This is a genomic window from Cypionkella sp. (assembly GCF_028290025.1).
Lineage (GTDB): Bacteria > Pseudomonadota > Alphaproteobacteria > Rhodobacterales > Rhodobacteraceae > Cypionkella.
Window position 1 is genome coordinate 1 of the sequence record NZ_JAQGKQ010000102.1, and the last position, 41,580, is coordinate 41,580.

Sequence of the window (41,580 nt, forward strand, 5' to 3'; positions counted from 1 at the left end):
TTATCCGCCACCGCTTGCCGCAAAGCTTGCGTGCCAGCCGACGCGGTATAAAGCGTCTGCCCCGCCGCAGCGGCCTTGAAAGCGGCATCCACCACATGCGCGGGCGTTGGAAAATCAGGCTCGCCAAGCCCAAGGTCGATCACATCGACACCCTGCGCGCGCAAGGCTTTGGCGGCCATCGACACCGCCATTGAGGCCGAGGGTTTCACCACCGCCAACCGATCTGCAACATAACTCATGGCTTTTTCCTCATCCCGTCGCTCGTCACATAGCCCTTGGCCAGATCGTCGGCCCGCACAGCATCGCTGCGATATTCAGGCGCACCGTAACCGCCGCCACCGGGAAGATGAAGGATCAACCGACGCCCCTGCGGCACATGTTGCCAGCCTTTCGGCTTCAACTGCGTGCCATCGTCCAGCGCCACAATCCCCGCAGCCCCCGGCCCACCACCATCACGCCCCGCCGCCGGATGGTTAACCCGATCAAACATCGCCGAGAAGTCAAACTCATGCCCCGGCGCGGGTTCAATCTCAATTATCTGCCCCAAGCCGCCGCGATACTGGCCGTCACCGCCAGAGTCGGGCCGCAGCTCCTTGCGCCAAACCACGATCGGCCCGGTATGTTCCGTCGCCTCAATCGGCATCGTCATCACGCCCGAAGGAAAAGCGGTCGCTGACAGCCCATCCAGACCGGGCCGCGCGCCCATGCCGCCGGAGTTGAACATCAGAATTTCCGCGCGCCGCCCCGGCTGACCCGCAGCCGGGCGCACCGACATATGGATATTCCACAGCGCCGCAGCGCCCTCGGCCAGCACCTGCCCCGGCAAGGCTTTCGCCAACGCGCCGAGCACCAGATCGGGTACCATATGGCCGATCACATGCCGCACCGCGACGGGCGCAGGACGTTCGGCGTTCAGGATATTTTCGGGCGAGGATATGGTAAACAAAGCCAGCGAGGCCCAGTTGTTCGGGATATCCGGTGCAATCACGCATTTCAGCGCATAGCAGGCATAGGCTTTGGTGTAGATGATCGGCACGTTGATGCCGTAGCGGCTGGCCGGATCGCTGCCCGCAAAATCGACGTTAACGCGGTCGCCTTTGATCTCAACTTGGGCGACCAGTTTGACGGGGGCATCATAACCATCGGTCAGAAGTTCGTTCGACCAAGTGCCTTGCGGCAGGGCGCGGATACGCTCCAAAGTCGCGGTATGGGTGCGGTGGAAGATGAAGTCACCTAGGGCATCGAGGGTCGAGAGGCCGATTTCCTGCATCATCGCAATCAGACGGCGATGGCCGACATCATTGCAGGCGGCGAGCGAGTAGAAATCGCCCACAACCTGATTTGGCTCGCGCACATTGGCGCGGATTAGCCGCACGAGGTCAGCATTCACCACGCCCCGGTCAGCGAATTTCATGATCGGGATTTGAATGCCTTCTTCGTAAACCGACTTCGCATCCGCGCCAAAACCCCGGCCGCCAACATCGACAACATGGGCGGTGCAGGCGAAGAAACCGACGAGTTGATCGCCCAAGAACGACGGAGAAACCATAGTGATATCATGCAGATGGCCAGTGCCCTTCCACGGGTCGTTGGTCACATAGGTATCACCCGCGTTCATCTGATCGCGGCCGATTTCCGCGATGAAATGCAGCACAGCTTCTGCCATCGTGTTAACATGGCCCGGCGTACCAGTGACGGCCTGCGCCAGCATCCGACCCTGCGGATCGAAAACGCCCGCCGACAGATCACCCGCCTCGCGCACCGATGTCGAAAACGCGGTGCGCAGCAGGGTAAGCGCCTGTTCCTCAACCACCGAAATCAGGCGGTTCCACATCACCTGCATCCGAATATCGCGGGTTTGGTCGGTCATTTAGCGGCCCCCTTGCGGATTAAAAGCAAGCTGCCATCGCTTTGCATCACTACATCGAAAGGGGCGGTGACGACGGTGGAAGTTTCGCGCTCGACGATGATCGCGGGGCCAGTCACCCGCATTCCGAGGTGTAAATCGCTGCGGTCTATGATAGCGGTGTTCATAAATTCACCTCGGGACGGATCGAAAACCGGGCGTGAAAGCTTGCGCGCAGCCTCCGCCTCACCCGAGATGAGCGCGATCTGCTCCGGTTTCACACGCTGATCTTGCGCCTTTACCGACCATGTGACGATTTCAATCTCCAACCCGTCGAGGCCCTCAATCGCCCGCCCGAAGAAACGCGCGTAGTTTTCGCAGAAATTGCTGCGCAGCATTTCGGCGTCGGCATCGGTGAAGTTACGGTCTGGTAGGGTCACGGGAATCTCCCACCCCTGCCCGACATAGCGCATAAAAGCGGTAATTTCGCACTGGATGGACGCGTTGGTTCCGGCGCGCACAAACCCCTCCGCCGTGGCCTTCAACCCTGCGATCAGCGCATTCACCGCATCAGCTTTGAACGCCGCCAAGCGCAGGATGTTGGAGGCTAAAGCCTCATAGCCAAACGGCGCTTTCAGGAAACCGATAGCGGAACCTACGCCCGCGCCGACCGGGATAAGGCACTGATCTATAACAAGCTTCTCGCACAGACGGGCGGCGTGCAGCGGGGCAGCGCCGCCGAAAGCGATCATCACATTGTCCGAGATATTTTTGCCATTTTCGACCGCATGAACCCGAGCCGCATTGGCCATATTCTCATCGACTACCTCGCAGATGCCAAAGGCGGCAGCGGCGGCATCAAGGCCCAGTTTGTCGCCCACATCGCGCGAAATTGCTGCGTTCGCAGCCTCGGTGGAAAGCTTAATTGCGCCGCCCGCGAAGTTATCAGCATCCAACTTGCCGAGCACCAGATCGGCGTCGGTGATCGCCGGATGCAGCCCGCCACGCTGATAGCAGGCTGGTCCCGGTTCTGACCCCGCCGACTCCGGCCCGGTTTGAATACGCCCCATCGCATCGACCCACGCCAGTGAACCACCGCCCGCGCCGATCTCAATCATCTCAATCACCGGAATGGAAATCGGCATGCCGGAGCCCTTGGCGAAACGGTAGGTGCGGGCCACTTCAAAGCTGCGCGCAGTCTTCGGCGCATAATTTTCAATCAGGCAAATCTTCGCCGTGGTGCCGCCCATGTCGTAGCTAACGACGCGGTTAAGCCCGAACTTTTGCGCGACATCGGCTGCGAAAATCGCACCGCCTGCGGGACCGCTTTCCACCAAACGCACCGGAAACTCCGAGGCGGTTTCGACGCTGATCAGACCGCCGCCGGAGTGGATCATAAACACCGGACAGGTCGCCCCCAACGCTGCCAACCGGGCCTGCAAGCGCATCAGATAATCGGCCATTTGCGGGCGGACATAGGCATTGGCGCAGACGGTGTTAAAGCGTTCAAACTCCCGCATTTGAGGCGAGACTTCGCAGGAAATAGAGATCGGAACCGCAACTTTTGCGGCGATGATTTCACGGGCGCGGCGCTCGTGCGCTGGGTTCATATAAGAGTGGATAAAGCCGATCGCCACCGCGCCGAAGCCTGCTGCGGCGATCCGATCGGCCAGAAGTTCAAGGGCGGTTTCGTCTAGCGGTGCCAATTCCTGACCCTGCGCACCGATGCGCCCACGCACCGCGAAACGGTCCTCCCGGGGGATCAGTGGCTTGGGCAGAACCATGTTAAGATCATACTGCGCGAAGCGGTTTTCTGTTCGCATTTCAATGACATCGCGGAAGCCTTCGGTCGTTACAAAGGCCGTCCGCGCGCCACGACGTTCGATCAAAGCATTGGTCGCCAGAGTGGTGCCGTGGATCACGATATCCAGATCGGCGAGGGTGATTTTGGCCTCGGCCAGCACCACGTCGATGCCGTCCAAGATCGCTTGTTCAGGCGCTGCGTAATTGGTCAGCACCTTGGTCGAAAACATCTGGCCGCGACATTCAAGCGCGATATCGGTGAAGGTGCCGCCGATATCCGCGCCTAAACGGATCGGCGCTTTCATGCCTTTTCGGCCAAGGCTGCGGCGCGCATTTGGGTCAGGGTTTGGCGCGGGGTGATGGCTTCGGGCGAGACGTTTAGGTCCAGCACTGCGCCGCTATCCGATGCCAAGGCGCGGTCAAATGCTGCGGCGAAATCCTCGGTGCGTTCAACCCGTTCGCCGTAGAAACCGTAGGCACGGGCGAGGGCTGCAAAGTCTGGGTTAACCATCGTCGTGCCCGAAACCCGCGCCGGATAATGCCGTTCCTGATGGGCGCGAATGGTGCCGTAGATGCCATTATTGACGATCAAAATGATCGGTTGCGCGCCTGCTTGGGCGGCGGTGGCGAGCTCTTGGCAGTTCATCTGAAAATCGCCGTCGCCCGCAAAACACACCACCCGGCGGGCCGGATAAGCCACCTTGGCGGCAATCGCAGCAGGCACGCCGTAGCCCATCGCGCCTGATTGCGGGGCGAGGAGGCGGGCTTTTTTTCCGAATTTGAAAAACTTATTCGGCCACACAGTAAAATTACCTGCACCGTTGGTTAGGATCACATCGTCGGGCAGAATATCGCGCAGATGCGCTGTTACTGCGACCATATCAACCGGGGAGGGTTGGGCGGGTGCGCTAAAGCTGGCCTCGAATGCTGCGCGCGCATTGCTGCGCCAATCAGCCCAGTCGCCTTTAACCGGAGTAAGCGCGCTGGCGAAGGCGCTCGGGCCTGAATGAACGCCTAGAACCGGTTGATAGATCTTGCCAATCTCGCGATCAGAGCCATGCACATGGATCAAATGCTGCGCAGCATTTGGCACCGAAAGCAGGGTGTAGCCATCGGTTGTCATCTCACCAAACCGTACGTTAATGGCAAGGATCACATCGGCATCGCGGATCAGCGCCTTGGCATGGGGCAGCATTCCGACGCCTGCTTCACCAGTAAACACTGGCGAAAAGTTGTCGAACTGGTCTTGATAGCGGAATGCCGCCAGCACGGGTATATCCGAGGTCTCCGCAAAATGCTGCAAGGCGCTGCGGCCTGCATTTGTCCAGTTTGTGCCGCCCATCAGGATCAAAGGACGCTGCGCATTCGCAAGCAGGGATAGCGTTTCGGCGATGGTTTCAGGTGTGGGAGCGGCTTCGGCTATCTTCGCGGGCTTGCTCAGCGGTGCAGCATCCGTCAGGCTGGTCAGCATATCTTCGGGCAGCGCGATGACAACCGGACCGGGGCGGCCGGTGGTGGCGGTCACCCAAGCGCGGGCGAGGATTTCAGGGATACGCTCCACCCGGTCAATCTCTACGGCCCACTTCGCCAAGGTGCCAAAAACCGCGCGATAATCGACTTCTTGGAAAGCCTCACGCCCCCTCATATCGGTGCCAACTTGGCCGACAAACACGATCATCGGCGAAGAATCCTGCATCGCGGTATGCACGCCGATGGAGGCATTGGTTGCACCCGGGCCGCGCGTCACCATGCAAATGCCGGGATTTCCGGTCAGCTTGCCATAGGCGGAAGCCATGAACGCAGCACCGCCTTCGTTGCGGCAAAGCACGAAATCAAGCTGTCCCGGGGTGTCGTGCAGCGCGTCGAGCACCGCGAGATAGCTTTCGCCAGGAACGCCAAAGGCTTTGGTCGCACCCAGTGCCACCAGAGATTTCACCAGAACTTGCCCGCCGTTTTGCATCGCTTACCGCCCCTGAGACATTTCGTGCATCCTGCGCTGATGCGGCGGGAAGTGAAACCAAGAAACGTGCAGGATTGACAAGCTTTACTTGTTTGAGTGAAAGGGGATGGGGATTTGGCAGGTTGGCGGAATTTGCGCAATGCGGAATACTAAAAGCTTAACAGACCGTTAAAGTGAAATCTAATCGCTTGAATATGCTTGCAGAAAATATCCGTCCACAGTGGGCAGCGTTGCGCCTTAAATCGCGCAGACCTCTGACCGAGTCAAAAACCGCTGTTCACGGCCATTGTCCAAGCTGAACATACCGCCCCGGCCTTTGATCGCGTCGATGATCAGATTGGTGTGCTTCCAGACCTCATACTGGCTGCCCGAGATATAGAACGGCATTCCGCCAATCTCACCCAGCTTCACATCGCGGTCACCGAGCATGAAATCGCCCACCGGATAGCACATCGGCGAGGAGCCATCACAACAACCGCCCGATTGGTGGAACATCACCGGGCCATGATCGGCGACGATCTCGGCTAGCAGTTGCAAAGCCGCTGGGGTGGCGGTGACTTTATCCAGGACTTCGGTCATATCTGCCTCCGGTTGGAAAGCGGGCGCGAGGTTTGTGCGCGCCCGCTATTGGCGCTTTAGAAGAAGCCTAGCTTTTTCGGCGAGTAGCTGACCAGCATGTTCTTGGTTTGCTGATAGTGGTCGAGCATCATCTTGTGGTTTTCACGCCCGATACCCGACTGTTTGTAGCCGCCGAACGCCGCGTGGGCGGGGTAGGCGTGGTAGCAGTTAGTCCAAACCCGGCCAGCTTGGATGGCACGACCGAAGCGATAAGACGTGTTGGCCGAACGGCTCCACACGCCAGCGCCCAGACCGTAGAGGGTGTCATTGGCAATCGAAAGCGCCTCGTCGTCGTCCTTGAAGGTGGTGACGGACACCACCGGCCCAAAGATTTCCTCTTGGAACACCCGCATCTTGTTGTTGCCCTTGAACACCGTCGGCTGCATGTAAAAGCCGCCCGCGAGGCCGCCCTCCATATGCCGCTGACCGCCGCCCGCGAGAACCTGCGCACCTTCCTGTTTGCCGATATCCATGTAGGACAGGATTTTTTCCAGCTGTTCGGACGAGGCCTGCGCGCCGATCATCGTGGTGGGGTCGAGCGGGTCGCCTGCGGTGATCGCAGCCACGCGTTGTAGCGCCTTTTCCATGAACTGATCGTAAATCGACTCGTGGATCAAAGCGCGGCTCGGGCAGGTGCAAACCTCGCCTTGGTTCAGCGCGAACATCACGAAGCCTTCGATGGCTTTGTCGAAGTAGTCGTCATCCTCGGCGCAGACGTCTTTGAAGAAGATGTTGGGAGATTTGCCGCCCAGTTCCAGCGTCACCGGGATCAGGTTTTGGCTGGCATATTGCATGATCAAGCGGCCAGTGGTGGTCTCGCCGGTGAAGGCGATCTTGGCGATACGGTTGCTGGAGGCGAGCGGTTTGCCAGCTTCCAGACCGAAGCCGTTGACGATGTTCAGCACGCCGGGTGGCAGCAGATCGGCGATCAACTCGGCGAAGATCAGGATGGAGGCCGGAGTTTGCTCGGCGGGTTTCAGCACCACGCAGTTGCCAGCCGCCAAAGCGGGGGCAAGTTTCCAGACGGCCATCAGTAGGGGGAAGTTCCACGGGATAATCTGGCCGACAACGCCGAGGGGTTCGTGGAAATGGTAGGCGACGGTGTCATGGTCGATTTCGGAAAGCGAGCCTTCCTGCGCGCGGATCGCCCCTGCGAAATAACGGAAGTGGTCGATAGCCAAGGGTAGATCGGCGTGGGTGGTTTCGCGGATCGGCTTACCATTGTCCCATGTCTCGGCAAGTGCCAGCAGGGAAAGGTTTTGCTCCATCACGTCCGCGATTTTGTTCAGGATCACCGCGCGGGTGGCGACTGAGGAATTGCCCCATGCGGTCTTCGCAGCATGGGCGGCATCAAGTGCAGCCTCAATATCGGCCGACTCGGAGCGGGGAATTTTGCAAATCACTTCGCCGGTGATTGGCGAGGTATTGTCGAAAGTACGGCCTGACTTCGCCTCGACCCATTTGCCGCCGATGAAGTTGCCATAGCTCGCCTTGAACGGCGATTTAGAGGTGCGGAAATGCTCCACCATATTCATTGTTAGTCCTCCCAGACTGTGCGGCCGCCTCCTCGCGGCACTGCGAATAAGCTGCACCTTTCGGATGCCGCTTGTCATTAGGGTGGAGTCTCGGATTGCCCGAGTTGTCGCAGCGCTGCGACACGTCAGGCGAAAACTTACACCAAATTGCGTGGCGGAGGGCGCTAGATCAATCGCGGCCCGAGCTTACGGTGGAAGGTGGCACGGCTGATGCCTAGATCGCGGGCCGCCGCTGAGACGTTACCACCAGCGCGGGCAAGGGCGCGCATTAGGACGGCGCGTTCGCCATCTTCCAGCGTTTCATGCTCGAAATGGCCCAGTACATCGGCGGTTGGGCGGGGGTGTCGGGCAAGGTCGCCGGTCAGACCGAGATGATGACGGGCGGCGCGAGTGGCACCGATGACGAGGTCATCGTGATCGACCGCCAGCAAGCCACCGGTGGCGCGGTCGGCTGAAACCAGCACCATGCGGGCGTTGGGGAAGGCGTCGCGGAAGGCTTGCGCCTCAATCTTCTGCGCGGTTTCGGTGACGGTTTGGCTGATCAGCACCATGAAACCTTCGGTGAGATCATTGCGCGCGGATGAGACATCGAGCACCCCGGCTAGTTTGCCTTGAGGGCCGTAGATCGGCGCGCTCATGCAGGACAGAATGGTGTTGCAGGCAAGGAAATGTTGATCGCGGTGGATCGTCACCACGCGTTCTTCGACCAGACAGGTGCCGATGCCGTTGGTGCCTTGCTGCTGCTCAGACCAGCGGGTGCCCGGCCATAGACCCCAATCCGAGAACACCGAGTCGTCAACCGCAGCGCCGCGACGTTCCAGCGGGACGCCATCCAGATCGGCGAGAAGCACGCAGCAGCCGACCGCGCCGACGGCTTGAAACAGCCGATCAAGGTTGGGGGCGGCGGCGCGTATCAATGGCCCCATCCGATCACGGGCGGCGGCAAGTTCTTGTGCGGTCATCCGATCGGCGTGGCTTGGGCGGGTTGGATCGAGACCGTGCAGACGGGCGGAACGGCTCCACGAGGCGACCACCGGCGAGCGTGCCGCTTCGCCCCGCGCGATGGCGGTTTCAATCGCGGTCAGGTGGCTCTCGGTCGAGCGTGGCATCAGGACACTCCGGCAGAAGGCGGCGGGTCTCAACTTTGGCAACAGTTAGGGCGAGGGTATTGGATACGGCGAGAGTATGGCGCAAGTCGCGTTAAATTCAACCCGGTGGGGTTACGGACGGCGCTGCGACGCCGGGCCAATATTTGGGTCGTAGTTCAGTCAGTTCATCACCAGCACCGGAGTGGATTTGTAGTCCTTCGGAAAATGGGTTTTCAGATCGGCGACCTTGGCCAGATCGTTGACGAAGATATAGGGGTAGTCGGGGTTCAGGGTCAGGAAGTCTTGGTGGTAATCCTCGGCTTTGTAGAACTTCGCACCCGGCTCTACCGTCGTGACGATGGGGCGGCCAAACGATTTCGCTGCATCGAGTTGGGCGATATAAGCCTTGGCGATCTTGGCTTGCTCTGCGGTGGTGGGGAAGATGGTGGAGCGGTATTGCGTGCCGGTGTCGGGGCCTTGGCGGTTCAACTCGGTTGGGTTGTGAACGACCGAGAAGTAGATTTGCAGCAGGTGACCATAGCTGATTTTGCTGGGATCATAGACGATCTTGACGGCCTCGGCGTGGCCAGTGGTGCCGGTGCCGACAGTTTCATATTGCGCCGTGCTGGCCTTGCCGCCTGCGTAGCCCGAGGTGGCGCTGGTGACACCTTTGACATGTTGAAACACGCCCTGCACGCCCCAGAAACAGCCGCCTGCGAGGATGGCGGTTTGGGTGCCGGAGGCTGTCTCATCTAGCGTGGGGGCGGGGATTGTGACGGCCTGGTCGGCGTAGGTGGGGGTCGGTTGGAATAGCAGGGTCGCGGCGAGGGTCAGAGTGATCGCTGCGAGGAGGCGGGTTGGTAATCGGGGCATGACTGGTCCTTCACGAAAGGCGCGTTAGGTGTTTGCAGGATTATAGCTTATTTGAGGATGGGGGAGTTTGCACATCATCGCGAGGTGGACGGAGGGGTTAGATAGGATTTGGGAGATAGGGGCTCCCAAGTTGGGAGGGTAAGCTTTATCATTTTATATCAATAGTTTATGATTTACTGGTAAGGATATATTAATGTTTGAACGGCATCGCTTGCCGTGGTTACTCGGCTAGGCGACCCCGCCTACTGCTGTTAAATTGCAACATTTACGCGTCTTTATCTGCCTTCGACGGCAGCTCTTTGCGTTTAGTGGAGGCGAGGTCATCCAGCTCTTTCTCGGTCATGCTTTCATACATCCCCTTCGACGCGCCTTTTAATTCCTTCTTCGGCGTCTCGCCGCGCTTGGCGGATAATGCGGCTCCGGCGGCTTTTTGTTGGGCTTTGGATTTTGCGGGCATGGTAATCTCCGTTGCAGGATCGGTCTCGATCTTGGACAACGGATATTTTCGCATGTTGGTTCCGCGCTGACCTCAGCGGTCCTCGCGTGATTTCAGGATGCGAAACAGGATCGGTGCCCCCATTATCACGACCAAAATCCGGGTCAGGTGATGCACGATGACAAAGCCAAGATCGGCCCCGGTGACGATGGCAAGCATCGACATTTCGGCCTGACCTCCGGGCATAAAGGCGAGGAAACCTTCAACCGGGGGGGCGAGGCCGCTGAGGGTGACGATCTCGGTCGCAATCGCTGCGAGCAGGGCGAGGATCACAACAAACGCAGCACCGCCAAACACCGTATCGCGCAGCTCTCGCATCGTGACGCCAACATAGCTGACGCCTATGCCCAGACCGATTAGGAATTGGGCGGCAAGCAAAGCCTCACGCGGGGGGCGTTGATGCAGCACATCGGTGAGCGAAAAGATGGCGGCAAGGATCAGCGGGCCGAGGATAGCGGCCCCGAACAGGCGAATTTTCAGACCGCCTTTCCAGCCGACAAGACCAATCACCACCATCAGCGCCATCTGTGACAGCGCCATTTGCGCAGCGGGTTCGCCGACCGGATGCGTCAGGCTAACGCCGTAAACCTGCACCAGAACCACTGGCGCGACCACCATAATCACCAGCAGACGGGTGACATGCACCAGCGACAGCTGCCGCACATTCGCCCCGGCTTCCGCGCCAAAGATCGTCATATCGGCAGCACCGCCGGGCATTGCGGCGTAAAACGCCGTAACAGAGTCAAAGCCGCAGACCTTGCGAAAAAACGGCACACCAATCAGACCGATCACGAAGATATAGATCGGAATGAGTGAGACAGAGGCCAGCATTTGCGGCAAACGCGCCACCAGTGCGGGCGTTACAGCCGCGCCGATGGCAATGCCCAAAACCGCGCGCGCACCGACCGAGATTTGCCCCAAACCCTGCAATGGCGCACCGATCAACGCGCCAATCAGGCAGGCCAACATTGGGCCAAACAGGAACGGCAGCGGGAGCGACAGCAGCAAGAACGCTCCGGTGCCGACGAGGCCGAGGGCTACCGTCATCAGTTGGCGGAACAGCAGATTTGGCACTGGCAGCTTGGGCAGGGGCATGGGGTTAGTCCAGATCGACGGCGTGCGAATGGGTCACAACGGGTGGCGCTGCGAAATAAGGCGAGACGGCGTTGCGCCAAAGCTGGAACGCCTCGGACTGGCGGAAAGTGACCATGTGATCTTCGATGCTCCGCCATTTCACGATGAGGCGGTAGGTGTCGCGGGTCTCAATCACGCGGTGGAGTTTCAGGCCGAGACAGCCCTCGGCGGCCAGAAAATGCGGGCGGGCGATGGCGACGCCTGCCTCGAAAGCGGTGGGATCGGTGACGGTTATTTCTGCGATTTCAACGACATGACTTGGCATAGGTTATCTTTCTCGGGTTAGTTTGCATGGCCGTGTTCCGCGTCGATGGTGCGGGTTTCGCCGGTGGCTTGCATGGTGCGGGTGGCATCGACGGTGGCGTAGGTCCAGAAAATCCGCATCGGCTTGCCGCTGGCATTGATGAAGCGGTGCGGCACGTTGGCGGGAATCCAAGTGGTGTCATGGGTGTTCAGGTGATGCTGGATGCCGTCGATTTCGGCAATGGCTTGGCCCTCGATCACCATGACGCTTTCTTCGCAGTTGTGAAAGTGGACACCGATGGCGGCACCCGGATCAAAGGCGGTTATGCCGTTGATCAGGCTGGTGGAACCACAGCGGCGGGTGACTAAAGGCGTGGTGCGCGCTCCGCCGCCACGGTCGTTGCTGGGCAGATCGGCGGGGCGCAGGATGGCGGCTTGGGTCATGTCGCGGGTCCGATCCAGACGGTTTTGATGTTGGTAAATTCGCGGATGCCGTAGCTGCCGAGTTCGCGGCCGTAGCCCGAGCGTTTGATGCCGCCGAACGGATAGCGCGGGTCGGAGGCGGTCATGCCGTTGATGAAAACCGCTCCGGCTTCTATGCGGCGGGACAAGACGCGAGCGCGGGTGAGGTCGGTCGTCCATAGCGCGCAGCCGAGGCCGTATTCGCTGTCGTTGGCGAGGGTTATGGCGTGGTCGGCGTTATCGGCGCGGATGATGGCGGCGACCGGGCCGAAGGTTTCCTCGCGGAAGGCGGTCATGCCGGCGGTGACGTGGTCTAAAACGGTGGGGGGGTAGTATGCGCCGGGTCCGTCAATGGGCGTGCCGCCGAGGCGGAGGATCGCGCCTTCGGCAATCGAGCGTTGGACTTGGTCGTGCAGGGTGGCGCGTAGGTTCAGGCGGGCCATTGGGCCGATTTTGGTATCGCGCTGCATGGGGTCACCGATTTTTAGCGCGGCTGCTTTGGCGACGAACAGTTCGGTAAAGCGGTCGGCGACGGAGGCTTCGACGATGAAACGCTTGGCGTTGACGCAGGATTGGCCGACGTTGATGTAGCGGGCTTTGACTGCCGTGTCGGCGGCGGCCTCTAGGTCAGCGTCGGCGAGGACGATGAACGGGTCAGAGCCGCCGAGTTCCAGGACTTGCTTTTTGAGGGCTTTCCCGGCTTGGGCGGCGACGATGGAGCCTACTTCGGTGGAGCCTGTCAGGGTGACGGCGGCGATGCGCGGATCGGCGATGATCGCGGCGATTTTGGAGTTGTCGATTAGTAGGGTAGCGGTCAGGCCAGTGGGAACGCCTGCCAACGCCATTGCTTCTTGCACGGCGAGGGCGGATTCGGGGACGTTGTTGGCGTGTTTCAGTATGGCACCGTTGCCCGCGGCGAGCGCGGGTGCGGCGAAGCGGAAATACTGCCAGAACGGGTAGTTCCACGGCATGATCGCGAGGACAACGCCGAGCGGGTCGAACACGACGGCGGTCTCGAAGGCGTTGGTGGCGATAGGTTCATCGGCGAGCCAGATTGGGGCGTGTTCGGCGTAGAAATCGCAGGTGAAAGCGCATTTCTCAATCTCGGCTTCGGCTTCGGTGATGGGCTTGCCCATTTCGCGCACGATCATCTCGGCGTAGCGGGTTTTGTTTTCGCGCAAGACGGCGGCGATGCGGGGGAGGGTTTTGACACGCTCGGATAGGGGGACTTGCGCCCAGGCTTTCTGAGCTTTGGCGGCTGCGGCGAGGGTGGATTCTATGGCTGCGTCATCTTGCAGTTCAAAGCTGCGGATGGTTTCGCCGGTGGTGGGATTGATCGAGGTAATTTGGGTCATGTGGAGGCTCCTGCGGAAAGTTGGGCTTTCCAGGCGGGTAAAAAGCGGGTGCTGTCTGGGGTGGTGGGCAAGTATTCGAAGCCGATTGCGCCTTGGTAGTTGGCGGCGGAGAGGGCTTGCAGGATGGCGGGGAAGTTGAGCGTGCCGGTGCCGGGTTGATGGCGGCAGGGGTGGTCGGCGATGTGGATATGGCCGATGCGGTGGGGGTTTTCGGTGATCCATGCGGCGGGATCGTGGCCGAGGGTGGCGGCGTGATAGGTGTCGAACAGCAGGGCGATCTCGGGGAGTTGGTCTTGCATGGCAGCGGCTTGGTGCAGGGTGGCGAGGTGGTAGTTGGGGAGGGTGATGGCTTCGATCAGCAGGCGTTGGTTGGTGTTTTGTAGTTGGGCAAGCGCCCATGTGAGGTTGGCTTGGTATGTGTCGGCGGCTTCGGGGGCGGTGGTAATGCCAGCCATTGGGTGAATGAATGGACAGTTTATGGTGTCGGCGTAGGTTAGGGCTCGGTCGAAGGCGGCGCGGAAATCATTGGTGCGATTGGGGAGTGCGGCTAAACCCTTTTCTTGGCGTGCGGGGTCGCCCATGCCTGTGGTGACTTGCGAGAAGGTGAGGTCTAGGTCGGTTAGGCGTTGCGCCATTTCGCTTGCGGGGATTGCCCAAGGTTCGGGGTGTTCTACGGCGCTGAAGCCATCGCGAGCGGCGGCTGCGACGCGGTCGGCCAACAGCAAGTCGGTGTAGAGGTAGCCGATATGGGCGGAGAGGCGGTTCATTTTGCTGCCGTCAGCGGTACGGATTGGCCGACGGGAAAGGCAACGCCAGCTGTGTGTCCCTCTGCTACAAGGTCAGCCGCCACGTTGGCGGTGACGGGAATACCGTCGCGCAGGCGTTGATCTTCGCGGCGTTGTTCGGGTTCACCGGGGAGCATGATTTCATCACACCCAGCCGCGCGGGGAAGGTCTTTTATGCGTTCGTAGAAGGTGTCCATGCGGGCGCTGAAATCTGTCAGCGACATAAACAGATCGGGGCGGATGGCGAAGAACAAATGACCGACGTTTTGCGGCTCGGAACTATCGAAATACAGGCTTTTCACATCGCCGCCGAAGTTCGCGCCCGTCAACACGCCCGACATAAGGTCCATCAGCGTGCCGAGGACCGAGCCTTTGACGCCGCCGAATGGCAGGCAAACGCCCTCAAACGCCTTCGCTGCATCGGTGGTCGGGTTGCCATCAATATCCAGCGCCAGCCCTTCGGGGATCGGATCGCCCTTCATCGCGGCGAGGCGGATTTTGCCGCGCGCGATCACCGTCATCGCCATATCCATGACATAGGGCGCATGTTTGCCGCCGGGGATACCTGCCGCAATCGGGCTGGCACCGAGAAAGCTGGTACGGCCACCCCACATCGCAATCGCGGGCGAGGAATTGGTAAATATCATTGAGATATAACCGCGTTCTATTGCGCGCAGGGCATAGCACGCTCCCATGCCGAAATGGGTGGATCGATGCACGCCGACGAGGCCAATGCCCATCTCGGCCGCAATGTCGCAAGCGGTGTCCATCGCGATATGGCTGGGAATGAAACCCATGCCGTTGTCGCCATCGACATGCGCTACGGCCCCGGCAACGCGATTGATTTTGACCTCGGGGCGCGGGTTGACCAGACCTTGACGCAGGCGGTCGAGATACATTGGAATACGGCTAATCCCGTGGCTGTCAACGCCGCGCAGGTTGGCTTTGACGAGATCGGCGGCGATCAGGGCCGCATCGGCATCGGTCATTCCGGCAGAGCGAAACATCGCGGCTGCATAGTCCGTCAGCTCATCGGCGCGGAAGTAAGAGGTGTCGGTCATGTGCGGCTCCACTTGGTTGTAACTTCCAATCCCGGCGCCGAAAGCGCCAGGTAGGACGGTTGTTCTTTAGCCATGCCTTAGGCGGTGGCGGGATCGTCAGACAGATATTTTGCGGGTGCGACGCCAGTGCAAAGCGGCGGGAACCAGCACGATCAGGAAGGCGATGCCAACCAGAACGGCAGACATTGGGGTGGAAACGAGGATAAGCGGATCGCCCTGCCCCATCGCCAAAGCGCGGCGCAGTTGCAACTCAGCCATCGGGCCAAGGATCAGGCCGATCAGCACCGGGGCGATGGGGAAGTCGTAAACGCGCATGACATAGCCAAGCAGACCGACGCTAAACATCATCGCAAGATCAACCCAAGAGTTTGAGACGCCCCAGATGCCGACCAGCGAGAAGATCAGGATGCCCGCGTAAAGATAGGGGCGCGGGATGAACAGCAGGCGGACCCACAGACCCGCGAGCGGCAGGTTGAGGATAAGCAGCATGACGTTGCCGACATAAAGCGAGGCGATCAGCGCCCAAACCAGATCACCGGAGTTGATGAACAACAGTGGCCCCGGCTGCAGACCGTAATTTTGAAACGCCGCGAGCAGGATGGCGGCGGTGGCCGAAGTTGGCAGGCCAAGGGTGAGCAATGGCACCAGCACCCCTGCGGCGGCGGCGTTATTCGCGGCCTCTGGACCAGCGACGCCTTCAATCGCGCCATGGCCGAATTCTTCGGGATGTTTGGTCAGCTTGCGTTCGAGTGTGTAAGATAGAAACGTCGGAATCTCAGCCCCGCCTGCGGGCAGTGCGCCAATTGGAAAGCCAAGCAAGGTGCCGCGCAGCCACGGTTTCCATGAGCGTTTCCAATCTTCTTTGGTCATCCACATGCCGCCCGACAGCGGGTTCAGCATCGGTTTGGTCTGACCGTAGCGGCTGGCGACATACAGCGTCTCGCCGATGGCGAACAGCGAAACCAGCACCACGGTCATCTCTACCCCGTCCATCAGATCGGGGACGCCGAAGGTCAGGCGTTGCATACCGGTTTGCTTATCAATGCCGATCACGCCGAGCGAAAGACCGATGAACAGCGCGATGAAACCGCGGACTTTGGAGGAGCCCATGACGACTGAAACCGACAAGAATGCCAGCAGCATCAGCGCGAAATAATCTTGCGGGCGGAAGATGAAGGCGAGTTCGGCGATTGGCGGCGCAAGGAAGGTTATTCCCAAGGTGCCGATGGTGCCTGCCACGAAAGAGCCGATGGCTGCGGTGCAAAGGGCGGCCGCTCCCCTGCCCTGTTGCGCCATTTTGTTGCCCTCGAGCGCGGTCATCATAGAGCCGCTTTCGCCGGGGGTGTTCAGCAATATCGAGGTGGTGGAGCCGCCATACATCGCGCCGTAAAAGATGCCTGCGAACATAATGAAGGCGGCGGTGGGCTCTATATAAACCGTGACGGGCAGCAAAAGCGCGATGGTCAGCGCCGGGCCAATGCCAGGCAACACGCCAATTGCGGTGCCCATAAAGGTGCCAAAGAACGCCCACATAAGGTTTTGCGGCTGTAGGGCGATGGCAAAGCCATTCATCAAACCAGAGATCGGGTCCATCGCTTATTTCCCCCACACGGGCAACAAGCCGCCCAACTGCACGCCAAGTTTGCTGAACAACCACCAGCATAGCAATGAGAAGCCGAAGCCGAGCACTGCGTTCAGCGCCCAGCGGTTTGATTTGAAAGCCGCGGCGATCAGCACGAAGCAGCCGGTGCAGGTGATCACGAAGCCAAGTTTCGGCATGGTCAGCATCGGCAGCGCGCAGGCCAGTGCCGTGAGGCCCAGCGCCTTGTACGATACGCTGTGGGTGTCACTGATATCTTCGGCACCTTGTTCTTCAAACGAAACGCCCCTGCGGATTTGCAAGGCCAGCATCAGGCCAAGCACCACCAAGCCCACGCCCACGGCAGTCGACATAAAGCCGGGGCCGATATGCGCATGTTGGTCGAATTGAGGAAGCTCGGCCGATTTGTACAGCACGATGGCTCCCCAACCCACGATGCCTACCGCGATCCAATAGGGGCGTTCCGTCATAGTATGTCCTTTCAGGAACGGGTTGGCTTATTTCACCAATCCGGCATCTTTCAGGACTTCCCCAATCCGGGTTTTTTCATCGTTCAGGAAAGCGACGAACTCATCGCCCGACAGGTAGGCGTCTTCCCAGCCTTGGGTTTTCAAAGTTTCTTTCCACGTTGCGCTCTCATGCATCTTGGCGAAACGGTCGAGCCACATGGCCTTGCCTGCGTCCGACATACCCGGAGCGCCAACGATGCCACGCCAGTTACCGACGACCACATTCAGCCCTGCTTCTTTGAGGCTGGGCGCGTCGATACCCTCAACACGACCTTCAGAAGTCACCGCGATGATGCGAATGCGGCCTGCGTCAGCCATCGGTTTGAACTCCGAAGCGCCGGACACGGCAACGGTCAGCGCACCGCCACCCAAAGCCGTCACGGTTTCTGCACCGCTGTCATAGGGAATGTAGTTCAGCGTCGCAGCATCAAGACCGCTTTCCTTGGCGATCAGCGCCATGACGATGTGGTCAACACCACCCGCCGAGCCGCCACCGATGGCAACCGCTCCGAGATCGGCTTTCATCGCAGCAACCAGATCAGCGACGTTTTGGATTGGCGAGTCAGTGGCAACGGCGACAACGCCGGTGTCGTTGGTCAGCCGCACCAATGGTGTCACATCATCCAGCGTCACCGGAGAGTTGTTCATCAGGATGCCGCCAACCATAATGACGCCCATCGCCATCACCGCGTTGTCGTTGCCTTGGTTGGCACCGACAAACTCGGTCAGACCGATGGTGCCGCCAGCGCCGCCTTTGTTGGTGAAGGTCGCGCCGTCGGTGAAGATGCCTTCTTTGTTCATCGCATCAAACGGTAGCCGAGCCATCGCGTCATAGCCACCACCCGCACCGCCGGGTGCCATCACCACAGCCGGGTCGGCAAAAGCTGGGGTAAGTCCTGCGAGCGTGACGGCTACGCCTGCGGCGAAAATCGTTCTGATCATGTTATTCCTCCCGTGGAATCATTCGTTACATCTGGTCGCAATCGGTTTGATGACGACCGCAAACTGCCTCCTCGCAGTTGTCTCAAAGTCATACATACGACAATATCTGCGGGCGAACAACCTTTCTGTCTCGGCTCTGGACCAAGAAAGCGCGGTGAGGCTAACATGATATTCGCTACAATGTCAGTATGTTAGCCCTTTCGAGATAGCGTCTGAGTGTTTAGTTTTGCCGACCCGCCCCAAGACGTCAAGCTTTGGTGCGGCCAAGATGCTTGTTATGGCCGCACATAGTTCGAATCACTCAATTTGCAATTCTTCCAGCAAAGATCCCCAGCCAGCGCCGTGCATGTCCCGATCAGCGCCGGTGCCTTGCACAACTGGGCGCGGCACTGAAAACTTGATCACGTTCAACGAAGGAATGTCGAAACGTTTCAGCAGTTGGCGATCAACGCCGAACAGCCGGGCGACGACTTCGTCTTTCAGGCCAGCTTTCACCCGCTCAAACACTATCGCATCGTCACAGAACACATCGACGGTCAGCCAGAACGGCCCGGCATTCTTTGAGCGGACTTTGCTGACCAGTTCACCAAGTTCAGGCATGCCCAACCTCATGCACTTCCAGCACGAAGGCCGACATTGGATCATCAAGCTCCATCACATGATTGAGACAGAATTCATGCAATTCACCGCGCTGCATTTCGGCAGGCGAGAACGGGAAGGCGAAGGTCGGCATCGGTTCGTCCTCTGACAGCGGATGGTGCAGCAGGTAGGGGTTCAATATTTTGGCGGCCTCGGAAGCCTGCTCGGCGGTAGGGCAAGTGAGGATGCCAAGAACGCCAACTTCGACCAGCGTTTCCTTGCGATTTTCTAAGCCGCCAAGCGTGGCATCGACGCCGATCAACCGAAGTTCAACGGTGAATTGGTCGGAGCTAAGACCCATCCGTTCGATAATTTTCTGGGTGACTTTGGTTTTCACATCGGCCGCCCACTCGCGGATATTTTCGACGTAGCGGCGGTCGCGGATGATCGCGAGACCAACCGCCTGATGCCCCACAACCCGCGCGCCCTCCAGCTTGACGGTATAGCGGCCGGGAACCCAAGTAGAGCCTTCAACCCGGACGCGGCGTGTATCAAGCGCGCTGTAGCCCGCGTGGGTCACATCAAGATGGCCGCCTGGTTCATAGAGGATGAACGGATCGGCGTTCTCGTAAAGCATATGTGCCGAGACGGTGTAGGGGGTAGCAGAAGCCTCAGGTGCCATCGGTTCGACGGTAAAACCTGTGGCATCGAAATCAATCTGGATCACGCCAGAGTTTGGATGCGTGGTCGCGAGCGCGCCACATTCGCCAACCTTCGCACCATGCCAAGCAGCGCCCGCATGATCGCCCCGTGTGATCGGCAGAGCTGCGATGATGGCGGTATCGGTGGTGCGGCCAGCGATGATGATATCAGCGCCCGTAGCCAAGGCGGCGGCGATTTGCTCGGTGCCAGCGAGGGCCACGATATTGGTGCAATCGTCGATGATCTGATCGGAAATCTCAGGCGCGGCAGACAGCGCGCGCAGGCGACCGTTTGCCATTGCGGCCTTGATGCGAGCTTTCGGCTGGCCCGAACGCAGGGTGGCGACCTTGGCCTGCATCCCTTCTTCAATCGCGATTTCGCGGGTGATATCGAGCAGCCACTCGACCGCCGAATCCGCGCCGCAAGTGCCTGCGGTGCCGATGACCAATGGCACTCCGGCTGTCGCGCGGGCCTGCATCAGCTCGCGCCATTCGGCTTTGATGGACGCGCGGGAGTATTTTGAGACGCCGCGCCCGAGATAGGACGGGCCGCTGTCGGTTGAGCCGCCATCGACGGCGATAATGTCGGGGCGGCCTGCGATGCCCAGCGCCAATGCGGCGCGATCATAGCCAAGGCCCAGCGCCCCTGTTGGGATCAATACGCGTGTCATCGTTTTTCCTCCGTTATAATAGGCTTACAAAGCCGCAGCGGTTTCGGGCTGCGGTAGGAACATTTCTTCACGGGCTTTGCGCTGCTTGGCTTTGCCCAAATGCGCGAACATCAAGTCGGCGGCTTGCGCGGTATCGCTGGCGTCCAGGGCATCAAGGATAGCAAGATGCTCGGCGTTTTGGTCGATCACCTGATCGGTGTTCAGGGTCTGACGGTATTCCACCAAGCGGCGCAGTTGGTTCAGTTTTTGCACCGTAGAGAGCAGAAAGCGGTTGCCTGAGAGTTCGGCCAAGCCTTCGTGAAACTCGGAATTGGCCTCGAACAACTCCATCTGGCTGAGGCGCTGCCAGCCGCCATCGGCGACGATCTGCTGCCGCCGTCGCAGATCGGCCAACACATTGCGGTCCAAGCGGAATTGCGGCGAGCGTAGACCGTGGGTCTCGATCACTTGGCGCAACTCGTAGCACTCGCGATAAGCTTCGACCGAGTCGATCAGCGCGGCAAAGGTCCAACCTCGGCCCTCGTTACGCTCAATCCAACCCTCACCCGAGATCCGGGTCAGCACGCGGCGCAGGCCAAGCCGTGAGATGCCGTAGCGGCGCATCAGATCATTCTCGCTGATCCGGTCGGGCAGGCGTTTGGCGAGGCGATCATCGGCGATGCGCAGGTAGATTGCGACCTCGGACGTATCGTCAGTCGACGCAGCTTCTGACACAAGCGCCGGATTGCGCAAGAAAAAGCCTTTGTTCGGCACACGCTCCAGCAGACCCTGATCGGCGAGATAGCCGAGGGCCGACCGGATCGGCTGACGCGAAGTGCCCAGAATTTCCTGGAGACTGGTTTCGGTCAGATGTTGCCCCTGTGTCATGGCCGATGTCCTGATATGGCGGACGATCCTGTCTGCCAAGGTGCGATGTAATTCGTTCATGTTCCAACCTGAAATGGCATTATGTAAACATATACGCCAATCGAAGCTGGATCAATCTTGCTGACCAAGTGCTTGCAGAACGTGGTCGGTAAAGGCGGCGGTGCCCAAAGTGCCGCCGAGATCGGCGGTGCGGGTCGTGGGATTGTCCAAGGTGGCTTCGACCGCAGCTTCGATCTGCCGAGCGGCTTCGGCCAAGGCGGGGGCCGCGTGACGGATCGACAGCCAATGCAGCAGCATGGCGCTGGATAGGATCAGCGAGGTGGGATTGGCCTTGCCTTGACCAGCGATATCCGGCGCAGAGCCGTGTTGCGCTTGGGCGACGCAGATATTCTCACCTTGGTTGATCGAGCCGCCAAGGCCAAGGCTGCCGCAAAGCTCCGAAGCCTCATCCGACAGGATATCGCCGAACATGTTGGTGGTGACGATCACATCAAAACGGTCAGGTTGGCGGATCAGCAGCGCGGCGGTGGCATCAACGATCAACTCGTCAAGCTGCACATCGGGGTATTCGGCGGCGACTTTGCGCACCTCACGCAGAAACAGGCCGTCGGACAGTTTGACCACATTGGCCTTATGCACCGCAGTGACCTTGCGGCGGCGGCTGCGGGCCAGTTCAAACGCGGCGCGTGCCACGCGATTGGAAGCCCGCGCGGTGATTTTGCGGATGGAAAGCGCCATGTCGGGGTCGGGCATAAACTCACCCGAGCCTGCGAACATATTGCGGTCAGAGTAGAAGCCCTCGGTATTTTCGCGCACGATCACCAGATCCATCGGCTTACGCAGGATGCTGAGATCGGGACGTGAGCGGCAGGGGCGGATGTTGGCGAACAGTTCAAACTTTACGCGCAACTCGCCCGAGGGATTGATGCCGCCTTTGTCGCGGCTTGGGTAATCATAGTGCGACACCGGGCCGAGGATGACGCCATCAACCTGCGGGATGCGCTGCATCACGGTGTCAGGCAGGGTGGAGCCTTGCTCGGCAAGCGCCTTCAGGCCAATGTCGGCGCTTTCGATCTGCAGGTTGAGGTTCAGCTTGGCGTTGGCGGCGTCCAGCACGCGCAGTGTGGCTGCGGTAATTTCGGGGCCGATGCCGTCGCCGGGCAGAACGAGGATGCGCATGGGGTGGCCTCAGTAAGGTGGCATTTTGTGCCTATGAAATGCCAATACGACTCACGTCGGAATTTTGCAAGTGCAAAAAACCACATGCTTGGCGTGGGCGGGCGGATGTGCGACAAGGTGCCTAACCGTTATTGGAAAGCTTTTGACGTGTCGCAGATCATCAGTTCGCTTGCGCTTCAGATTGCTCGGTTCGTTCATGCCAGCGGTATGGCCGAGGCCGAGCCGTTGACCGAACGCAGTCTTGCGGCGCGGTTTCATGTCTCACGTTCTCCGATCCGAGCGGCCTTGCAGGAACTGGAAGTGGCGGGAGTGCTGAGGCCCGGTTCGCGTGGGGGTTATTGCGTTGCCGATACGAAGTTGGCCGCGGATTTGGCGGCGGAACCTGCGCCGACTGAGGATGATGAGGACGTTTACTTAGCCATCGCGCGGGATCGCCTTAGCGGGCAGATGCCGGAACGGATCAGCGAAAACGAATTGCTGCGCCGCTATGGTATTACCCGGCCCCGGATTCAGGCGTTGCTGCGGCGGATGTCTGAAGAAGGCTGGGTTGAGCGTTTGCCGGGCAATGGGTGGCGGTTTCTTCCAGTTTTGACCTCGATGCAGACCTATCGGCAAAGCTATTCGTTTCGGCAGGCGATTGAACCCGCCGCCCTATTGGAACCCGGCTACGCGGCCAATGTGCCGGAGTTAGGGCGGCATCTGGAGCAGCAGCATCGGCTTGTCGCGGGCGAAGTGCTGGAAATCTCTACGGTGCGTTTGTTCGAGGTGAACAGTGCTCTGCACGAGGCAATCACCGAGTGCAGCGGCAATGCGTTTTTCATCGAAAGCCTGCGGCGGGTGAACCGATTACGGCGGCTCATCGAATACGGCCAAAGCATTGACCGAGAATTGGCCCGGTTGCGCTGCGCCGAGCATGTGCAGATATTGGAATTGACCTTGCAAGGCAAAAACCGTCAGGCTGCCGATACAATGCGCGACCACTTGGCAGCGCTTGGCCCAATCAAAGCACCGACCATTCCTCCGAGTCGGGTAGCGATGTGATGGCGTAGGCATTCCCGTGCAAAAGTTAACTTTCGGTAAATGACCCCTACGTAACCTATTGATATCACATAAGCAGAGCCTTTGCCACGTGTGGACACACCAGCCTGGCCTCCGGTTGCTTCGGGTCACAACATCGCGCGTAAGGTCTGCAACTGATCGGCCTCGGCTGCGGGCTTATCCCAGCGGATGCGCGAAATGCGCGGAAAGCGCATGGCGAGGCCAGAGCGGTGACGGGGCGATAGGTTGAGGCCCTCAAACGCAACTTCGACCACCAGCAGCGGCGCAAGCTGCCGCACCGGGCCAAAACGTTGCGTGGTGTTTTTACGCACGAAGCGGTCGAGTTCTTTAAGCTCCTCATCGGTGAAACCGAAATAGGCTTTGCCGACCGGGACCAAATCGGTGCCGTCCCACAGGCCGAAGGTGAAATCGCTGTAAAAGCCCGAGCGTTTGCCGTGACCGCTCTGCGCGTAGATCAGCACGGCATCAATCACCATCGGATCACGTTTCCACTTGAACCAAGGGCCGCGCGGACGCCCCGCAATATAGGGCGCATCGCGGCGTTTGATCATCACGCCTTCGATGACCGAGGCGGGCGGAGTGGCGCGTAAGTCAGTCAAATCTTCCCAAGCGTTGAAGGGCAGCAGAGGCGACAAGTCGATGCGGTCGCTGATGAAATTGACGGATTCAAGCCGCGCGCGACGGGAGGCTAGCGGAAGCGGGCGCAAATCTTCGCCTTGCCATGTCAGGATATCATAGAGCCGCAGACTGGCAGGATGGCTTTTCAGCATCGCGCCGCTGACCAGTTTGCGACCAAGGCGCTTTTGCAGATCCGCAAAGGGGGCGACCTCGGTATCGCGGCGCACCAGAAGCTCACCATCGACGGCGCCTTCAAAGTCGAGCGCTTCGATCAGATCAGGGAAGGCAGCGCCAATGTCTTCACCAGTGCGGGAATATAGCCTGCGCAGGCCGCCTTCCGACACCGCTTGCACCCGGATGCCGTCCCATTTCCATTCGGCAAAATACTCGTCTGGGTTAAGTGGGATAAGGTCTTGTGGGGTGATTGGAGTGGATAGCATCACGGGGCGGAAAGGTGCGGAGGATGCGGGTTCCGGGCGATCTCCGCCTGCCAGCCATGCGAAAAGTGCGGTGTAGGGCTGCTGCAATCCGTGCCAGATTTCCTCAACTTCCTCGACGCTGCGGGCGCTGGTTTGTGCCAAAGCGATGCGGGCAAGTCGGGCGGAAACGCCGACGCGCATGTTCCCGGTGGCGAGCTTCAGGAAAGCGAGTCGTTCGGGTGCGGTGAGCCTGTCGAGTATCCCGGCGATAGCTGCGGGCAGCGCCACTTTGCCCGTTTCGCGCAACAGCGTCACGGCATCGGATAGAGTTACCTCGGGGCCGGGGTTTGAACCTTCAGGCCAGATCAAGGCGATGGTTTCGGCCAGATCGCCAACGAAATCGTAGGACAAAGCGAAAAGCTGCTCGTCTACCCGCTCGCCTGCCAAGCGACGGAGCAGCGAGGGTGAAACTTGGCGCAACTCCAACGTGCTGGTGAGCGCGGCCAATGCCCAACCGCGATCTGGGTCAGGGGTGGCAGCAAAATAATGCGACAGGATGGTCAGTTTGGCATTGCGGCCTGCTGTGAAAGCCAGCCGCTCTAAAAGGCGCGCGAAAGCTTTCATTCGGGTTCATCCTCGTAGCCTATCAACCGCAGCGGGCGGGAGGGTATGCCTTCGATTTCGCACCAGCGCATCAGACCGTCTTCGGTGCCGTGGGTGATCCAGACCTCCTGCGGGGCAAGTTCGCGGATGGTGGCGGTCAGTTGCGGCCAATCGACATGATCGCTGATTACCAACGGCAATTCGACACCGCGTTGACGGGCACGGGCGCGCACTGTCATCCAGCCCGAGGCGTAGGAAATCACCGGGTCGCGGAAGCGCTGCACCCAAGGGCTTGCGAAGGCTGAGGGCGGCGCGAGGATCAGCTTTGCATCACCGGGGTCGGTTGCCGAAACCAGCGTGCCAAGGTCGATGCCTTGTTCCGCGTGGTAATCGCAAAGGCGCTTCAATGCGCCGTGAATGGCGATAGGGGCGTGGTGGCCTGCGGCTCGCGCCAAGGCAATCACGCGCTGCGCTTTGCCCAGCGCGTAGGCACCGACGAGATGCGGGCGTTCGGGAAATTCGGCCATGCTGGCGAGCAGTCTGCTGATTTCGGTCAGTGGGTCTGGGTGGCGGAAAACTGGCAGGCCAAAGGTGGCTTCGGTGATGAAGATATCACAGGGGATTGGCTCGAAAGGCAGGCAGACTGGATTGGGGGTACGGCAGTAATCGCCTGAGACGAGGATACGCGGGCCGTTGTCGGGGGCGATCAGGATTTGCGCCGAACCTAAGACATGGCCGGCGGGGTGGAAGCTGACCGTCACTGTGCCGATTCGGGTTGAATTGTCCGCGATCTGGGGGTTGGCGGTGAAATCGTCGCCGTATCTTATCGCCATAATCTCCAGCGTTTGGCGCGTCGCCATTACCGCGCCATGGCCGGGACGGGCGTGATCGGAGTGGCCATGGGTGACCAAAGCCCGTGGAACTGGCGTCAGCGGGTCGATGTAGAAATCACCAAGAGCACAGTATAGCCCCTTGTCGGTTGGATAGACAATTTCGTCCGCCCGCATGTTCACGCCAGCCTGCGGATTACGGCCAGTATGGCGATCTCAAAGAGCGGCGGGGTAATTTCAGCGTGGGCTGTCATGGCGTCTCTCTGAATTTTGGCGCAGGCTTGCCAGCAATTAGGCCGTTTGAAGCATCCGTCTAGGTTTGGATGCATCGGCTTTTGCGGTAGGCCTCCACTCTCGTCATCGAATGATCGGCGGTTGATCGGATTTCCCGCAACGCCTAAGGGTGGTCTGTGATAGGGGAAAGCCATGGCCGATATTCCGTCTCCCACTCTGCCCGAACGCAAACGCGGCTCTGGCGTGCGGCTTGTCTATGAAGTGCTGCGCGATGAAATCCTTGATCTGACGTTGCAGCCCGGTAGCCCGGTGGATGAAGTTGCGCTGGCCGAGCGTTTTGCGATGTCGCGGACGCCGATCCGCGAGGCGTTGGTGAAGCTGGAGGGTGAAGGGTTGGTTGCGACGCTGCCGAACCGTTCGAGCGTGGTGTCCAATATTGATTTTCTCAATCTGAACGCGTTTTTTGATGCGTTGACGCTGATGTATCGGGTGACAACGCGTTTGGCCGCGGAATTTCATTCGGCCGAGGATATGGCGCAGATTTTGCGGCGGCAGGCGGTGTTTGCCGAGGCGGTTGATGCCGGGGATGAGTTGGCGATGATCGCCCGCAACCGCGATTTTCACCTGACCATCGCAGAGGCAGGGCGTAACCCGTATTATGTGCAGCTATTCGGGCGGCTGCTGGATGAAGGACGGCGTATCCTGCGGCTTTACTATTATCCGAACTTTCAGCGTCGCCAACCGCATCCGTTTGTGCTTGAGCACGAGGCGATCATTGCGGCAGTTGCAGCGCGGGACGTTACACTTTGCGACAGGCTTGCCAAGGATCATGCCGATCAGATCGTGCGGCTTATTCAAGATATGATCGCGCGCGATCTGCGGCAAGATTTGCCTTTGTAGGCGACATCTACCAAGAGCAAACGGCGGTTAACATTCTTGTCGACAAATAAAATACAGCGCGTATCCTGTTAATATCCGATCCACACTCTCTCCGATTCCCTGCCAATGGAGGCTCACATGAATTCCAGCATTTTCTCAGGCACGATCCCGGCGTTGATGACGCCGTGCAAAGCTGACCGCACTCCTGATTTCGACAAGCTCGTTGAGAAGGCCCGCGAGTTGGTGGGGCTTGGTATGTCGGCGGTGGTCTATTGCGGCTCAATGGGCGATTGGCCGCTGCTGACCACCGAGGAGCGGATGGAAGGCGTAGAACGTCTGGTGCAGGCTGGGATTAAGGTTGTTGTTGGCACGGGTGCGGTGAATACCGCGACTGCAGCCGCGATTGCTGCGCACGCGCAGAAGGTTGGCGCGCATGGGTTGATGGTTATTCCTCGGCTACTGTCGCGCGGCACTGTGGTTGCGGCACAGAAGGCGCATTTCAAGGCGATCTTGACCGCAGCGCCGAAGCTGCCTGCGGTGATCTATAACAGCCCGTATTATGGTTATTCGACGAAGGCCGATCTGTTCTTTCAAATCCGGGCCGAGCATCCGAATCTGGTGGGCTTCAAGGAGTTCGGCGGCGTTGACGATCTGTCTTATGCAGGTGAAGCGATCACCAGTGGCAACCCTGATATCAAGCTGATGATCGGCGTCGATACGGCCGTGTTCCACGGCTATGTGAACTGCGGTGCCGATGGCGCGATCACTGGGATTGGCAATGTGTTGCCGCGTGAAGTGCTGCATCTGACGGCGCTTTGCCAAGCTGCAATGAAGGGCGATGCCGAGGCGCGTCGGTTGGCGTATGAGCTGGATACCGCGATGCAGGTGCTGTCGAAGGTCGATGCGGGGCCGGATTTGGTGTTGTTTTTCAAGCATATGCTGGTGATCAAGGGTGATGCCGCCTACAAGCTGCAATTCAATGAAAGTGATGCTTTGTCGCCAAGCCAAGCTGGCTTTGTTGAGGCACAACTGGCGCTGTTTGACGCTTGGTATGCCGATTGGTCGAAACAACCGCAGGCGCTGAAATACGCGGCTTGAGTCGATGGAAGTCATCGTCATCGGGGCCGGAGTTATCGGTCTGTCTGCGGCGCTGATGGCGCAGGCGCGGGGATTGTCGGTGACGGTGATCGACCGCGAAGGTCCGGCTTCAGGCGCTTCGGCAGGCAATGCGGGGGCGTTTGCGTTCACCGACATTCTGCCGCTCGCCTCGCCGGGTATTCTGCGAAAAGCACCGAAATGGCTGCTCGATCCGCTGGGGCCATTGTCGGTGCCGCCCGCCTATGCGTTGCAAATAGCGCCGTGGCTGTATCGGTTTTGGCGGGCGTGTGCGCCGGGTGCAGTGGCTGCATCAACTGCGGCGCAAACGGCTCTGATGGATCTGTCTAAGGCCGAGTTAGAGCCGTTTTTGGCAGCCACAGGCACTCTGCCGATGCTGGAAAAGCGCGGCAATCTACAGGTTTATGAGGGCGAGGCGGAGTTCAAAGCTTCACTTCGCGGTTGGGAGGCGCGGGCTGATCATGGCATCGCATTTCAGCATATGAACTCGGCGGAAATGGCCGCGTTGCAGCCCGGTCTGGCGGCGCGGTTTACGCATGGCACTTTTACACCGGGTTGGTATTCGATTGCTGACCCGAAGCTTTACACGCTCGCCTTGGCTGAGCGTTTTCGCGCCAATGGTGGGGACATCCTGCGGGCTGAGGCCACAGGGTTGCAGCATGATGCGAGTGGCGTGACGGTCCTTTGCGCTGGTGCGGACCCGCTTCGTGCCGATCAGGTCGTGCTGGCTGCGGGGGCGTTCTCGCATCTGATCGCGCGGAGTTTGGGCGAGAAGATACCGCTGGAAACGGAGCGCGGTTATAATACCACGCTGCCAGTGGGTGCGTTTGATCTGCGCTGCCAGATCACCTTTGGCGGGCATGGTTTCGTGGTCAGCCGGTTATCGACGGGCATCAGGGTGGGTGGTGCGGTGGAACTTGGCGGGCTGAAATTGCCGCCAAATTTCAAACGCTCTGAGGCGATGCTGAAGAAGGCGAAAGCGTTCTTGCCGGGATTAAAGCCAGAGGGCGGCGTGCAGTGGATGGGGTTTCGCCCGTCATTGCCCGACAGCCTGCCCGCGATTGGTCATGCCCGCGCTACGCCGCGCGTGATTTATGCGTTTGGACACGGTCATTTGGGCTTGACGCAGAGCACTGGGACTGCGCGGCTGGTGGCTGATCTTTTGACCGGGCAGACCCCTGCCCTCAACCTTACATCTTTCTCACCGCAACGATTTTAACAAGGTTCCGATCATGGCCAGCCATACTTTCTCTTGCATCGACGGACACACCTGCGGCAATCCGGTGCGCTTGGTTACCGGGGGTGCTCCGTTGTTGAAAGGCGCGACGATGCTGGAAAAACGCGCGCATTTCCTGCGTGAGTTTGACTGGATTCGCACCGGACTGATGTTTGAGCCGCGGGGGCATGATATGATGTCGGGCAGTATCCTGTATCCGCCGACGCGGGATGATTGCGATGTGGCGGTGCTGTTTATTGAGACTTCGGGTTGTCTGCCGATGTGCGGGCATGGGACGATTGGCACCATCACGATGGGCGTAGAGAACGGCTTGATCACACCGCGCGCGCCGGGGCGACTGTCGATTGATGCGCCTGCGGGCAAGGTCGATATCAGCTATCGGCAAGACGGTCGGTTTGTCGAAGAAGTGCGGCTGACCAACGTGCCGGGCTTTCTATATGCAGAAGGGCTGACTGCCGAGGTTGAGGGCTTAGGTGAGATCGTGGTGGATGTGGCCTATGGCGGCAACTTTTATGCCATCGTCGATCCGCAAAAGAATTTCCGCGACATTGCTGACCATACAGCGGGCGAATTGATTGGCTGGTCGCCAAAGCTGCGCGCCGCATTGAATGCGAAATATGAGTTCATCCATCCCGAGCATCCGGCGATCAACGGTCTAAGTCATATCTTATGGACGGGCGCTGCGACGGTGGCCGGGGCAAATGCGCGCAATGCAGTGTTCTACGGTGACAAGGCGATTGACCGCAGCCCGTGCGGCACCGGCACCTCGGCCCGGATGGCGCAACTGGCGGCTAAGGGTCAACTGGCGGTGGGAGATGAGTTTGTGCATGAATCGATCATCGGCAGTCTGTTCAATGGGCGGGTAGAGGCGGCAACCACAGTCGCAGATCGCGCTGCCATTATTCCGTCTGTTGCGGGCTGGGCACGGATGACAGGATACAACACCATCTTTATCGATGACCGGGACCCCTTCGCGCATGGGTTTGTGGTTAAGTAACCCGCCGGGTTGTCGTAGTCGGCGCGAGATCAAGTGCGAACTAGAAGCGCCATAAAAAGTTTGTCCTGGTGCAATGCGCGATAGTTTCTCTGCTTTTGGCGGGCAGATAAGCGGATAACAACAAAGCCTTCCGAACAGATTTCCATCCAACGTTGTTTTTTTCCGGCGTCTTTGCGCGTGCGGCCTTGCCCCAGCGGTGGATCGGACCAGATGATTCCTAACGCGCCGATTAATTCTGCATTTAGCCGCTACTTTGATGTGCGACCGTTCAAGGGTTGGGCGGCATTTGCTAGAAGGCCAGCTTTCCCCCCGTATCACCCGTCAGGTGATGCGTAACAGTCAGACCGTTCGCCGCTGTTAAGTCTGTTACCGACTGCGCAGCTAGGGCGACGTTCGAGGTAAGGAGATAGTATGTACAACGCGGTTTTGGGTGTCGTCTTTGCTGTATTCGGAGCCATTTTGATGCTCGGCGGCGGGTGGCTTTTGGCGCTGGGCGGCAGCCCTTATTACATTCTGGCGGGGATCGGATTCGTCGCTACCGGGGTCTTGCTCATCCGTAAGCGACGTGCTGCGCTGGCAGTTTACGCGCTGACACTGGCTGGCACGCTGATTTGGGCGATTTGGGAAATCGGATTTGACTGGTGGCAACTTGCGCCGCGTGGTGGCATTCCGGTGTTGCTCGGCCTGCTGCTTTTGCTTCCGGTCTCGTACAGAAATTTGAAAAGTGGCAACGCGTTGGAAGGGACCGCACGCTTTCCGATGGCGTTGGGCGGCGTTATTGCGGCCTCGATTGCGGTGGCGGGCTATGCGATGTTCCAAGACCCGTCCGCGATCAAAGGCGAGTTGACCAAGGACGTGGTGCCACGGCTGCGCACTGCATTGAACACCGGAAATGAGTCCGGAGACGGTGAATGGCATCAATACGGTCGCACCGGGTTTGGCCAACGCTGGTCGCCACTGGAACAGATCACTCCAGCGAATGTGAAGGATCTCGTGCTCGCTTGGCAATATCAGACCGGCGACGTGAAGCGACCGGATGATGTTGGTGAGACGACTTATCAAGTGACTCCGATCAAAATTGGCGAAAACCTTTACGTCTGCACGCCGCATAACATTGCGATCTCGTTAAATGCTAAAACTGGTCAGGAAAATTGGCGGTTTGATGCCAATTCGGGGATGAATCCGGATCGTCAGCATCAGACTTGTCGTGGCGTAACCTGGTGGGAAACGCCGATTGCGCCCGTAGCGAATGCAACGCCAGAGCAAACCGCCCTGCACACCGTTGCCTTGGCGGAATGTCCGCGCCGGGTCTATCTGCCGACTGCGGACGCGCGTTTGATTGCGTTGAATGCTGATACGGGCAAGCCTTGTAGCTTTTTCGGCGATCAAGGTACGCTGCGTCTGGAAGTCGGCATGGAATATAATCCCGCCGGATACTATTATTCGACCTCCCCTCCCGTTGTCACCGAAGGCAAGATCATCGTTGGCGGTGCGGTCAATGACAACTTCTCGACCAAGTCGCCCTCGGGGGTGATCCGTGCCTTTGATATCGATTCTGGCGCACTTTTGTGGAACTGGGACAGCGGCAACCCCGATGTGACCACTCCGATTGATGCAGCGGCAGGCGAGCGCTACACGACCAACTCGCCGAACAGCTGGTCGGTTTTCAGCTATGACGAAACTTTGGGGCTGGTCTACCTGCCGATGGGCAACCGTGTGCCCGATCAGCTTGGCTATGATCGCACGCCAGAGGTCGAAAGGTTTTCATCCTCTATCGTGGCCTTGGACATTGCGACTGGCCAGTTACGCTGGGTGCGTCAGACCGTTCACCATGATCTGTGGGATATGGACGTGCCATCCCAACCGGTGCTGATCGACTTGACCCGCGATGGCGAAGTTATCCCGGCACTCGTTGGACCGACCAAGCAAGGCGACATTTGGGTGCTGGACCGTCGCACCGGCGAGCCGCTTTCGCCGCGCGAAGAAGTGCCTGCGCCCGGGGGAGCTATTCCACAGGATTGGACCTCACCAACTCAACCGATCACCAAGCTGACCTTTCGCCCGGAAACGCTGGTTGAGCCGAATATGTGGGGGATTACCATGTTCGACCAATTGTCTTGTCGGATTAAGTTTCGCAGCTTGGACTACGAGGGCCAGTATACCCCGCCGACTCTGAAAGGCTCGATCGTATATCCGGGCAATTTCGGCACGTTTAACTGGGGTTCGGTTGCTATTGATCCAGAACGTCAGGTTATGTTTGGGATGCCAACCTATCTGCCGTTCACTTCGCGGTTGGTTCCCGCAGCCGACATTCCTCCGAAAGGCCAGGAAACGGCTAGTGAGCAGGGCTTGAACCGCAATGAGGGTGCAGACTTTGGTGTGGTGATGGGTCCGCTTCTGTCGGCATTTGGCGTGCCATGCACTGCACCGCCGTGGGGCTTCGTTGCCGGTGCCGATCTGCGCGGCGAGCACGTAGTTTGGAAACACAAGAACGGCACCGTACGCGACATGACTCCGCTGCCATTGAAGATCAAAGTCGGCGTGCCGGGCATTGGCGGGCCAGTGATAACGCGGTCGGGAGTGGCATTTTTGGGCGCTGCGGTGGATGATTATTTCCGCGCCTATGACTTAACGACTGGCGCGCAGTTGTGGGAAACCAGGCTGCCAGCTGGCGGTCAGTCGACCCCGATGACCTATACGGTCGATGACAAGCAATACGTGGTCATTGTGGCTGGCGGTCATGGCTCGGTTGGTACCAAGCCGGGCGATTACATCATGGCGTACGCGCTGCCGTGATTCCAGTTTGAATCTTGAAAACATCGCCTTAACCCACGGAAGCCAGAAACGGCTTTTGTGGGTTTTGCTTTGATTATGATGGGGCCGCAGCTGCCTCGGATCAGTCAGAATTCAGACTGCCATCCTCGATTCTAAAGCCGAGAGGAAACCGTCGGCCTTCGTCCAAGGGCAGGCCAGCATCCTGCATCAGATCATGGGCCATCGCCTCGACGTTCGGCCCCGCAGCTAAGATATGTTGCCAAATCTGGCGAACGGCCGGCGCAATCCGAGGCTCTGTGACCGCCCGTGCCGTATGAAGCCAGATGGCAAGACCATCACTGCTGTCATATTCACGCTTTTTGCGCAGCGCCGCGATTTTGGTCTGCGCCGTGCTGGCAAAACGTGTGACGGTTGCCGGCTTCCACGCGATCAGGTCATAAAGGTTCTGACCAAGCGCAAGATATGAGGCGGCCCAGAACTGCGCGGCAGCGGCATGACTGTCAACGATATGCGGCTTCGCGCTTGCGAGCTTGTCCGCCAAAGACTGCGCTTCATCAACAAGAGTCGCTACAGCTTTTTCCTGCTTCCATGTACTGAACATCTCGTTCCTCCTTATTTGGCTTATGAAGCACGGAGCGCCAAAGGAAAACAGGTTTGAGAAGGCAATAACAACACGGCTGCGAAGCCCGCATCTTTCAAAAAAACGAGTGCCGTGCGATCTCACCAGCCCGGATATTTAGCGACTTAGGCTGCAGATCCTCCCACCGCTGCGATCCCAGCTAGATCCAACAGAGAGACGGTTTCGATCAGATTGATTGCGAGAGCGGCATTGTACGGCGATCGCGAAGATTTTCCGGACGTTTGCTGACAGAACAGAATTGGCCCTTTTAAATCGGTCATAAAAAAACGTTTGGGCACTGCACAATTCCGTGATCATTGGGAACCGAAGCTGCTTGGGGTTGACGCGCAATTAAGTGAATAGTACTGAGTCGGGCGTAAAAAGTGTCGCCGGTATGTCCCCCCTTGCCTTTAAAGGTGCGGCTTGGCTCCGCAATCAAAAGGCATTCCAAATTATCGTGGCCGACACAAGCTTTTGACGCAATGTTAATAGGCTAGCGGTCCTGTCTTCGCACCCCATGCAACACAGAGCGCCGGTGAATGGCGTCTTTTGGGTCAAAATCAGATCAGTTCGTGGCTTCACGTCACCCTACAGGGCGACATCTCGTGAGGCTTCAACCGTCTTGATGCCGTCTTTAACTGCCATTTCGTGAAAATTTCGTGCGTTCCAAGGCGTAGCCTGTTCAGGCCCGCTCTTTTTATTGCATGAAGAAGCGCGACGGCTTTGAGCAACTTTTTGGGTCATGCGAGGTGGGGCGCGCGCCTGCTGAAAAATCAAATACATCCCGCGTCTGGCCCAAGCGATACCGCAATATCAACCGAGTTACTGCGCAGCGCGAGTAAGCGATCCTTAAACTAATAATGACGGAAATTCGACATGCAAACAGAAAGACCTCCAATTGTTCACTAAAGCTTTAGCAAGGGGGTGAGAGGCGTGAACTTAAAATTCCTTACCGGAATTTCCTTCGCCATGAACTCGAATGATCTTAAGAGGTTCTTTCTGAGTTCAGAGCTAAAGATTTTTGCCATCCTGTGCTTCTTTTCGTTGATTTGGCTTAACCCCTATGAAGGGCATGGCCAGATCGAGCCGACAAAATCCGTCATTATCGTCGCTTTGATGGTGTGCGCAGTGTTTGCGGCGTACTTTTTGATTATTTTCGTGGCATTTTTAGCTAAACTAAGATCGCTTTCGTGTTGGATGATGACAATCCCAGTGGCCATAATGTCAGCATGTCTGGGAAATTGGCTTACTTGGAAGTTTGGCGGTCCGCGCCAGAGCATGGAGCAGGTTCAGCTTTTATGCGTGTTTCATTTTATCCTGTTCTGCGCATTGGAAATCGTATTCGCCGCGATTTTTCTTCCCCGCATTAGGTATATTCACCCTTTTGGTAATCGTGGCGATGCAAAGAGTGGCGAAATCTTCCCGGACAATTCAGGTACGCTGGAGAACGCCGTAAGCCTGATTGAACCAGAGTTACGATTGTTACCCGAAGCTTTTGTGGAGGTTGAAGGCCCAGGCAGCGAGGCGCATGTTGCTGGATTTACGATAAAGTCTAAAGATATCAAATACATCACAGCGAATGAGCATTATATTTCAATTTCGATTGAGGGGCAGCCAGATATTTTCGTGCGTTCGCGGCTTAAAGATCTTGTGACACAGCTCCCTATGTCGCTGGGATACTCGATCCATAGGTCTCACTGGGTTGCATGGTCTTCAATTTCGAGCGTTATAAAAGAAGATGATCGCACCTGGTTGTCATGGAAGATCAACGTCGGTTTTCTGTTGCGCGTGCTAAGCGAGCAGACTTCAGCAGAGCGTATCAGGTGTATAGGAACAAATCGACTTCGGATCCCAGCTCTTAGACCGTCCGCTTTGAGTCTCGGGAGTACCGCTTGAGCGTCATCAACGGAGCTTTACTCGCCCGTAATTTGCCGAGGTCGGCGATTATCTGACGTCGTTCATCACGCGATCTCACAAAAAGTTTTGCATTGCCGGGAACAACTTGCCCCGTTGTTTGTTGTGCAAAGGGCACCAGCGGAGGTGCGTTTTGTAAAGGACATCACATGAACGGGATCATCTATCTGGTCGGGCTTGTCGTTGTGGTCTTGGCCGTGCTGTCGCTCATTGGCTTGCGCTGATCAAAAAGTGGGGAAGTAAAATGGAACGCACGGTTGATACCGCCCGCAGTTCGACACCTGATAAACCGCTGGAAGGCTCCTATCTGGACTGGGCAGCGATCGTAGGAGGTGCAGTAGTCGCCGTGGCGGTTGGCTCGGTGTTTACAGCCTTCGGCGCGGCTTTGGGACTTTCGGTTATCTCCGCCGAGCCCGGCGAAGGAAGCTTCAACGTATGGCTGATCGTAACCGGAATTTGGATCGTGATCTCGATGGTCGCCAGCTATATGGCGGGTGGCTATATCGCCGGCCGGATGCGTCGACCCGTCGGCACCGCTACGCCGGACGAGGTTACGGCGCGCGACGGCATGAATGGCTTGGTGGTCTGGGGTCTTGGTGTCATTGTCTCCGTAGTCTTAGTGCACGGTGCGATTTCAACCTCATTGTCGGCGGCTGGATCCGTAGCGTCTGCAGCGGGATCGGCGGCTGAAACCGTCGCTACGGTCGCCGGTGACGTCGCAGGTGGCGCCGCGCAAGGCGCGGTTCAAAGCGCGGACCAAGATGCTGGCGCGACCGCAAATCCGACGGACTTTCTGACGTCCACCTTGCTCCGCCCTAACCAAGTCGCGGCTCCGACGGCGGGTGGAGGAGCGGCTCCTGCTGCGGATTACAGTGCAGATGCTGGGGCAATTTTGTCAAACGTTGCGATGACGGGCGAAATCAGCGATGCTGAGCGCGCTTATCTTGCCAGCGCAGTTTCTGCTCAAGCTGGTATTCCCGCAGCCGAAGCTGCAACACGTGTTGATACTGCGGTGGCCGCTGCGCAAAAAATCCGGACGGACGCTGAAAATCTTGCGACTGAGGCGAAGAACCAAGCGGTTGAGGCAGCGGAAGTTGCGCGTATCAGCGCTATCCTGACAGCTTTCCTAGCAGCCGCCACGGCATTGATCTCGGCAGTCGCAGCCCATAGCGGTGCGGTCAAAGGCGGCAAGCATCGTGACGAAGGCCGTCTGTTTGGCGGCTTTGCACATCATGGCCGTGCGCGCTAACGAGCTTTAATCTAGGCAACAAAGGCCGGGAGAAATCCCGGCCTTTTTGGTTTGCGAGAGCCTATTGCTTCTCGCGAAAAAGCTTCTTGATAGTATGTTCGAGATCCCCACTGGCATACGGTTTCGTTACGGCGTGGGTATTTTCGTCCAAGTCCATGCCTTGTGTCGCGATATGGCCAGTCGCATAGATAACGGGCAAGCACGGTTGGATTTCGCGGGCTTTTTTGACGAGTGATGTGCCAAGCATGTCGGGCAGACCGATATCCGTTAATAAGAGATCGATCGTGTTTTGCGACAATATTTGCAACGCACTTTGCGCAGTGTCGGCCTCAAGCACGGTGTGACCGAGGTCTGCCAACATATCATTCGTCGCCATACGGATCAGGAAGTCATCCTCGCACAGCAAAACTTTCAGGGTTCGGCTGGCTTTTGCGACCGTTAAAGGAGGCATATGAGCTTTTTGTCGAATTGCCCGAGCGTCAAGCTGGTGACGCAATCTTAGCGCCAATGCCTCGGTGGTGTACGGTTTGCTGAGCAGTTCCACTCCCTCATCCAGCCGTCCTGCATGTACAATCGAGTTTTCGGTGTAACCCGAGGTGAACAGGACCGCGAGATTTGGCAATCTCTCAACAGCCATTCTGGCGAGCTGCGTAGATTTTAACGGCCCCGGCATAACAACGTCAGTGAAAAGCAGATCAATTGGCACACCGCTTTCGATAATCGCAAGTGCGCTTTGGGCATCGCTGGCCTGAAGCACCTTATAGCCCAGATCGGACAGAATTTCGATCACCGTGTCGCGCACACCCTTGTCATCTTCGACCACAAGAATGGTCTCAGAACCGCCTTCAATCAGGCCGGAGTAGCGGACAACCATATCTTCTTCGGCCTGAGTGGAGCGCGGGAGGTATATTTTTATCGTAGTGCCTTCACCGAGTTCACTATAGATTTTAACATGCCCCCCCGATTGCTTCACGAAGCCATAAACCATCGACAACCCAAGCCCGGTGCCTTTACCCTCGGGCTTTGTCGAAAAGAACGGATCAAACACCTTCTCCACAAGTTCCTGCGGAATGCCGCAGCCGGTATCCGTGACAGCCAGCAATACATATTGACCCGGAGTGATATCGGGATGCATGCGGGCATAGGTTTGGTCAAGAAACGCGTTGCCGGTTTCAATGGTAAGTTTGCCGCCAGACTCCATCGCATCGCGCGCGTTGATTGCTAAATTGAGCAGCACATTTTCAACGTTACCTTGATCGACAAGAGTATTCCAAAGCCCACCCGCCACTATCGTCTCTATTTCAATCGTTTCGCCAAGCGCCCGCCGTAGCATATCATCCATGCTGCGAACGAGCCGACCAAGGTTGACAACCCTCGGAGCAAGCGGTTGACGGCGGCCAAACGCAAGCAGTTGCGCGGCCAGTCGCGAGCCGCGTGCGACGCCTTCTTGTGCCGCCTGCAGTCGGCGCGCCGCACGCTCATTTCCTTCGGTATCTTTGGCCAGAAGTTGCAGATTTCCGCTGACAACCTGCAAGAGGTTGTTGAAATCATGTGCGATGCCGCCAGTCAGTTGGCCCACGGCTTCCATTTTTTGCGCCTGTCGAAGTGCCGCCTCGCTGACCGCAAGTGCCTCTGACGCTTCGATTTCCGCGGTAATGTCGCGACCAAAGGCATAGATCTTGTCGCCCTCAGGCACCGCTGTCCAAGCGATGCGACGCATAAAGCCATCCTTGGTCAGCAAGGTACTGAAGGACGACTTGATCGGCTCACCTGAGGCAAGCATCCCGATGCGACTTTGGACAGCATCCCGGTCTTCGACGGCAACAAAGTCTAGGATAAGCCGGCCGATGGTTTCGTCAACGCTCCATCCCAGAACCTTATTCCAAGAAGGATTAACCGCGGAGACCACCCCTGTGACCGACGCGACGACCTTGAGCACAGGTGACAGATTCCATATGCGTTCGTTGTCCCGACTGATCGCGCGCTCTTCGGTAACGTCCCGGCCGACGCCATGAATACGGTCGGAATCTGCCACGACCGTCCAAGCGAACAAACGGAATGCGCCGGCTTTTGTGCGATAGCGATTTTCAAAGGCCAGCGTAGCGGCACCTGATGCCAACTTTTGCAGTGCGGCAGTTGTTTGCGTACGATCGTCCTGATGGAGAAATTCGGTAAGCGTGTGGCCGATCATTTCCGCCTCTGTCCAACCAAGCAGGCGCTCGGCGGAAGGATTTATGGCCGTGATAACACCCTGATAGTCACAGACGAGCATAAGTTCTTGTGACAGGCTCCAAAGCCGGTTGCGATCCTTGGCGGCCTCAGCTTTGGCGAGTTTTTGGTCGTGAATGTCCGTGTTGGTGCCAATCCAACGCATCAAGGTTCCGTCTGTATCGCAGATCGGCAACGCCCTGACCAAGTGCCAGCGATATTCGCCGTCATGTCTGCGCACGCGAAACTCGGTCTCATAAGGCTCCGATAGGGTGACCGCCTGTTGCCAGCTTAGGGCAGCACCATCCCGGTCGTCGGGGTGGACAATCTCTGCCCAACGATCTCCGACAAGTTCTTCGTGTCGCCAGCCCGAATACTCGGTGACGCGTTCGTTGAACCAATCGAGCAATCCGTTTGGCGGCGCCGTCCAGACGTGGTTCGGAACGGATTGTGCAAAGCTGCGGAATTGCGCTTCGCTGGCTTTGATTGTCTCTTGTGCAATGACGCGACCCGTTGTTTCAATCACAAAAGCGATCACGCCCAGCGGCTTCCGATTTTCGCCAAAGATGGGCGAATAGTCGAGGTCAAGCCAGACTTTTTGACCGCCCTGCCCTCGATCAAGCACCAGCTCCTGATCTTTGAATGATAGCGTCTCGCCTTTTCGAAACACGGTTTTGATGACGTAATCATTGAAGTCCGCGACCTCTGGCCAGCCATCTCGCACGTCCGAGCCCAGCAATCTTGGATGCCGTCCGCCGGCAAAAACGGAATAGGCGTCGTTGTAGATCATCACCCCAGGCTCGCCCCACAGCGTCACTATGGGCAAAGGCGATTGAAGGATCATCTCAACGATAGCGCGGATGCCATCCGCCCAAGATGCAATGGGGCCGAGGCTGGTTGTAGACCAATCGAATCGGTTGATGCGATCCGCCATATCGCTGCCGCTAAAAAAAAATCGGGGCGCGTCCATGACGTGGTCCAATCTGCGTTCGCATCAAATGATCATTGCGACATCTGGCAAGGTGATACCAATAGCGTTAAATCTGTCAAGCGCAGCATTCATGTCGCGAAATGCAAAACCATTTCAGGGATTGCCAGTCATTTTTTCTTTGCCATTAGCAGCCTGTTGCTGCGGATACGTCTGCCTTTGTTCGGTCGTTAAAAAAATGCCCCTACCGTTTCCAGCCGGGGCATTGCCTTAGACGCTTGGGTCGCCTCAGGCGTTCGCAGTTGCGCTCGCCGGTTTGGTTTCGCTGCGCCGGAACAGCCGGCTGATCAGCACAAAAAACACCGGTACGAAGATGATCGCCAGCGCGGTACCGGTGATTGTGCCAAACAAAGTGGCATAGCCGATGGCTTGCCGTGCTCCGGCACCCGCCCCGGAAGACAGCACCAAGGGCACCACGCCAAGACCAAACGCGAGAGAGGTCATCAGGATCGGACGGAAGCGCAGTTTGGCTGCTTGGGTCACAGCTTCCACTGCTGACTCTCCAAGGCTGGCCATGCGCTCACGGGCAAACTCTACGATCATGATCCCGTTCTTGCCGGTCAAACCGACAACAGCCAGCAGGCCGACCTGAAAGTAGACGCCATTCGACTGACCGCCAATCCATGCGCCAATTAACGCGCCAAGCACACCGACTGGCATCGCCAGAAGCACCACGATGGGAATAGTCCAGCTTTCATAAAGCGCCGCTAGGCACAGAAAAACTGCCGCGAGGGCCAAGCCATAAAGCGCCATTGCCCCGGCGCCCGCTTCTTTTTCTTCAAGCGACATGCCAGTCCACTGCAGATTGAACCCCGGGGGCAGTTTGGTCGCAATGTCTTCCATCGCAGCGATAGCAGCACCCGAAGTATAGCCAGGAGCGGCCGTGCCATCGATGCCCATTGACGGCAGCGCGTTGTAACGGGTCACCTGCTGCGGGCCGTAAACCCACTCTTGCGTTGCAAAAGTTGAGAAGTCGACGAAACCACCATTCACGTTCTGTATCCGCCACAAGGCGAGATCTTCTGGCGTCGAGCGGGCCGCAGGCTCGCCTTGCACGAAGACGCGCTTGACTCGGCCCTGATACAAAAAGTCATTGACGTAGCTGCTTGACCAGATGGTGTTCAGAAACGTACCCACGTCCGCAGCCGTCACCCCGACAGCGCCCGCTTTGGCCCAATCGATGTTTATGCGAAACTGCGGAGCATCTTCTACACCTCCGGGACGCACTCCTGTCAAAACCGGGCTTTGAGCGGCCATACCAAGCAGCATATTGCGGGCTGCAAGCAGTTCTTCATGGGTCTTGCCGCTGGTTGCTTGCAGGTAAGCGCTGAAGCCATTCGAGGTTCCGAGTTCTGGAACCGCTGGAGGTGCGAAGGGCACGACCATGGCCTCATTGATGCCGAAGAACAGCGGGCCAAACGCACGTCCGGCAATGGCTTGCACCGATGACGCGACCGAAGTGCGTTGTTCCCAATCTTTAAGTTTGGTGAACAACAGGCCCATGTTCTGCCCCTGCCCGCCGAAGGAA

General features: G+C 58.3%; 36 protein-coding genes and 1 pseudogene. 9 read left to right on the top strand and 28 right to left on the bottom strand.

Annotated elements, in window-relative coordinates; all coding sequences use genetic code 11:
- The 22 genes and pseudogenes from JWS10_RS18270 to JWS10_RS18375 all read right to left on the bottom strand — a co-directional run.
- A pseudogene (locus JWS10_RS18270) lies at nucleotides 1-239 on the bottom strand (aspartate transaminase); the annotation flags it as partial.
- The gene (locus tag JWS10_RS18275; protein ID WP_299509230.1) at nucleotides 236-1,870 is read right to left on the bottom strand and encodes a hydantoinase B/oxoprolinase family protein; all 1,635 of its coding nucleotides are present in this window, start codon (nucleotides 1,868-1,870) and stop codon (nucleotides 236-238) included. The gene JWS10_RS18275 and the pseudogene JWS10_RS18270, both read right to left, overlap by 4 nt.
- Nucleotides 1,867-3,954 (bottom strand): hydantoinase/oxoprolinase family protein, encoded by a 2,088-nt coding sequence (locus JWS10_RS18280; RefSeq protein ID WP_299509231.1) that lies wholly within the window; start codon nucleotides 3,952-3,954, stop codon nucleotides 1,867-1,869. Before JWS10_RS18280 ends, JWS10_RS18275 begins: the two co-directional genes overlap by 4 nt.
- Nucleotides 3,951-5,609, bottom strand: a complete 1,659-nt coding sequence (locus tag JWS10_RS18285; RefSeq protein WP_299509232.1) for a thiamine pyrophosphate-binding protein — start codon at nucleotides 5,607-5,609, stop codon at nucleotides 3,951-3,953. Before JWS10_RS18285 ends, JWS10_RS18280 begins: the two co-directional genes overlap by 4 nt.
- Nucleotides 5,610-5,846: 237 nt before the next feature.
- The gene (locus tag JWS10_RS18290; RefSeq protein WP_299509233.1) at nucleotides 5,847-6,188 is read right to left on the bottom strand and encodes a DUF779 domain-containing protein; all 342 of its coding nucleotides are present in this window, start codon (nucleotides 6,186-6,188) and stop codon (nucleotides 5,847-5,849) included.
- A gap of 56 nt (nucleotides 6,189-6,244) precedes the next feature.
- Complete coding sequence (adh, locus tag JWS10_RS18295) at nucleotides 6,245-7,762, bottom strand: aldehyde dehydrogenase (RefSeq protein ID WP_299509234.1); 1,518 nt, start codon at nucleotides 7,760-7,762, stop codon at nucleotides 6,245-6,247.
- A 164-nt stretch (nucleotides 7,763-7,926) separates the two neighbouring features.
- On the bottom strand, nucleotides 7,927-8,871 hold the full coding sequence (locus tag JWS10_RS18300; protein ID WP_299509235.1) for a GAF domain-containing protein: 945 nt from the start codon (nucleotides 8,869-8,871) through the stop codon (nucleotides 7,927-7,929).
- 159 nt (nucleotides 8,872-9,030) lie between these two features.
- Nucleotides 9,031-9,723 (bottom strand): peptide-methionine (S)-S-oxide reductase MsrA, encoded by a 693-nt coding sequence (gene msrA / locus JWS10_RS18305; RefSeq protein WP_299509236.1) that lies wholly within the window; start codon nucleotides 9,721-9,723, stop codon nucleotides 9,031-9,033.
- Nucleotides 9,724-9,988: 265 nt separating this feature from the next.
- Nucleotides 9,989-10,180, bottom strand: a complete 192-nt coding sequence (locus JWS10_RS18310; RefSeq protein ID WP_299509237.1) for a DUF3008 family protein — start codon at nucleotides 10,178-10,180, stop codon at nucleotides 9,989-9,991.
- A gap of 72 nt (nucleotides 10,181-10,252) precedes the next feature.
- Complete coding sequence (locus tag JWS10_RS18315; RefSeq protein WP_299509238.1) at nucleotides 10,253-11,314, bottom strand: AbrB family transcriptional regulator; 1,062 nt, start codon at nucleotides 11,312-11,314, stop codon at nucleotides 10,253-10,255.
- A 4-nt stretch (nucleotides 11,315-11,318) separates the two neighbouring features.
- Nucleotides 11,319-11,618 (bottom strand): antibiotic biosynthesis monooxygenase family protein, encoded by a 300-nt coding sequence (locus JWS10_RS18320; RefSeq protein WP_299509239.1) that lies wholly within the window; start codon nucleotides 11,616-11,618, stop codon nucleotides 11,319-11,321.
- Between the two features lie 17 nt (nucleotides 11,619-11,635).
- Nucleotides 11,636-12,040 (bottom strand): cupin domain-containing protein, encoded by a 405-nt coding sequence (locus JWS10_RS18325; RefSeq protein ID WP_299509240.1) that lies wholly within the window; start codon nucleotides 12,038-12,040, stop codon nucleotides 11,636-11,638.
- Complete coding sequence (locus JWS10_RS18330; protein WP_299509241.1) at nucleotides 12,037-13,413, bottom strand: NAD-dependent succinate-semialdehyde dehydrogenase; 1,377 nt, start codon at nucleotides 13,411-13,413, stop codon at nucleotides 12,037-12,039. Before JWS10_RS18330 ends, JWS10_RS18325 begins: the two co-directional genes overlap by 4 nt.
- Nucleotides 13,410-14,180 (bottom strand): TIM barrel protein, encoded by a 771-nt coding sequence (locus JWS10_RS18335; protein ID WP_299509242.1) that lies wholly within the window; start codon nucleotides 14,178-14,180, stop codon nucleotides 13,410-13,412. The genes JWS10_RS18330 and JWS10_RS18335 overlap by 4 nt, the downstream gene beginning before the upstream one ends.
- On the bottom strand, nucleotides 14,177-15,259 hold the full coding sequence (locus JWS10_RS18340; protein WP_299509243.1) for an Ldh family oxidoreductase: 1,083 nt from the start codon (nucleotides 15,257-15,259) through the stop codon (nucleotides 14,177-14,179). The genes JWS10_RS18335 and JWS10_RS18340 overlap by 4 nt, the downstream gene beginning before the upstream one ends.
- A 96-nt stretch (nucleotides 15,260-15,355) precedes the next feature.
- Nucleotides 15,356-16,852, bottom strand: coding sequence for a tripartite tricarboxylate transporter permease (locus tag JWS10_RS18345; protein ID WP_299476870.1), 1,497 nt, complete (start codon nucleotides 16,850-16,852; stop codon nucleotides 15,356-15,358).
- Nucleotides 16,853-16,855: 3 nt separating this feature from the next.
- Nucleotides 16,856-17,329 carry a tripartite tricarboxylate transporter TctB family protein gene (locus JWS10_RS18350; RefSeq protein WP_299509244.1) on the bottom strand — a complete coding sequence of 158 codons (474 nt, stop codon included), beginning with the start codon at nucleotides 17,327-17,329 and terminating at the stop codon, nucleotides 16,856-16,858.
- A 27-nt stretch (nucleotides 17,330-17,356) separates the two neighbouring features.
- Nucleotides 17,357-18,310: a tripartite tricarboxylate transporter substrate-binding protein gene (locus JWS10_RS18355; RefSeq protein ID WP_299476864.1), complete on the bottom strand. Its 954-nt coding sequence runs from the start codon at nucleotides 18,308-18,310 to the stop codon at nucleotides 17,357-17,359.
- A gap of 297 nt (nucleotides 18,311-18,607) precedes the next feature.
- Nucleotides 18,608-18,910 carry a DUF4387 family protein gene (locus JWS10_RS18360; protein WP_299509245.1) on the bottom strand — a complete coding sequence of 101 codons (303 nt, stop codon included), beginning with the start codon at nucleotides 18,908-18,910 and terminating at the stop codon, nucleotides 18,608-18,610.
- Entirely contained in the window at nucleotides 18,903-20,261 is a 1,359-nt protein-coding gene (locus tag JWS10_RS18365) for an acyclic terpene utilization AtuA family protein (protein ID WP_299509246.1), read from the bottom strand. Before JWS10_RS18365 ends, JWS10_RS18360 begins: the two co-directional genes overlap by 8 nt.
- A 24-nt stretch (nucleotides 20,262-20,285) precedes the next feature.
- Nucleotides 20,286-21,188: a GntR family transcriptional regulator gene (locus JWS10_RS18370; protein WP_299509247.1), complete on the bottom strand. Its 903-nt coding sequence runs from the start codon at nucleotides 21,186-21,188 to the stop codon at nucleotides 20,286-20,288.
- Nucleotides 21,189-21,239: 51 nt separating this feature from the next.
- The gene (locus JWS10_RS18375; protein ID WP_299509248.1) at nucleotides 21,240-22,307 is read right to left on the bottom strand and encodes an isocitrate/isopropylmalate dehydrogenase family protein; all 1,068 of its coding nucleotides are present in this window, start codon (nucleotides 22,305-22,307) and stop codon (nucleotides 21,240-21,242) included.
- 84 nt (nucleotides 22,308-22,391) lie between these two features.
- On the opposite strand from JWS10_RS18375, the gene JWS10_RS18380 reads away from it, so the two are divergent.
- On the top strand, nucleotides 22,392-23,348 hold the full coding sequence (locus JWS10_RS18380) for a GntR family transcriptional regulator (protein WP_299509249.1): 957 nt from the start codon (nucleotides 22,392-22,394) through the stop codon (nucleotides 23,346-23,348).
- Nucleotides 23,349-23,473: 125 nt separating this feature from the next.
- On the opposite strand, the gene JWS10_RS18385 is transcribed toward JWS10_RS18380, so the two are convergent.
- Both JWS10_RS18385 and JWS10_RS18390 read right to left on the bottom strand, forming a co-directional pair.
- The gene (locus tag JWS10_RS18385; protein WP_299509250.1) at nucleotides 23,474-25,027 is read right to left on the bottom strand and encodes a cisplatin damage response ATP-dependent DNA ligase; all 1,554 of its coding nucleotides are present in this window, start codon (nucleotides 25,025-25,027) and stop codon (nucleotides 23,474-23,476) included.
- Nucleotides 25,024-26,013, bottom strand: a complete 990-nt coding sequence (locus JWS10_RS18390; protein WP_299509251.1) for a ligase-associated DNA damage response exonuclease — start codon at nucleotides 26,011-26,013, stop codon at nucleotides 25,024-25,026. Before JWS10_RS18390 ends, JWS10_RS18385 begins: the two co-directional genes overlap by 4 nt.
- A gap of 249 nt (nucleotides 26,014-26,262) precedes the next feature.
- On the opposite strand from JWS10_RS18390, the gene JWS10_RS18395 reads away from it, so the two are divergent.
- From JWS10_RS18395 to JWS10_RS18415, 5 genes are all read left to right on the top strand, one after another.
- Nucleotides 26,263-26,970: a GntR family transcriptional regulator gene (locus tag JWS10_RS18395; RefSeq protein WP_299509252.1), complete on the top strand. Its 708-nt coding sequence runs from the start codon at nucleotides 26,263-26,265 to the stop codon at nucleotides 26,968-26,970.
- 117 nt (nucleotides 26,971-27,087) lie between these two features.
- The gene (locus tag JWS10_RS18400) at nucleotides 27,088-28,047 is read left to right on the top strand and encodes a dihydrodipicolinate synthase family protein (RefSeq protein WP_299509253.1); all 960 of its coding nucleotides are present in this window, start codon (nucleotides 27,088-27,090) and stop codon (nucleotides 28,045-28,047) included.
- Nucleotides 28,048-28,051: 4 nt separating this feature from the next.
- Nucleotides 28,052-29,284: an FAD-dependent oxidoreductase gene (locus JWS10_RS18405; protein WP_299509254.1), complete on the top strand. Its 1,233-nt coding sequence runs from the start codon at nucleotides 28,052-28,054 to the stop codon at nucleotides 29,282-29,284.
- A 13-nt stretch (nucleotides 29,285-29,297) separates the two neighbouring features.
- Nucleotides 29,298-30,299 (top strand): 4-hydroxyproline epimerase, encoded by a 1,002-nt coding sequence (locus tag JWS10_RS18410; RefSeq protein WP_299509255.1) that lies wholly within the window; start codon nucleotides 29,298-29,300, stop codon nucleotides 30,297-30,299.
- 411 nt (nucleotides 30,300-30,710) lie between these two features.
- The gene (locus JWS10_RS18415) at nucleotides 30,711-33,095 is read left to right on the top strand and encodes a glucose/quinate/shikimate family membrane-bound PQQ-dependent dehydrogenase (RefSeq protein WP_299509256.1); all 2,385 of its coding nucleotides are present in this window, start codon (nucleotides 30,711-30,713) and stop codon (nucleotides 33,093-33,095) included.
- Between the two features lie 100 nt (nucleotides 33,096-33,195).
- Here JWS10_RS18415 and JWS10_RS18420 read toward each other — a convergent pair whose 3' ends face one another.
- Both JWS10_RS18420 and JWS10_RS18425 read right to left on the bottom strand, forming a co-directional pair.
- The gene (locus tag JWS10_RS18420) at nucleotides 33,196-33,675 is read right to left on the bottom strand and encodes a hypothetical protein (RefSeq protein WP_299509257.1); all 480 of its coding nucleotides are present in this window, start codon (nucleotides 33,673-33,675) and stop codon (nucleotides 33,196-33,198) included.
- Nucleotides 33,676-34,281: 606 nt separating this feature from the next.
- Nucleotides 34,282-34,476 (bottom strand): hypothetical protein, encoded by a 195-nt coding sequence (locus JWS10_RS18425; RefSeq protein ID WP_299509258.1) that lies wholly within the window; start codon nucleotides 34,474-34,476, stop codon nucleotides 34,282-34,284.
- A 150-nt stretch (nucleotides 34,477-34,626) separates the two neighbouring features.
- On the opposite strand from JWS10_RS18425, the gene JWS10_RS18430 reads away from it, so the two are divergent.
- Together JWS10_RS18430 and JWS10_RS18435 are read left to right on the top strand one after the other, a co-directional pair.
- Nucleotides 34,627-35,589: a LytTR family DNA-binding domain-containing protein gene (locus tag JWS10_RS18430; RefSeq protein ID WP_299509259.1), complete on the top strand. Its 963-nt coding sequence runs from the start codon at nucleotides 34,627-34,629 to the stop codon at nucleotides 35,587-35,589.
- Nucleotides 35,590-35,851: 262 nt separating this feature from the next.
- Nucleotides 35,852-36,856 carry a hypothetical protein gene (locus tag JWS10_RS18435; RefSeq protein ID WP_299509260.1) on the top strand — a complete coding sequence of 335 codons (1,005 nt, stop codon included), beginning with the start codon at nucleotides 35,852-35,854 and terminating at the stop codon, nucleotides 36,854-36,856.
- 61 nt (nucleotides 36,857-36,917) lie between these two features.
- Here JWS10_RS18435 and JWS10_RS18440 read toward each other — a convergent pair whose 3' ends face one another.
- On the bottom strand, nucleotides 36,918-39,998 hold the full coding sequence (locus tag JWS10_RS18440; RefSeq protein ID WP_366943555.1) for a PAS domain S-box protein: 3,081 nt from the start codon (nucleotides 39,996-39,998) through the stop codon (nucleotides 36,918-36,920).
- Here JWS10_RS18440 and JWS10_RS18445 point away from each other — a divergent pair.
- On the top strand, nucleotides 39,897-40,226 hold the full coding sequence (locus JWS10_RS18445) for a hypothetical protein (protein WP_299509263.1): 330 nt from the start codon (nucleotides 39,897-39,899) through the stop codon (nucleotides 40,224-40,226). The two genes, JWS10_RS18440 and JWS10_RS18445, sit on opposite strands and share 102 nt — an antisense overlap.
- Nucleotides 40,227-40,280: 54 nt before the next feature.
- Here the strand turns inward: JWS10_RS18445 and JWS10_RS18450 are convergent.
- Nucleotides 40,281-41,580: efflux RND transporter permease subunit (locus JWS10_RS18450; protein ID WP_299509261.1), on the bottom strand; the 1,300-nt coding region annotated here is incomplete at its 5' end.

Excerpts from the sequence above, each read along its gene's own strand:
- JWS10_RS18275 (WP_299509230.1), bottom strand. The coding sequence starts at position 1,870 with ATGACCGACCAAACCCGCGATATTCGGATGCAGGTGATGTGGAACCGC.
- JWS10_RS18280 (WP_299509231.1), bottom strand. The coding sequence starts at position 3,954 with ATGAAAGCGCCGATCCGTTTAGGCGCGGATATCGGCGGCACCTTCACC.
- JWS10_RS18285 (WP_299509232.1), bottom strand. The coding sequence starts at position 5,609 with ATGCAAAACGGCGGGCAAGTTCTGGTGAAATCTCTGGTGGCACTGGGT.
- JWS10_RS18290 (WP_299509233.1), bottom strand. The coding sequence starts at position 6,188 with ATGACCGAAGTCCTGGATAAAGTCACCGCCACCCCAGCGGCTTTGCAA.
- adh (WP_299509234.1), bottom strand. The coding sequence starts at position 7,762 with ATGAATATGGTGGAGCATTTCCGCACCTCTAAATCGCCGTTCAAGGCG.
- JWS10_RS18300 (WP_299509235.1), bottom strand. The coding sequence starts at position 8,871 with ATGCCACGCTCGACCGAGAGCCACCTGACCGCGATTGAAACCGCCATC.
- msrA (WP_299509236.1), bottom strand. The coding sequence starts at position 9,723 with ATGCCCCGATTACCAACCCGCCTCCTCGCAGCGATCACTCTGACCCTC.
- JWS10_RS18310 (WP_299509237.1), bottom strand. The coding sequence starts at position 10,180 with ATGCCCGCAAAATCCAAAGCCCAACAAAAAGCCGCCGGAGCCGCATTA.
- JWS10_RS18315 (WP_299509238.1), bottom strand. The coding sequence starts at position 11,314 with ATGCCCCTGCCCAAGCTGCCAGTGCCAAATCTGCTGTTCCGCCAACTG.
- JWS10_RS18320 (WP_299509239.1), bottom strand. The coding sequence starts at position 11,618 with ATGCCAAGTCATGTCGTTGAAATCGCAGAAATAACCGTCACCGATCCC.
- JWS10_RS18325 (WP_299509240.1), bottom strand. The coding sequence starts at position 12,040 with ATGACCCAAGCCGCCATCCTGCGCCCCGCCGATCTGCCCAGCAACGAC.
- JWS10_RS18330 (WP_299509241.1), bottom strand. The coding sequence starts at position 13,413 with ATGACCCAAATTACCTCGATCAATCCCACCACCGGCGAAACCATCCGC.
- JWS10_RS18335 (WP_299509242.1), bottom strand. The coding sequence starts at position 14,180 with ATGAACCGCCTCTCCGCCCATATCGGCTACCTCTACACCGACTTGCTG.
- JWS10_RS18340 (WP_299509243.1), bottom strand. The coding sequence starts at position 15,259 with ATGACCGACACCTCTTACTTCCGCGCCGATGAGCTGACGGACTATGCA.
- JWS10_RS18345 (WP_299476870.1), bottom strand. The coding sequence starts at position 16,852 with ATGGACCCGATCTCTGGTTTGATGAATGGCTTTGCCATCGCCCTACAG.
- JWS10_RS18350 (WP_299509244.1), bottom strand. The coding sequence starts at position 17,329 with ATGACGGAACGCCCCTATTGGATCGCGGTAGGCATCGTGGGTTGGGGA.
- JWS10_RS18355 (WP_299476864.1), bottom strand. The coding sequence starts at position 18,310 with ATGATCAGAACGATTTTCGCCGCAGGCGTAGCCGTCACGCTCGCAGGA.
- JWS10_RS18360 (WP_299509245.1), bottom strand. The coding sequence starts at position 18,910 with ATGCCTGAACTTGGTGAACTGGTCAGCAAAGTCCGCTCAAAGAATGCC.
- JWS10_RS18365 (WP_299509246.1), bottom strand. The coding sequence starts at position 20,261 with ATGACACGCGTATTGATCCCAACAGGGGCGCTGGGCCTTGGCTATGAT.
- JWS10_RS18370 (WP_299509247.1), bottom strand. The coding sequence starts at position 21,188 with ATGAACGAATTACATCGCACCTTGGCAGACAGGATCGTCCGCCATATC.
- JWS10_RS18375 (WP_299509248.1), bottom strand. The coding sequence starts at position 22,307 with ATGCGCATCCTCGTTCTGCCCGGCGACGGCATCGGCCCCGAAATTACC.
- JWS10_RS18380 (WP_299509249.1), top strand. The coding sequence starts at position 22,392 with ATGCTTGGCGTGGGCGGGCGGATGTGCGACAAGGTGCCTAACCGTTAT.
- JWS10_RS18385 (WP_299509250.1), bottom strand. The coding sequence starts at position 25,027 with ATGAAAGCTTTCGCGCGCCTTTTAGAGCGGCTGGCTTTCACAGCAGGC.
- JWS10_RS18390 (WP_299509251.1), bottom strand. The coding sequence starts at position 26,013 with ATGCGGGCGGACGAAATTGTCTATCCAACCGACAAGGGGCTATACTGT.
- JWS10_RS18395 (WP_299509252.1), top strand. The coding sequence starts at position 26,263 with ATGGCCGATATTCCGTCTCCCACTCTGCCCGAACGCAAACGCGGCTCT.
- JWS10_RS18400 (WP_299509253.1), top strand. The coding sequence starts at position 27,088 with ATGAATTCCAGCATTTTCTCAGGCACGATCCCGGCGTTGATGACGCCG.
- JWS10_RS18405 (WP_299509254.1), top strand. The coding sequence starts at position 28,052 with ATGGAAGTCATCGTCATCGGGGCCGGAGTTATCGGTCTGTCTGCGGCG.
- JWS10_RS18410 (WP_299509255.1), top strand. The coding sequence starts at position 29,298 with ATGGCCAGCCATACTTTCTCTTGCATCGACGGACACACCTGCGGCAAT.
- JWS10_RS18415 (WP_299509256.1), top strand. The coding sequence starts at position 30,711 with ATGTACAACGCGGTTTTGGGTGTCGTCTTTGCTGTATTCGGAGCCATT.
- JWS10_RS18420 (WP_299509257.1), bottom strand. The coding sequence starts at position 33,675 with ATGTTCAGTACATGGAAGCAGGAAAAAGCTGTAGCGACTCTTGTTGAT.
- JWS10_RS18425 (WP_299509258.1), bottom strand. The coding sequence starts at position 34,476 with ATGTATTTGATTTTTCAGCAGGCGCGCGCCCCACCTCGCATGACCCAA.
- JWS10_RS18435 (WP_299509260.1), top strand. The coding sequence starts at position 35,852 with ATGGAACGCACGGTTGATACCGCCCGCAGTTCGACACCTGATAAACCG.
- JWS10_RS18440 (WP_366943555.1), bottom strand. The coding sequence starts at position 39,998 with ATGGCGGATCGCATCAACCGATTCGATTGGTCTACAACCAGCCTCGGC.